This window comes from Streptomyces sp. NPDC001443, assembly GCF_053597355.1.
On record NZ_JBSFIA010000001.1, the window covers coordinates 235,203 to 292,110 of the forward strand.

General features: G+C 72.7%; 52 protein-coding genes and 1 tRNA gene (2 of these 53 only partly in view). 25 read left to right on the plus strand and 28 right to left on the minus strand.

What is annotated here, in order from left to right:
• Both ACWC24_RS01040 and ACWC24_RS01045 read right to left on the minus strand, forming a co-directional pair.
• On the minus strand, positions 1–694 hold the start of the coding sequence (locus ACWC24_RS01040) for an exopolysaccharide biosynthesis polyprenyl glycosylphosphotransferase (protein WP_450660708.1). It extends 740 nt beyond the left edge of the window; only the first 694 of its 1,434 coding nucleotides appear in the window; it begins with the start codon at positions 692–694; the stop codon falls past the left edge of the window.
• Positions 691–1,878, minus strand: coding sequence for a glycosyltransferase (locus tag ACWC24_RS01045; protein WP_450660709.1), 1,188 nt, complete (start codon positions 1,876–1,878; stop codon positions 691–693). Before ACWC24_RS01045 ends, ACWC24_RS01040 begins: the two co-directional genes overlap by 4 nt.
• Before the next feature lie 570 nt (positions 1,879–2,448).
• Here ACWC24_RS01045 and ACWC24_RS01050 point away from each other — a divergent pair.
• The 6 genes from ACWC24_RS01050 (at position 2,449) to ACWC24_RS01075 (ending at position 6,360) form a co-directional block, all read left to right on the plus strand.
• Positions 2,449–2,688, plus strand: coding sequence for a chaplin (locus tag ACWC24_RS01050; protein WP_450660710.1), 240 nt, complete (start codon positions 2,449–2,451; stop codon positions 2,686–2,688).
• A 460-nt stretch (positions 2,689–3,148) separates the two neighbouring features.
• Complete coding sequence (locus ACWC24_RS01055; RefSeq protein WP_450660711.1) at positions 3,149–3,439, plus strand: hypothetical protein; 291 nt, start codon at positions 3,149–3,151, stop codon at positions 3,437–3,439.
• A gap of 186 nt (positions 3,440–3,625) precedes the next feature.
• Positions 3,626–4,129: a DUF5949 family protein gene (locus tag ACWC24_RS01060; protein WP_450660712.1), complete on the plus strand. Its 504-nt coding sequence runs from the start codon at positions 3,626–3,628 to the stop codon at positions 4,127–4,129.
• Complete coding sequence (locus tag ACWC24_RS01065; protein ID WP_450660713.1) at positions 4,126–4,713, plus strand: vitamin K epoxide reductase family protein; 588 nt, start codon at positions 4,126–4,128, stop codon at positions 4,711–4,713. Before ACWC24_RS01060 ends, ACWC24_RS01065 begins: the two co-directional genes overlap by 4 nt.
• A 146-nt stretch (positions 4,714–4,859) precedes the next feature.
• Positions 4,860–5,510: a tyrosinase family oxidase copper chaperone gene (locus tag ACWC24_RS01070; RefSeq protein ID WP_450660714.1), complete on the plus strand. Its 651-nt coding sequence runs from the start codon at positions 4,860–4,862 to the stop codon at positions 5,508–5,510.
• On the plus strand, positions 5,494–6,360 hold the full coding sequence (locus tag ACWC24_RS01075) for a tyrosinase family protein (protein ID WP_450660715.1): 867 nt from the start codon (positions 5,494–5,496) through the stop codon (positions 6,358–6,360). Before ACWC24_RS01070 ends, ACWC24_RS01075 begins: the two co-directional genes overlap by 17 nt.
• 81 nt (positions 6,361–6,441) lie before the next feature.
• Here the strand turns inward: ACWC24_RS01075 and ACWC24_RS01080 are convergent, their stop codons facing one another.
• From ACWC24_RS01080 to ACWC24_RS01090, 3 genes are all read right to left on the minus strand, one after another.
• On the minus strand, positions 6,442–6,777 hold the full coding sequence (locus ACWC24_RS01080) for a chaplin (protein WP_450660716.1): 336 nt from the start codon (positions 6,775–6,777) through the stop codon (positions 6,442–6,444).
• A gap of 321 nt (positions 6,778–7,098) precedes the next feature.
• Positions 7,099–7,506 carry an NUDIX hydrolase gene (locus ACWC24_RS01085; protein ID WP_450660717.1) on the minus strand — a complete coding sequence of 136 codons (408 nt, stop codon included), beginning with the start codon at positions 7,504–7,506 and terminating at the stop codon, positions 7,099–7,101.
• A 161-nt stretch (positions 7,507–7,667) separates the two neighbouring features.
• Positions 7,668–7,743, minus strand: a tRNA-Arg gene (locus tag ACWC24_RS01090).
• A 321-nt stretch (positions 7,744–8,064) separates the two neighbouring features.
• Here ACWC24_RS01090 and ACWC24_RS01095 point away from each other — a divergent pair.
• From ACWC24_RS01095 to ACWC24_RS01115, 5 genes are all read left to right on the plus strand, one after another.
• The gene (locus tag ACWC24_RS01095; RefSeq protein WP_450660718.1) at positions 8,065–9,672 is read left to right on the plus strand and encodes a dynamin family protein; all 1,608 of its coding nucleotides are present in this window, start codon (positions 8,065–8,067) and stop codon (positions 9,670–9,672) included.
• A gap of 237 nt (positions 9,673–9,909) precedes the next feature.
• Positions 9,910–11,853, plus strand: a complete 1,944-nt coding sequence (locus tag ACWC24_RS01100) for a GTPase (RefSeq protein ID WP_450660719.1) — start codon at positions 9,910–9,912, stop codon at positions 11,851–11,853.
• 261 nt (positions 11,854–12,114) lie between these two features.
• Positions 12,115–12,588: a single-stranded DNA-binding protein gene (locus tag ACWC24_RS01105; RefSeq protein ID WP_450660720.1), complete on the plus strand. Its 474-nt coding sequence runs from the start codon at positions 12,115–12,117 to the stop codon at positions 12,586–12,588.
• A 273-nt stretch (positions 12,589–12,861) separates the two neighbouring features.
• Positions 12,862–14,274, plus strand: a complete 1,413-nt coding sequence (locus ACWC24_RS01110; protein ID WP_450660721.1) for a Cys-Gln thioester bond-forming surface protein — start codon at positions 12,862–12,864, stop codon at positions 14,272–14,274.
• A gap of 293 nt (positions 14,275–14,567) precedes the next feature.
• A complete protein-coding gene (locus tag ACWC24_RS01115) occupies positions 14,568–14,987 on the plus strand; it encodes a hypothetical protein (protein ID WP_450660722.1) in 420 nt (139 codons plus the stop codon).
• 723 nt (positions 14,988–15,710) lie between these two features.
• On the opposite strand, the gene ACWC24_RS01120 is transcribed toward ACWC24_RS01115, so the two are convergent.
• Positions 15,711–15,956, minus strand: a complete 246-nt coding sequence (locus tag ACWC24_RS01120) for a hypothetical protein (protein WP_450660723.1) — start codon at positions 15,954–15,956, stop codon at positions 15,711–15,713.
• A gap of 389 nt (positions 15,957–16,345) precedes the next feature.
• Between ACWC24_RS01120 and ettA the strand changes: the two genes are divergently transcribed.
• Genes ettA through ACWC24_RS01135 form a run of 3 tightly spaced genes read left to right on the plus strand, consistent with a single transcriptional unit; the run spans position 16,346 to position 19,122 of the window.
• A complete protein-coding gene (gene ettA / locus ACWC24_RS01125; RefSeq protein WP_450660724.1) occupies positions 16,346–18,010 on the plus strand; it encodes an energy-dependent translational throttle protein EttA in 1,665 nt (554 codons plus the stop codon).
• Between the two features lie 6 nt (positions 18,011–18,016).
• A complete protein-coding gene (locus ACWC24_RS01130) occupies positions 18,017–18,442 on the plus strand; it encodes an acyl-CoA thioesterase (protein WP_450660725.1) in 426 nt (141 codons plus the stop codon).
• Complete coding sequence (locus tag ACWC24_RS01135) at positions 18,439–19,122, plus strand: hypothetical protein (RefSeq protein ID WP_450660726.1); 684 nt, start codon at positions 18,439–18,441, stop codon at positions 19,120–19,122. Before ACWC24_RS01130 ends, ACWC24_RS01135 begins: the two co-directional genes overlap by 4 nt.
• Positions 19,123–19,228: 106 nt before the next feature.
• Here the strand turns inward: ACWC24_RS01135 and ACWC24_RS01140 are convergent, their stop codons facing one another.
• Positions 19,229–19,633 carry a globin gene (locus ACWC24_RS01140; RefSeq protein WP_450660727.1) on the minus strand — a complete coding sequence of 135 codons (405 nt, stop codon included), beginning with the start codon at positions 19,631–19,633 and terminating at the stop codon, positions 19,229–19,231.
• 121 nt (positions 19,634–19,754) lie between these two features.
• Here ACWC24_RS01140 and ACWC24_RS01145 point away from each other — a divergent pair, with 121 nt between their 5' ends.
• On the plus strand, positions 19,755–20,741 hold the full coding sequence (locus tag ACWC24_RS01145; protein ID WP_450660728.1) for a methyltransferase domain-containing protein: 987 nt from the start codon (positions 19,755–19,757) through the stop codon (positions 20,739–20,741).
• Positions 20,742–20,781: 40 nt separating this feature from the next.
• Here ACWC24_RS01145 and ACWC24_RS01150 read toward each other — a convergent pair whose 3' ends face one another.
• From ACWC24_RS01150 to ACWC24_RS01210, 13 genes are all read right to left on the minus strand, one after another.
• A complete protein-coding gene (locus ACWC24_RS01150) occupies positions 20,782–22,146 on the minus strand; it encodes an FHA domain-containing protein (RefSeq protein ID WP_450660729.1) in 1,365 nt (454 codons plus the stop codon).
• A 95-nt stretch (positions 22,147–22,241) separates the two neighbouring features.
• Positions 22,242–23,591 (minus strand): vWA domain-containing protein, encoded by a 1,350-nt coding sequence (locus tag ACWC24_RS01155; RefSeq protein ID WP_450660730.1) that lies wholly within the window; start codon positions 23,589–23,591, stop codon positions 22,242–22,244.
• 113 nt (positions 23,592–23,704) lie between these two features.
• A complete protein-coding gene (locus ACWC24_RS01160; protein ID WP_450660731.1) occupies positions 23,705–25,018 on the minus strand; it encodes a PP2C family serine/threonine-protein phosphatase in 1,314 nt (437 codons plus the stop codon).
• Between the two features lie 3 nt (positions 25,019–25,021).
• Positions 25,022–27,598, minus strand: coding sequence for a tetratricopeptide repeat protein (locus tag ACWC24_RS01165; RefSeq protein ID WP_450660732.1), 2,577 nt, complete (start codon positions 27,596–27,598; stop codon positions 25,022–25,024).
• A 2-nt stretch (positions 27,599–27,600) separates the two neighbouring features.
• Positions 27,601–28,926 (minus strand): hypothetical protein, encoded by a 1,326-nt coding sequence (locus ACWC24_RS01170; RefSeq protein ID WP_450660733.1) that lies wholly within the window; start codon positions 28,924–28,926, stop codon positions 27,601–27,603.
• Between the two features lie 85 nt (positions 28,927–29,011).
• The gene (locus ACWC24_RS01175; protein WP_450661030.1) at positions 29,012–30,040 is read right to left on the minus strand and encodes a glutamate ABC transporter substrate-binding protein; all 1,029 of its coding nucleotides are present in this window, start codon (positions 30,038–30,040) and stop codon (positions 29,012–29,014) included.
• 14 nt (positions 30,041–30,054) lie between these two features.
• Complete coding sequence (locus ACWC24_RS01180) at positions 30,055–31,497, minus strand: hypothetical protein (RefSeq protein ID WP_450660734.1); 1,443 nt, start codon at positions 31,495–31,497, stop codon at positions 30,055–30,057.
• Between the two features lie 211 nt (positions 31,498–31,708).
• Positions 31,709–32,680, minus strand: a complete 972-nt coding sequence (locus ACWC24_RS01185) for an N-acetylglucosamine kinase (RefSeq protein ID WP_450660735.1) — start codon at positions 32,678–32,680, stop codon at positions 31,709–31,711.
• Complete coding sequence (locus tag ACWC24_RS01190; RefSeq protein ID WP_450660736.1) at positions 32,671–33,936, minus strand: 6-phospho-beta-glucosidase; 1,266 nt, start codon at positions 33,934–33,936, stop codon at positions 32,671–32,673. The genes ACWC24_RS01185 and ACWC24_RS01190 overlap by 10 nt, the downstream gene beginning before the upstream one ends.
• A 7-nt stretch (positions 33,937–33,943) precedes the next feature.
• On the minus strand, positions 33,944–34,837 hold the full coding sequence (locus tag ACWC24_RS01195) for a carbohydrate ABC transporter permease (protein WP_450660737.1): 894 nt from the start codon (positions 34,835–34,837) through the stop codon (positions 33,944–33,946).
• 2 nt (positions 34,838–34,839) lie between these two features.
• Positions 34,840–35,781 carry a carbohydrate ABC transporter permease gene (locus ACWC24_RS01200; protein WP_450660738.1) on the minus strand — a complete coding sequence of 314 codons (942 nt, stop codon included), beginning with the start codon at positions 35,779–35,781 and terminating at the stop codon, positions 34,840–34,842.
• Between the two features lie 7 nt (positions 35,782–35,788).
• Positions 35,789–37,120 carry an ABC transporter substrate-binding protein gene (locus ACWC24_RS01205; protein WP_450661031.1) on the minus strand — a complete coding sequence of 444 codons (1,332 nt, stop codon included), beginning with the start codon at positions 37,118–37,120 and terminating at the stop codon, positions 35,789–35,791.
• 125 nt (positions 37,121–37,245) lie between these two features.
• Positions 37,246–38,454: an ROK family transcriptional regulator gene (locus tag ACWC24_RS01210; protein ID WP_450660739.1), complete on the minus strand. Its 1,209-nt coding sequence runs from the start codon at positions 38,452–38,454 to the stop codon at positions 37,246–37,248.
• Positions 38,455–38,750: 296 nt separating this feature from the next.
• Between ACWC24_RS01210 and ACWC24_RS01215 the strand changes: the two genes are divergently transcribed.
• Both ACWC24_RS01215 and ACWC24_RS01220 read left to right on the plus strand, forming a co-directional pair.
• On the plus strand, positions 38,751–39,314 hold the full coding sequence (locus ACWC24_RS01215) for a hypothetical protein (protein ID WP_450660740.1): 564 nt from the start codon (positions 38,751–38,753) through the stop codon (positions 39,312–39,314).
• A gap of 74 nt (positions 39,315–39,388) precedes the next feature.
• A complete protein-coding gene (locus ACWC24_RS01220) occupies positions 39,389–40,042 on the plus strand; it encodes a hypothetical protein (RefSeq protein WP_450660741.1) in 654 nt (217 codons plus the stop codon).
• Here the strand turns inward: ACWC24_RS01220 and ACWC24_RS01225 are convergent.
• Both ACWC24_RS01225 and ACWC24_RS01230 read right to left on the minus strand, forming a co-directional pair.
• Positions 40,032–40,652, minus strand: coding sequence for a Uma2 family endonuclease (locus ACWC24_RS01225; protein WP_450660742.1), 621 nt, complete (start codon positions 40,650–40,652; stop codon positions 40,032–40,034). The two genes, ACWC24_RS01220 and ACWC24_RS01225, sit on opposite strands and share 11 nt — an antisense overlap.
• Before the next feature lie 202 nt (positions 40,653–40,854).
• On the minus strand, positions 40,855–41,955 hold the full coding sequence (locus tag ACWC24_RS01230) for a mechanosensitive ion channel family protein (protein WP_450660743.1): 1,101 nt from the start codon (positions 41,953–41,955) through the stop codon (positions 40,855–40,857).
• A 323-nt stretch (positions 41,956–42,278) separates the two neighbouring features.
• Between ACWC24_RS01230 and ACWC24_RS01235 the strand changes: the two genes are divergently transcribed.
• A complete protein-coding gene (locus tag ACWC24_RS01235; RefSeq protein ID WP_162470012.1) occupies positions 42,279–42,815 on the plus strand; it encodes an HNH endonuclease in 537 nt (178 codons plus the stop codon).
• Positions 42,816–43,132: 317 nt separating this feature from the next.
• On the opposite strand, the gene ACWC24_RS01240 is transcribed toward ACWC24_RS01235, so the two are convergent.
• The 3 genes from ACWC24_RS01240 to ACWC24_RS01250 are packed head-to-tail and all read right to left on the minus strand — an operon-like array spanning position 43,133 to position 45,725.
• The gene (locus ACWC24_RS01240) at positions 43,133–44,500 is read right to left on the minus strand and encodes an FtsX-like permease family protein (protein WP_450660744.1); all 1,368 of its coding nucleotides are present in this window, start codon (positions 44,498–44,500) and stop codon (positions 43,133–43,135) included.
• Positions 44,497–45,195, minus strand: coding sequence for an ABC transporter ATP-binding protein (locus ACWC24_RS01245; protein WP_450660745.1), 699 nt, complete (start codon positions 45,193–45,195; stop codon positions 44,497–44,499). Before ACWC24_RS01245 ends, ACWC24_RS01240 begins: the two co-directional genes overlap by 4 nt.
• Positions 45,192–45,725, minus strand: a complete 534-nt coding sequence (locus ACWC24_RS01250) for a PadR family transcriptional regulator (protein WP_450660746.1) — start codon at positions 45,723–45,725, stop codon at positions 45,192–45,194. The genes ACWC24_RS01245 and ACWC24_RS01250 overlap by 4 nt, the downstream gene beginning before the upstream one ends.
• 224 nt (positions 45,726–45,949) lie before the next feature.
• On the opposite strand from ACWC24_RS01250, the gene ACWC24_RS01255 reads away from it, so the two are divergent.
• The 4 genes from ACWC24_RS01255 to ACWC24_RS01270 all read left to right on the plus strand — a co-directional run bounded on the left by ACWC24_RS01255 (position 45,950) and on the right by ACWC24_RS01270 (position 50,371).
• Positions 45,950–46,138 (plus strand): hypothetical protein, encoded by a 189-nt coding sequence (locus ACWC24_RS01255; RefSeq protein ID WP_450660747.1) that lies wholly within the window; start codon positions 45,950–45,952, stop codon positions 46,136–46,138.
• A complete protein-coding gene (malQ, locus tag ACWC24_RS01260) occupies positions 46,139–48,298 on the plus strand; it encodes a 4-alpha-glucanotransferase (protein ID WP_450660748.1) in 2,160 nt (719 codons plus the stop codon).
• A 78-nt stretch (positions 48,299–48,376) separates the two neighbouring features.
• Complete coding sequence (locus tag ACWC24_RS01265; RefSeq protein WP_450660749.1) at positions 48,377–48,655, plus strand: hypothetical protein; 279 nt, start codon at positions 48,377–48,379, stop codon at positions 48,653–48,655.
• A 222-nt stretch (positions 48,656–48,877) separates the two neighbouring features.
• The gene (locus ACWC24_RS01270) at positions 48,878–50,371 is read left to right on the plus strand and encodes an FAD-dependent monooxygenase (protein WP_450660750.1); all 1,494 of its coding nucleotides are present in this window, start codon (positions 48,878–48,880) and stop codon (positions 50,369–50,371) included.
• Positions 50,372–50,549: 178 nt separating this feature from the next.
• Here the strand turns inward: ACWC24_RS01270 and pepN are convergent, their stop codons facing one another.
• Positions 50,550–53,123, minus strand: a complete 2,574-nt coding sequence (gene pepN, locus ACWC24_RS01275; protein ID WP_450660751.1) for an aminopeptidase N — start codon at positions 53,121–53,123, stop codon at positions 50,550–50,552.
• A gap of 112 nt (positions 53,124–53,235) precedes the next feature.
• Between pepN and ACWC24_RS01280 the strand changes: the two genes are divergently transcribed.
• Positions 53,236–53,793: a DUF1203 domain-containing protein gene (locus ACWC24_RS01280; protein WP_450660752.1), complete on the plus strand. Its 558-nt coding sequence runs from the start codon at positions 53,236–53,238 to the stop codon at positions 53,791–53,793.
• A 12-nt stretch (positions 53,794–53,805) separates the two neighbouring features.
• Here the strand turns inward: ACWC24_RS01280 and ACWC24_RS01285 are convergent, their stop codons facing one another.
• On the minus strand, positions 53,806–54,843 hold the full coding sequence (locus ACWC24_RS01285; RefSeq protein ID WP_450660753.1) for an aspartate-semialdehyde dehydrogenase: 1,038 nt from the start codon (positions 54,841–54,843) through the stop codon (positions 53,806–53,808).
• 341 nt (positions 54,844–55,184) lie between these two features.
• Between ACWC24_RS01285 and ACWC24_RS01290 the strand changes: the two genes are divergently transcribed.
• On the plus strand, positions 55,185–55,721 hold the full coding sequence (locus ACWC24_RS01290) for an RNA polymerase sigma factor (protein WP_450660754.1): 537 nt from the start codon (positions 55,185–55,187) through the stop codon (positions 55,719–55,721).
• A 1-nt stretch (position 55,722) separates the two neighbouring features.
• Positions 55,723–56,505 carry a hypothetical protein gene (locus ACWC24_RS01295; protein WP_450660755.1) on the plus strand — a complete coding sequence of 261 codons (783 nt, stop codon included), beginning with the start codon at positions 55,723–55,725 and terminating at the stop codon, positions 56,503–56,505.
• 64 nt (positions 56,506–56,569) lie between these two features.
• Here the strand turns inward: ACWC24_RS01295 and ACWC24_RS01300 are convergent, their stop codons facing one another.
• A protein-coding gene (locus ACWC24_RS01300; protein WP_450660756.1) for a S8 family serine peptidase crosses the window boundary here: on the minus strand, positions 56,570–56,908 show its 3' end. The gene runs 2,970 nt beyond the window's last position; the window shows 339 of its 3,309 coding nt (coding positions 2,971–3,309); its start codon lies beyond the right edge, outside the window; it ends in the stop codon at positions 56,570–56,572.

The following is a 56,908-nucleotide window of genomic DNA, read 5'->3' on the forward strand; positions in this document are numbered from 1 at the left end:
CGAGCACCTCGCGCACCCCGTTCTGGATCAGCGCCCGCTGCACCTCCTGACCCGTCGTCAGCACCGGCAACCCCTGGTGTCCCTGGGGTCTCCCGGTCCGCTCGGCGACGATCCCCACCGGCCGCACCCCGCACCGCGGATGGCGCAGCACGGCCGCGGCCACCCGCTGCGCGGTCGCCGCGGGCCCGATGACCAGAGCGGCGCGCGGGCGCCGCAGCAGCGCGGCGCGCCGCCGCCCGTGCGCGATCCCGCGCCCCAGACAGGCCGCCGCCGACTGGACCAGGACGCCGAGGACGAGCGTGCGCGCGGACAGCACGTGCTCCGGCGTGTACGCCGCCACGAGCGCCGCCAGCGCCAGCCAGCCCACCGTGATCCGCCCGCAGACCGCGGGCAGTTCGTCCAGCACGCCCCGCACGGGGCCGGTGCGTCCGGCGCGCAGCAGTATCGTGGCGCCCACCAGCAGGGCCACCACCAGCGGTGTGCGCTGTGCCTCGCCGAGCACAGAGGCGCCGACGAAGGCCGCGGCGAGGTCCGCGAGCCGCAGCGGGAGCGAGGAGGCGGGCCGTGCCGGGGGCCGGCGGGCGGGGAACCGGAAGCCGGTGCCGCGCTCGCGCGGGGGCATGACCGAGACGGGCGAGGGTCCGTGGTCCCGTGGCTGCGCGCCGGGGGAGGGGACGGTACTTTCCGCAGTCACGAGTGGATGGACTCCCTGCACTCGGAGGGCACCACGCGCCCTGTTGCCTGGTTCCGACCGGCACCGAGCAGGTCGTCGTAGACGGCCGCGACGGCCTCGGCCGTGTGCCGTACGTCGTGCGCGGACAGGACGTGCCGACGTCCCTGCCGGCCGAGCGACGCGCGCAGCGGCGGGTCGAGGAGCAGCCCGGCCACGGCGGCGGCCAGCGCCTCCGGGTCCCCGGGCGGGACGAGACAGCGCCCGGTCAGGGCGGGCGGCAGGCTCTCGCGGGCGCCGTCCACGTCCGTCACCACCACCGGCCGGCCGCAGCCCATCGCCTCCAGCGGGGCCAGCGCCATCCCCTCCCAGCGCGAGGGCAGCACCACCAGGTCGGCGGCCCGGTACCAGGGCACGGAGTCGGCGACGGCCCCCGCGAACAGCACGGACCGCGGTGCGCGGGCGCGCAGCCGGTCCCCGTCCGGGCCGTCGCCGACCAGCGCCAGCCGGGCGTCCGGCACCCGCCGCAGGACGGCGTCCCAGGCGTCCAGCAGGATGTCCTGGCCCTTCTGCCGGCACAGCCGCCCCACACAGACGACCAGCGGAGACTCCGGACCGACGTCGGCCGCTTCCGGAACGGCTCGCTCGTGGTCCTTCGCGGCCGGGCTGAAGCGCTCCGGGTCGATCCCGTTGGGGATCACCGACCACCGCCCGGCGATACCGGCGCGCACGCCGGTGACGCGTTCCGCCTCGCTCACGCACACCACCCGGGAGGCCCAACGGGCGCCCCACCGCTCCCACTTCAGCGCGAGCGCCGCCGCGGTACCGCCGACCGCCTCGAACGACCAGGCGTGCGGCTGGAACACGGTCGGGATCCGTCCCCGTACGGCGATCCGCCCGGCGAGCCCGGCCTTCGCGCTGTGCGCGTGCACCAGGTCGGGCCGGACCTCGTCGAGCAGCCGGGCGAGCTGCCGCACCTCGCGCACGAGGGCCGGACCGGGCGACCTGGTCGCCCGCCAGTGCCGTACATCGGCGCCCGACGCGCGCAGCGCGCCCGTCAGTTCGCCGTCCGGGCAGGCGACGGTGAGGTGCAGACCGGCCGTGAGCTGGGCCCGTACGAGGTCGGACACCACTCGGGCGACCCCGCCGTCCACGGGTTGGGTGAGGTGGAGGACCCGTGGTCGAGGGTCCCTTGCTGGCAGGTGCATTGCGCGGTTTTCCTCGCTCACGATGGCGCTCGGTTCGTGTGGGAACGCGCCGTCTCACCGCTGTGCGTCGACGGCGACCGGGAGTGCGCCGGTCCACGCCGCGTCCCGCTGGGGAACGAGCCGGGCAGTCAGCTGGTCACCACGCCGCAGCACGGCCTGGACCGGATCGAACATGCCGCAGTCGTGACCGAGAGTGTTCGCGCACCCGGGCGCGCGCCGGGTGCTCGGATCGCGGTGGGGTGCGCGGTGCGGAGCGGGACGCGCACCGTCGCGCGGCGCGGCGGCGGACCCAGGGAATGGCACATGACCGGCGTTGCCCTTTCGAGGAGGTTCGTCGACCGGAGGGTCAGCGGAATCCGACGCCTGCCGTAAAAGTGCGGAGAGGTCCGCAACTCTAGCTGCTATACGTGCTAATCCGCGTAAAGCGGACAACTGTGTCGAAGTCGTGAAACCGCTCCCCTGGGGATCACCCCAATGGCGGCACAACTCGCGTGCGCCCGGCGCGTTGACACAGCGCCGGGCACCCCCGTCCGGCCGCTTGTGTCAACCCCCTCCAAGGAGCACCTCTCCATGTCGCGTATCGCGAAGGGCCTGGCCCTGACCACCGTTGCCGTCGCGGCCATCGCCGGGACCGCCGGCATCGCCGCCGCCGACAGCGACGCGCACGGCGCCGCCGCCAACTCCCCGGGTGTGCTGTCGGGCAACGTCCTCGAGGTTCCGGTCCACGTCCCGGTCAACCTCTGCGGCGACACCGTCGACGTCGTCGGCCTGCTGAACCCGGCCTTCGGCGGCCTCTGCTTCAGCGACTGACGTCGGGCGCATCCACCGCGACCGGCCGCCCTCCGGGACGGAGGGCGGCCGGTTCCGCGTTTACTGGACACGGAGCGTGACCGTTCTGTGGTGCGGGAGGGCCGCCCCCGCCGGGCGCCCCCGGTGGTGTTACTCCGAACGGGGGACCGGGTTCGAAACGGCGGCCCGCCGCACGACGCGGGCTTCGCGCCGGGCGACCGCGCCACGCGGGCTTCGCGCCGGGCGACCGCGCCACGCGGGCTTCGCGCCGGGCGACCGCGCCACGCGGGCTCCGCGCCGCGACCGCGCCACGCAGGCTCCGCGCCGCGACCGCGCCACGCGGGCTTCGCGCCGGGCGCGAGGAGTCTTCGCGCGGGGCGCAGAAAGTCTGCGTGCGCGGGGTTTCCGCCCCGGTCAGGAGTCGTTAGGCACGACGTCAGACATCAACGAGGCGACGTGAGTTGCCGAAGAGAGGAACACGATGAAGTCGCTGAAGGCCGCCGCTGTCGTCGCCGGGTCCCTTGTCATGGCCGGTGCCGCCGCGCCCGCGTTCGCCCAGAGTTCCGCCGACCTCACGCCCTCCAGCCTCAACGGTGCCGTCGACACGCTCGCCAGGCATCCCCTGGAGCTGCACGACGTGATGCCGCTCCAGCACCAGTCGGACGCGCTCAGCACCGAGAACAAGGACTCCGTACTGCACACGGTGAAGGGCGCGGCCACCGCGCTCAACACCCACAACCCGCTCCTCGGCGGCCTCCCGCTCCAGAGCTGACGCGCCGCGTCCGTGGCCGGCGAAGGGGGCACCGGCGGTGCCGCGCCGAACGGATCCGGACGTCCGGTGCTGTTCGAGACGCGTCGCCGCACGGCGTCCCTCGTTCGTGTGGAGCGCCTCCGGAGCGTCGCCCGGTCGGGTGAGAACGGCCCCGGCGGCCTTCCGGAGCGTCGGTAAGGTCGCGCGGTGACCTCAACCTCAAGCGAAACCAGCCCCCTTCGCGTCGCCGACCTCGGCACGCTCGTCGTGCTCCCCTGGAGCGGCGAGACCTCCGACGGTGGCGACATGCCCTACCTCCTCGCCTACTCGCTCGGGGACGCGCCGGCCGGCCCCGAGGCCTCGGCGGCCGCCGTCGCACAACTGCTGAACGGCAACCGCCTGCCCGTCGGCGGGGAACTGGTCGACGGCAACGCCAGGCCGAGCCTCCCGGTCAGCCTGCTCGTCGAGGCCGGTCAGGCCGTCGTCTCCATGCCGCCGCACCTCAACGCCCAGTGCACCCCGCCGCCGGAGTGGCTGGAGGCGGTCGCCGCCCGCGGGTACGCCTACTTCGTGTTCACCACCCGCCCCTGGCCGCAGGCCGCGCCAGGCCTGCCCGTCACCCCGGAGGCGCTGGCGGCGTTCGCCGGCGCGGACGAGACCCTCGCCGCGGCGGCGCACATCGTCCTTCCGGCCCGCAGTCTGCGCGCTTGACCACCAGGACGGCGGGCGCCGGCCGCGGGTTCGCCCTGCTGCTGGTCCTCACCGGAGCGGCCGGACTGCTGGCCGCCTGGGTCATCACCCTCGACAAGTTCAAGCTGCTGGAGGACCCGCACTTCGTCCCGGGCTGCAGCCTGAACCCGGTCGTCTCCTGCGGCAGCGTCATGAAGAGCGCCCAGGCCTCGGTGTTCGGGTTCCCCAACCCGATGCTGGGACTGGTGGCCTACGGCATCGTCGTCTGCGTCGGCGTGAGCCTGCTGGCCGATGCCGTGTTCCCGGGCTGGTACTGGCTGACCTTCGACGCCGGGTGCCTGTTCGGCGTCGGGTTCGTGTCCTGGCTCCAGTTCCAGTCGCTGTACCGGATCAACGCGCTGTGCCTGTGGTGCTGCCTGGCCTGGGTCGCCACGATCATCATGTTCTGGTACGTGACGTCGTACGTCGTACGGAAGAGGTTCCTTCCCGCACCGGAGTCGGTGCGGAGGTTCCTCGAGGAGTTCACCTGGGTGCTGCCACTGCTGCACATCGGCGTCGTCGGCATGCTGATCCTCACCCGGTGGTGGGAGTTCTGGACCGGGTGAGCGCCGGAGCGGGAACGGGACCGGGGACTGGGCCGCGAGGGCGCGCGGTACGGCCATGTGGAGCCCGGTTCGGCCGCCGCGGGTGACCAGGCGGCCCGCCGGACGGTTACCTCTGGGGACAACCGAACCGGACCGAGGAGCACGACATGGTCGTCAGCGTGGGCGGCGCAACGGTGGTGAGCGCCGGGTGCGGACCGGCGAACCCGGGGAGACCCGGACAGGAAGCACGACAGGAAGCACGACAGGAAGCACGACAGGAAGCACGACAGGAAGCACGACAGGAAGGACAGGAAGGACAGGGGCGACGGAGACAGGCGGGAACACGACGGGACCTGCTGCGCGGGTTGCCGGCCCTCGCGGCCGCCCTCGTGCTCGCTCCCCTCGTCGCGGCCTCCCGGCCCCCGCAGGCGGCCGGCGGCCCCGGCGGCGCCGCCTTCGACGAGACCTACCGGGGCCGCCGAATCCAAGGCGTCCCGCTCTCGGCCGGGCGTCGCACGGCCATGCCCGGCACGGCCATGCCCGGCGCGGTCACGTCCGGCGCGGTCACCTGGCAGGTCACCGTGGACGGTCGGCCCCTGCACCTGATGCGCCGGGCCGACGGCACCTGGCTGAGCATGGTCGACCACTACCGCTCGTACGCCACCCCGCTGGAAGCGGCGCGCGCGGCGGTCGACGAGCTGGGGCCGGGCGAGCGGCTGCGCGCGGAAGCCGCCCCGGCCCACGGACCGGGGCAGGGCGCGGAACAGGGGCAGGGCCACAGCGGACACACGGGGGGACGGCATGGTCTACACACGTAAGGACGCCGCCACGCTGACGGCCGCCGAGAAGCGGCGGTTCGTGAACGCCATGCTGGAGGTCAAACGGCGCGGCGAGTACGACGAGTTCGTACAGACGCACATCGACCACTACGTCGCCGACGGCGAGACCGGCCTGCGCACGGCCCACATGGCACCGTCCTTCCTGCCCTGGCACCGCCGGTTCCTGCTGGAGCTGGAGCAGGCGCTGCGCCGGGTGGACTCCTCCGTGACGGTGCCGTACTGGGACTGGACCCGCGACCGGGGGACGACGTCGACGCCGTGGACCGGGGACCTCCTCGGCGGCAACGGGCGGCGCTCCGACCACCAGGTGACCACGGGCCCCTTCGCGTACGCGGCGGGCAACTGGACGATCCGGGTGGGGGTGACCGACGGGGAGTACCTCGCCCGGGACCTCGGACGCGCCCGGGCCCCGATCTCCCTGCCCACGAGGAACGACGTGGAGTGGGCGATGTCCGACCCGGTCTACGACGTCTCGCCCTGGGACTCGACCACCACGAAGGGCTTCCGCAACAGGCTGGAGGGGTGGGGGCGCGGGAGCGGCAGCGCCTCCTGGCGCAACCACAACCGGGTGCACCGCTGGGTCGGCGGGGCCATGCTCGGCGGGGCGTCCGTCAACGACCCCGTCTTCTGGCTCCACCACGCCTTCGTCGACCTGCTGTGGTCCCAATGGCAGGACCGGCACCGCGAGCACCGCTACCTGCCCGCCAGGCCCCCGGGCCCGGGCACCCCGCAGCACGGCCGGGTCGTCGCCCGGAACGAGATGCTGCCGCCGTGGGACGTGACACCGGACAGCCTGGAGGACCACCGAGGGGTGTACCGGTACGCGTGAGCGGCCACGGAAAGAGCCCCGGCGCTCGAGGTGCCGGGGCTCTTTCCGAGTACGACCGTGTCAGCGGCGAGTACGTCCGTGTCAGCGGCCGTAGCCGTAACCCGACTGGTGGCTGCTGTGGTGGCTGCTGTGGTGGCTGCTGTGGTGCCCGGTCTGCTGGGGGACCCCACGGAGGTGGCCGGTGTCGGCGCAGGTGGTGCCGAAGGCCGGGTTCAGCAGCCCGACCACGTCGATGGTGTTCCCGCACACGTTGACCGGCACGTTGACCGGGACCTGGACGACGTTGCCGGACAGCACGCCGGGCGAACCGACGGCCGCGCCCTGGGCACCCGCGTCAGCCATGGCCAGACCGGCTCCGCCGAGCGCCACGGCACCCGTGCCGAGAGCGACCACAGCCGCCTTCGCGATGCGAGACATGCGTTCTCCTTCTTTTGCTTGGGCGAGTGCGGCGGCAGGACTCGCGCCGCACTTCCCGTTCAACGCGGCGATACGAGCGGGGACACGGCGTACGGCGCACATCATTTTTTATTTCGACGAGGCACGACAGGCACGACAGGCACGACAGGCACGACAGGCACAGTCGGCACGGACCACCCGCGGCAACGGACGCGGCCGGCCGGCACGAGGCTTACGACAAGCTCGAGGGAGGGCGAGGGGTGGCGCCCCCGCAGGATTCGACCCGGCTCGGACTACTCGTACGTGGCCGCCGCTTGCAGAGCTCTTACAACGCTCACGGGATCAGGAAAGCCACCCAGCCTCGTGAAGCGCGTCGAAAGCCAGCTCGTCGACGGCCGAGACTCGGTCCCGATCGGCATGGCGGAACCAGGCCTTCTCGGCGATCTCCCCCGACGGGGTCAGCTCACCGCGGTGATCGGCGGTGTAACAGATCATCCGGAAAGGGTCGTGATCAGGATGGCCCTCACCGATCTCGAAAGTGCCGAAGTGCACCATTGAGCGGGGGTCGATCGACGCCTTCAGCTCCTCGTCGATCTCCCGCACCAGGGTCTCGTCGTCGGACTCGCCCGGCTCACGATGGCCGCCCGGCAAGTAGAAGCGGTCTTTGCCGTGACTGCGCGCCACCAACACCCGGTCGTCCCGAACCAGGATCCACGCCACCTTCTCCGGCACACTGCCGCCATTCGCCATGGCCCGGGACCGTATCGGAGGGCATCGTCCGCGTCAGCGCCATTCGGCCTCGGCCGCGCTCCGGACGACGTCGTGGGACACCCCCGTGCCCGGGGCTTCGTCGTGTCGAGCGGCACCCGCTCCGACCAGCAAAAAGCCCTCCCGAAAGGGAGGGCGAGGGGTGGCGCCCCCGGCAGGACTCGAACCTGCGGCCAAGCGCTTAGAAGGCGCCTGCTCTATCCACTGAGCTACGGGGGCCTGGTGTGGTGGCCTCGTGCGTGGTGCCCGGGTGCGGGCTGATCCGCGACGATGCCGGGGACAAGGATAGGGCTCCCGGATCCTTCTCCCTGTTGCTTCGCCTCCGTGGCTCGATGTGGAGGTTCGGTGAAGCGGTCCTGATAATCGCAGGCAGGTACGAATCGTGCATCGCTTTTGGGGTCTCGCGCTACGGGTGTTGTGCACTCGTTATGCCTGGGCTGTGTCCTTGTCCCAGTCGTACCTTCCGTCCCTTGTGTTCGGTCGGCGCGCAGGCATGCCTATATGCTTCAGAAATCCCCCGAAATTGGGCATTCTTCGCATGTGGTGACCTTGGACGTACGGCCTCAGCTGCTCGACGCACTCTCCGCCCTGCGCGACCGTGTCGCCGCCGCACGCTTTCCGCTGCCCCTGGCGGGGGCTCCGCGCGCGCGTGCCAACCGCGACGAACTGCTCGCCCAGCTCGACGACTACTTGGTGCCCCGGTTGAGAGAGCCCCATGCACCCGTGCTGGCCGTGATCGGGGGTTCCACCGGCGCCGGGAAGTCGACGCTCGTCAACTCGCTCGTGGGGCGCCGGGTCAGCGAGGCGGGGGTGCTGCGGCCGACGACACGGACTCCCGTGCTGGTGTGCCATCCGGAGGACCACCACTGGTTCAGCGGCATGCGCGTCCTGCCCGGCCTCACGCGCGTGTGGGTGCCCCACCAGGACTCCGGTGAGGAACTGCTCACGTCCGGGGAGGACGGCAAGCGCATCCTGCGCATCGAGACCGCCGAGACCCTGCCGCGCGGCCTCGCGCTCCTCGACGCACCCGACATCGACTCCCTGGTGGCGGAGAACCGGGTCCTCGCCGCCGAGCTCATCTGCGCGGCCGACATCTGGGTCATGGTCACGACGGCCGCCCGCTACGCCGACGCCGTGCCGTGGCATCTGCTGCGTACCGCCAAGGAGTACCGCGTCACCCTGGTGACCGTGCTCGACCGAGTGCCGCACCAGGTGGTGTCGGAGGTGTCGCGGCAGTACGGTGCTCTGCTCACCAAGGCCGGGTTGGGCCATGTGCCGCGCTTCACCGTGCCCGAGCTGCCCGAGTCGGCCTGGGGCGGGGGCCTGCTCCCGGGCACCGCGGTGGCTTCCCTGCGGACCTGGCTGGTCCAGTGCGCCCAGGATCCCGTCGCCCGGCAGGACGTCGTGGCCCGTACGGCGCACGGCGTCCTGGACTCCCTCAAGTCGCGGATGCCCGAGCTCGCCGGCGCCGCCGCGGCCCAGCACGCGGCGGCGCTGCGGCTCACCGCCGCCGTCGACGGGGCCTACGACAGCGAGTACACCCGCGTACGGGGACGGCTCCAGGGCGGCGCCGTACTGGCCGGCGGCGCCCTGAAGCGGTGGCGGGCCTTCCCGCTCGACTGCACGGCGGGTGAACTCTTCGACGCCCTCGTCGAGAGCCTCGGCTCACTCCTGCTGTGCGCCGTCACCGCCGCCGACGAACGTATCGACGAGGCCTGGCGGCGCGAGCCCGCGGCGGGCGCCCCCGGGTTGGCGGAACGCGACCCGGCGCCGGAGCGCGCCGAGCACCGGATCGGGGTGGCCGTACGGCGCTGGCGGCGGGAGCTCGAGGAGTGCGCCGAGGACGAACTGCGCGATCTCGACCGTGGTGCCGCCGTCGATCCGGAGGCGGTCTCCGTGCTGGTCGCCACCGTCCTGCTGGGCGGCCGCAGGGCGCGCACCGCGGGCGAGCGGCTCGCGGAGCGGATCGGCGCGCACGGCGCCCTGCGGCTGCGCGACCGGGGCGGGCGGCTGCTCACCGGGTACGTGGACCGGGTCCTCCAGACCGAACGCGAGCGCCGCCTCGCGCCCCTCGACGGGCTCGACATCCACGTGGAGCCCCAGGCCGAACTCATCGCCGCGCTGTCCGTACTGCAGAAGGAGAGGTGACCGGTGACCGCCGTCGCCGACCAGGACCACACGGAACATGCCGATCACGGCGGGGGGCAGGGCCCCGGGCAGCCGTCCGGGCCGCCCGCGCGGGAGGGGGCCGACAGACGCACGGGCGAGGCGGATCGTGTGGATCACGCGGGTCGCACCGATCACACCGATCACACCGATCAGACCGATCACACGGATCGCGCAGGTCGTGCAGGTCGTGCAGGTCGTGCGGACCCCTTCAACCGCATGGATCACCTGATCGACATGGTTCACGTGGACCATGTCGATCCCGTGGTGCGTGCCGGTCAGGGGGGCGGTGCGGACCGCGATGACCGTCACGGCCCCGACGGCCCCGAAGGCCCTGAGGAGCGCCGGGACCGTACGGGCCATGGAGGTCCTGCGGGCCGGAGCGACCGGGCGGACGACGAGGAGCGCGCCGATCGGGCCGAGCGCGCGGACCGGGGGGATTCCTCCGGTGCCTGGGACGACGGGCTGATCGCGCGCCGGGTGACCGAGGAGACCGCCGCCGAGGCCGCCACGGCCGCCGTCGGCGCCGTCGAGAAGCGGCCGCAGTCGGCGCGGATCCCCGCTCCGCTCGCCTACGACGGCCCGCTGCGCTCGCGGCTGGACGCGCTGCGGGAGCTCGTGGGGCTCTCCCGTGCCCGGCTCGACAACAGGACGCTCGCCGAGGCGGGCCGGGTGCTGGACGAGTCGGCGGCACGGCGCAGGCTCTCCGGGCAGCACACGGTCGTCGCCATCGCGGGCGCCACCGGCAGCGGGAAGTCGCAGCTGTTCAACGTGCTCGCAGGGGCGACGATCTCGGAGACGGGCGTACGACGGCCGACCACCGCCGCCCCCATCGCGTGCAGTTGGAGCGACGGCGCGTCGGGTCTGATCGACCGGCTCGGCATCCCGGGACGGCTGCGGCGGCGCCCGGTGCAGAGCGCGGAGGCCGAGGCGCAGCTCCACGGGCTGATCCTGATCGACCTGCCCGACCACGACTCGGCGGCCGTGCAGCACCGTGAGCAGGTGGACCGGGTGCTGGCGCTCGTCGACGCGGTCATCTGGGTCGCCGATCCCGAGAAGTACGCCGACGCCGTCCTGCACGAGCGCTATCTGCGGCCCATGGCGGGGCACGCGGAGGTCATGTTCGTCGTCCTCAACCAGATCGACCGGCTGCCCGAGGAGGCGGCCGACCTGGTCCTCGACGATCTGCGGCGGCTGCTCGACGAGGACGGGATCGCTCTCGGCGAGTACGACGAACCGGGCGCGACCGTGCTCGCCCTCTCCGCGCTGACCGGCGACGGGGTCGGTGAACTGCGGGAGGCGCTGGGCCAGTTCGTGGCGGAGCGGAGCGCGGCGGCCCGCCGGATCTCGGCCGACGTCGACGCGGCCGCGGTCCGGCTGCGACCGGTGTACGCGACGGGACGGCGCAGCGGGCTCAGCGAGGAGGCGCGGGAGGAGTTCACCGCCCGGCTGGCGGACGCCGTGGGGGCCGCGGCGGCGGGAGAGGCGGCCGAACGGGCCTGGCTGCGCAACGCCAACCGCGCGTGCGGGACGCCCTGGCTGCGGCTGTGGCGCTGGTTCCAGGGCCGGGGGGAGCAGGTCCCCACGGGGCGCCTCGGGCAGCGGACCCAGGCCGACGAGGAGGCCACGGCCAGGCAGCGGGTGGAACAGGCGGTGCGCAGGGTGTCCGAGCGGGCGTCGGACGGGCTGCCCGCACCGTGGGCGCAGGCGGTGCGCGAGGCCGCCGTGCGGGGGTCCCAGGGGCTGCCCGAGGCGCTGGACGAGCTGGCGGCGCGGGCCGGGCTGCCTCCCGGGCGGCCGCCGCGGCCGGGCTGGTGGCCGCTGGCCGTGCTGACCCAGGCGGCCATGACACTGCTTCAGATCGTGGGCGGGGCGTGGCTGGTGGGGCAGATCGCCGGGGTCATGGCGCCGAATCTGGGGGTGCCCGTGTTGCTGATGCTGGCCGGCATCGTCGGCGGCCCGCTGATCGAGTGGAGCTGCCGGCTGGCGGCGCGCGGACCGGCGAAACGGTACGGACTGGAGGCCGAGCGGCGGTTGAGAGAGGCTGCGGCGGGCTGCGGGCGGGCCCGGGTCCTGGATCCGGTGGCCGCGGAACTGCTGCGCTACCGGGAGGTCCGGGAGCAGTACGGCCGGGTCGTGGGCGCGGGCGCCGGGACGCGGTGAGGCCGGCGCCGGGCGTCGGGGTACGGATCGGATCACCCGTCCGGGTGAGGGGGTTCTCCACAGGCGGGCGGTGATCCACAGGGCTCGGCGGGCTCGTCCCGGCGGAGGCAGTCTGGTGCCACGGCGATCGCGACGGACGCGGTCGCCGTGGCGGTGGCGGTACGCGAGAGAGCGTGGCCGACGCGCCGGACGCAGCCGTACGGGACGGGCCCGTACGTGTGCCGGACCGGGCCGGGCGCCCGGGTGAGGGAGGGGTTCGTGATGAACGAGACGATCGTGTGCACGGTGGGAAACGTGGCCACGCAGCCGGTGTACCGGGAGCTGGCCTCGGGGCCGTCCGCGCGGTTCCGGCTGGCGGTGACCTCGCGTTACTGGGACCGCGAGAAGAGCGCCTGGGCCGACGGGCACACCAACTTCTTCACGGTGTGGGCCAATCGCCAACTCGCCACGAACGCGGCGGCGTCCCTGTCGGTGGGCGAACCCGTGATCGTGCAGGGCAGGCTGAAGGTGCGTACCGAGGTGCGCGACGGGCAGAGCCGGACGTCGGCGGACATCGACGCGGTGGCCATCGGCCACGATCTGGCCCGGGGCACCTGCGCGTTCCGGCGTACGGGCCGGCCGGAGGCGGGCACGGCCGGCCCGCCGGACCGGCCGGAGCCCGCTTGGGAGACCCCGGCCGAGGGCGGCGGCCCGGAAGCGGCGCACCGGCCTGCGGAACCGGTCGCGGTGATGTGATGTCAGTCGATGCCCCGACTTGGTCGAGCTGTCGCTTATCGGGGAATTCATCCAGGGCCCGCCCTGAACTGCACGGTTGATTTGTCGATAAGTCCGGCTCTGGGGTGATCTCGGCGATAACGATTGCGAGTCGGATCAGCTGTCTGACGATATGACGAGAGAAAGGCGGAGTGGCTCTTCCTTAAAATGCCGGGCAGAGCTGTCAAGGCTGCTGATTCTGCTGGTGGGACCGGTACCCCCCACGTCAACGGGTCCTGCTCGAAGGGGAATTCTGTGTTTTCTTCGCTCTCCGCGTCGTCTCTGCGTCGGCGGCGAGGGGTGGTCCGGTCTGCCGCCGCGGTGCTCGTGTCCGGTCTCGTCGCCGCGGGTGCGGTGACCGTCGCCGGTCCGGCCGTCGCGGCCGAGGCGGCGCAGAGCCAGGGCGGAGCGATCGCCACCATGGGCGGTCTGAAGACGTACGGCGGCGCGGTGGTCCACGGCGACAACGGGGACCAGCAGGTGTCGGCAGGGCTGTTCGAGATGTCCGTCGAGGGCGGCGGCACCCTCCAGACGTACTGCGTCGACCTCCACAACCCCACCCAGCGGGACGCCAGCTACCACGAGACGCCCTGGAGCGGCACGTCGCTGGGCGCCAACAAGAACGCCGGCCGGATCAGTTGGATCCTCCGGAACTCCTACCCGCAGGTCAACGACCTGGCCGCGCTCGCCGAGGCGGCAGGCATCGGCTCCGGCCTCACCGAGCAGGACGCGGCGGCCGGCACCCAGGTGGCCATCTGGCGCTACTCGGACGCCGCCGACGTGGACGCCGTCGACCCGCAGGCCGAGAAGCTCGCCGACTACCTCCAGAAGGCCGCCCGCACCGTCGCCGAGCCCGCGGCGTCACTGACCCTCGACCCGCCCGCGGTCTCCGGTCACCCCGGGAGCCTGCTCGGCCCGGTGACGGTGCACACCGACGCGGACAGCGTGACGGTGACCCCGTCCTCGGACCCGGCCGTGAGCGGGGTGCGGATCGTCGGCAAGGACGGCAAGGCCGTCACGTCCGCGCGGGACGGCAGCCAGCTCTTCTTCGACGTGCCGGAGGGAACCGCGGACGGGTCGGCCGACCTGACCGTGCAGGCCTCGACCACCGTCCCGGTCGGCCGGGCCTTCGCCTCCGAGTCCAGGAGCCAGACGCAGATCCTGGCCGGCTCCAGCGAGTCGACGGTCTCGGCGACGGCGAGCGCGGCCTGGGCGGCGCTGGGCCCGATACCCGCCCTGTCGGCGGTGAAGAACTGCGCCAAGGGCGGTGTGGACGTCACCGTGGCCAACGAGGGCGACGAGGTGTTCACCTTCGAGCTGCTGGGTGCCGAGTACAGCATTGCCGCGGGGGTCTCGCGGACCGTGACGATCCCCCTCCAGGAGGACCAGGCCTACGGCTTCACGATCGACGGCCAGGCCGGCTTCCAGAAGCGGTTCACCGGCGTCCTCGACTGCAAGACCCAGGGCGCCGTCGGCGGGAACGACGTACACACCCTCAGCGAGCCCAGCCCGGCCACGGTCGGCGGCACCTCCACCGGCCCGAACCTCGCCGAGACCGGCGGCTCCGGCGCGACCCCGCTGATCGTCGGTGTGGCCATCGGCCTGGTCGTCATCGGTGGCGCGGCACTGATCCTCGTCGGCAGGAAGCAGGACCCGACCCGGGGCTGACCGGGGCGGACCGGCCGAGGCATCGTGGCACCCCGAGAAACGCCAGGTCATGAGACGGAGTCGGCGTCCGCAGGCCGTCGCGAGCGGCTTGGCTGCGGAACAGAAGGCTTCCGACGTCCACGGCTGACGACGAGTGGCGAGACGCCCCTTTCGCCGGATGGCCAAGGGCCGTCCGCTCGATCAAGCAAGATTTCTTTGTCGTGTACATACCCGGATGAGTCGCGTGGGCAGATTGATGACCATGGCGCTGCGGGTGAGGGTGTGACACGATCCCGCGGATGAGGCGCCTTTCCGTGATCAGTGCCCTGGCCTGCGTGTTAGTCCTTGCGGGATGCAGCAGCAACAGCCCGACCACTTCGGTGGTGGCACCGCCGTCGGCGTCGGTGCCTTCGGCAGCCATGCGTGCCTGGTATGCGAAGAGCGGCAATACGGACGTCAACGTGCTCACCATGGACATCACGGCTCTCACGTCTGCCGGTAGCGGCGGGGGCGACGTACTGAACGACTGTCTCGGAACCGGCGAGGACGTGAAGGCTGTTCAGTCCCATGCGCCGATCCCGGACGCCGACTGGGAGGCCGCATGGGAGAGCGCGCTCACGGCCATGCACAACGGCTCCCAGGACTGCGCCGAGGGCTTCGGCGGCAAGGGCAAGGCGGAGATCGGGTCCGCAGCGGCGACCCTGACGGCAGTGACCAAGGAGTTCGGACTCTGACTGCCCCCTCCCCAAAGGGAGAAGGCTTCCGACCCGGGCCGCGCAACGCGTTTCGAGCAGTTCCCACCGGACCCCGGCTGTACGGCAGTGAAGTACAACCTGCGGCCTGTACGACCTCCAATGACCGATCTCTGCAGAACCACGGATCAGAAAAACGTACCCCGCCAAGCGGCGAGGTCGTCCGCCCAGTGAAGGCCGCGACCCGGCGTGCGACAAGGGTCGGCCGCCTCATCACTCGGATCCGTGCCGGATCCGTGCCAGGTGGAGCGGGGAGCCACGAGGAATGGCGGGTACCGGACCGTTGACGTTGAAGCAGTGCGGAACAGTCAGCCGCAGGTCAGGCGCCTGACAGGTCCTGGAGCACATCAGCTTCCCGAGCTGAGAGCTCGGTCGGCACCGCAGGCCGGTCACGCTGGGCAGGGTTTGCCGGGTGCGCTACCTGATAGCCGACGCGGACGCGGAGGAGTTCGGCCGACTCGTTGCCACGGCTGAGGACCCGTCCACCGCGCTGATTGCTGCCAAGGAGGCCACGGGGGCAGTGCCGGGGAGGTGGGTCAACGCGAGCATGGTCCAGGATGAGTACTCCGACTTCGTTCGAGCGGGCCGGCCTGCGGACCAGTCTCCCGACGGACTCCCCTGGCCAAGTCGCGCAGCCCGCGGCTGACTTTGCAGCACCGAGTGTCTAACTGCGTGACAACGCGGACGAACAGCGGCGGTCGGCCGCTACGTCCGCGGCCCCTCGGCATCCGTGCGGCTGGACACGACGTGCCGCGCGATCGTGGACAAGGCCAGCTCACGATCCTCGTCGACCACGAGCCAACCCTTGCCCAGGAGCGATTGCAGCACTGGGCGAACCTCGTCACCCAGCTCCTCCGCCAAGTCGTCATCCGTGGGGGAGAGACCGTCCTGGACGAGGCTCGCCACGTGGAACACGACGGCTTCCTCCCCCGCGGTGATGTTGAAGTCCATGACGTGAAGGTATGCGAGCCCCTTGGCCGCAACACGCCGAGGGCCCTGTCGTCACGGACCGGCCGTCACGGCTTGCTCTGGTCGACGGCATCGACGGCATCGACGGCATCGACGGCATCGACGGCATCGACGGCATCGACGACGGGGTGTGCCGAAGGTGCCGCTGTCGGTCGAGTGCGCCGGGGCCGGGCCGCCCCTGGGCCGTCCGAGGGGCGCCGAGGACGACCGATGGCGACCGACAGTGACAGGTGGGCTACAGAGATCGGCGACGGAACCCCAGGTCGGAGGCTCCCGGCCGAACGCGTTTCCCCCAAGGGGTAGCCGTCAGGCAAGATGGGGTGTATCTGCCCTCTGCCCATTGCCAGATTTCAAGCGCCGGACGGTTTCTCTTGGCTGAGTACATCTACACCATGCGCAAGACGCGCAAGGCTCACGGCGACAAGGTCATCCTTGACGACGTGACGCTGAGCTTCCTGCCCGGCGCGAAGATCGGCGTGGTCGGCCCGAACGGCGCCGGTAAGTCGACCGTCCTGAAGATCATGGCGGGCCTCGAGCACCCGTCGAACGGTGACGCGTTCCTCTCGCCCGGTTACAGCGTCGGCATCCTGATGCAGGAGCCCAAGCTGAACGAGGAGAAGACGGTCCTGGCGAACGTCCAGGAGGGCGTCGCCGAGGTCAAGGGCAAGCTCGACCGGTTCAACGAGATCGCCGAGCAGATGGCGACCGACTACTCGGACGCGCTGCTGGAGGAGATGGGCAAGCTCCAGGAGGACCTGGACCACGCCAACGCCTGGGACCTCGACGCCCAGCTCGAGCAGGCCATGGACGCCCTGGGCTGCCCGCCCGGCGACTGGCCGGTCAACAACCTCTCCGGTGGTGAGAAGCGCCGCGTCGCGCTGTGCAAGCTGCTGCTCGAGGCGCCCGACCTGCTGCTCCTCGACGAGCCCACCAACCACCTGGACGCCGAGTCCGTGAACTGGCTGGAGCAGCACCTCGCCAAGTACGCGGGCACCGTCGTGGCCATCACCCACGACCGGTACTTCCTGGACAACGTCGCCGAGTGGATCCTCGAGCTCGACCGCGGTCGCGCCTTCCCGTACGAGGGCAACTACTCCACGTACCTGGAGACCAAGGCGACCCGTCTCAAGGTCGAGGGGGCGAAGGACGCCAAGCGGCAGAAGCGCCTCAAGGAAGAGCTCGAGTGGGTGCGTTCCAACGCCAAGGGGCGCCAGGCCAAGTCCAAGGCCCGTCTCGCCCGTTACGAGGAGATGGCCGCCGAGGCCGACAAGATGCGGAAGCTGGACTTCGAGGAGATCCAGATCCCGCCGGGCCCGCGTCTGGGCAGCGTGGTCGTCGAGGTCAACAACCTCAACAAGGCCTTCGGCGAGAAGGTCCTCATCGAGGACCTGAGCTTCACCCTCCCGCGCAACGGCATCGTCGGTGTCATCGGCCCGAACGGCGCCGGCAAGACCACGCTCTTCAAGATGATCCAGGGCCTGGAGGAGCCGGACTCCGGCTCGATCAAGGTCGGCGAGACCGTCAAGATCTCCTACGTCGACCAGAGCCGCGAGAACATCGACCCCAAGAAGACCCTGTGGGCCGTGGTCTCGGACGAGCTCGACTACATCAACGTCGGCCAGGTCGAGATGCCCTCGCGGGCGTACGTCTCCGCCTTCGGCTTCAAGGGCCCGGACCAGCAGAAGCCGGCCGGCGTCCTGTCCGGCGGTGAGCGCAACCGCCTCAACCTCGCGCTCACCCTCAAGCAGGGCGGCAACCTGCTGCTCCTCGACGAGCCGACCAACGACCTCGACGTCGAGACCCTCTCCAGCCTGGAGAACGCGCTGCTGGAGTTCCCCGGCTGCGCCGTCGTGGTCTCCCACGACCGTTGGTTCCTGGACCGGGTCGCCACCCACATCCTCGCCTACGAGGGCGAGTCCAAGTGGTTCTGGTTCGAGGGCAACTTCGAGTCGTACGAGAAGAACAAGGTCGAGCGCCTCGGTGCGGACGCCGCCCGTCCGCACCGTGCCACCTACAAGAAGCTGACCCGGGGCTGATCGATCTTGCGGCACATCTACCGCTGCCCGCTGCGCTGGGCGGACATGGACGCGTACGGGCACATCAACAACGTGGTGTTCCTGCGGTACCTGGAGGAAGCCCGTATCGACTTCCTCTTCCGTCCGGACAAGGACTTCCAGCAGGGGTCGGTGGTGGCGCGCCACGAGATCGACTACAAGCGCCAGCTCGTCCACCGGCACACGCCGGTGGACATCGAGCTGTGGGTCACCCAGGTCAGGGCGGCGTCCTTCACGATCACCTACGAGGTCAAGGACCCGGACCAGGTCTACGTCCGGGCCTCGACGGTGATAGTGCCGTTCGACTTCGCCCAGCAGCGGCCCCGGCGGATCACCGCGGAGGAGCGCGAGTTCCTCCAGGAGTACATGGACGACCACGAGAACGCCGACGAGGGCGAGGCCGTCGCCGCATGACGGTGCTCCACCTCGCCGACGAGGGGGAGGCCGCGGACCTCGCGGCCTTCCTCTCCCGACTGCTCCACTACGACCGTGGAGCGGCGGTGCGTCTCCAGGCGGCCGGCACGGCACTCGCCGTGTTCGGCCGGCCGCCGTCCTTCGAGGTACTGGCCATCCGCGCGGTGCGGCTGGCCAAGCCGTACGAGAACGGGCTCGACGTCACGCTCGACGTGACCGTGTCCGCCGGTGAGCTGCTGGAGTCGGTGGACGAGAAGGCGGTCACGGCCGCCGTCCCGGCCGCCGTGACCGGGCCGCCGTGGGCCGGGGTGCTGCCGCCGCGGGGCGGCTGGCGGGCCGAGCCGGGGCTGCCGGCGCCGGACGGCCTGTGCACGCTGGTCGCCGCGGCCGTCACCGAGTTCCGTTCCCGTACGGACGAGCTGCCGGACGTCCGGCGTACCCGCACCGAGCTCGACCGGATCGGGCGGGAGATCTGGTCCCGGACGGTGGGCGAGACCCGGCTGCCGGTGCGGGTCGTGCACGCGGCCCAGTCACTGGGCTTCCTGCGGGCGGTGAGGACGTCCGCCGAGCCGGAGCTGGGGATGTTCTCGTCGGGCGCGTGGCTGAGGCTGCGCACGCCGTACGGGTCGATCGCCGTACGGACGGCGGGACTCGGGACGCTGGGCGTCAGCGTCCGCTGACCCGGGCGCGGGAGCACGGGCACCGGCCGGCCCCCGGCAGGGCCCGCCCGTCACCCGGGCCCCGTCACCCGGCCCCTGTCACCCCTGACCCGTCATCTCGCGGGTCTCACTCCGGCGTGTTCACCATCGAGGCCGCCGCGTACGTCAGGTAGTTCCACAGCGTCGTCTCGTGCTCCTCGGACAGGCCGAGGTGGTCGACGGCGTCCCGCATGTGCCTGAGCCAGGCGTCGTGCGCGGCCCGGTCGACGGTGAACGGGGCGTGCCGCATGCGCAGCCGGGGGTGACCGCGGTTCTCGCTGTAGGTCGTGGGACCGCCCCAGTACTGCATGAGGAACAGCACGAGCCGCTCCTCGGCCGGGCCCAGGTCCTCCTCCGGATACATGGGCCGCAGCAGCGGGTCCTCGGCCACTCCCTCGTAGAAACGGTGGACGAGCCGACGGAAGGTCTCCTCCCCGCCGACCTGCTCGTAGAAGGTCTGCTCCTGAAGCGTGCCGCGCCGAATCTCTTTCACGACCCCATCGTCTCAGACGGGGTGGCGGAGGACTCAAGGCTTAGGACCCGGCCTCCGGTGACCCGGCCAGGTCCTCGGGAGCCGGTTCGCCTCGGGCGCCGTCGCGCAGGACAGTGGAGCTATGAGCACGCGAGCGCTCGACCGGGACCTGGACGACCTCGCCGCCTCGGCGAGGGCCGCGTTGGTGCGCGAGATCGAGGCCAGCGGCGCCTTCGACACGGATCCGGCCTGGCGGGAGGCGTTCGCGGCGGTCCCGCGGCATCTCTTCGTGCCGTACTACTACATCGGCGCCCTGGGCGGTTACGAACGCTGCTGGGGCGAGAGCCCCGACCCGCGCGCCCGGGAGCGCTGGGTGCGCGGCGCGTACGACGACGCCCCGCTCGCCACCCGGCTGCGCGACGGCGAGCTGGTCTCCTCCAGCAGCCAGCCGTCCCTCATGGCGCTGATGCTGGCCGAGCTGCGGGTGGCGGACGACAGCCGGGTCCTGGAGATCGGCGCGGGCACCGGATACAACGCGGCGCTGCTGTCGTACCGCCTCGGCGAGGACCGGGTCACCACCGTCGACCTGTATCCGGAGATCACCGAGTCGGCCCGGCAGCATCTCGCGACCGCCGGGTACCACCCCGCCGTCGTCACCGGCGACGGCGCGCGCGGGGTGCCCGAGCGTGCCCCGTTCGACCGGATCATCGCCACCTGCACGCTGACCTCGATCCCGCCCGCCTGGCTCGCCCAGTGCGATCCGGGTGCCCGGATCCTGGCGCCGCTGGCCACCGGCCTGATCGCCCTGACCGTACGGGACCCCGAGCGCGCCGAGGGACACTTCCTGCACACGCCCGCCTACTTCGTGCCGCTGCGTGGCGAGGGCCGTCCCCGGCCGGATCCGGCGGGCCCGCCGAGCGGGCTGCCGCGCGCGGCCCGGGACCACGAACTGCTGCGGTTCCTGCTCACGCTCACCCGCGGCAGCCTCGATCCGCAGGAGGCGTACGCGCTGTGGGACCGCGAGCACGCCCCGCGGCGCGAGCGCTACGGCGTCACGGTCGGCGACGGCTCGGCGTGGGCATGGCTGGACGACCCGGAGGGGCCGTACGTATGGCCCCTGCCGGGCTGATGCGCGGACCGGAGGCCGGTCCGCGCACCGGCGGGCTCGTTCAGCCCCGCCGGATCGTGATCGTCGTCCAGGCGCCCACGTGCACCTGGTCGCCGTCCTGGAGCGGTACCGGCACGAAGGGCTGAATCGGTTCCTCGGAGTTGTTGACCGTCGTGCCGTTCGTCGAGTTCTGGTCGACGACCGCCCAGCTGCCGTCGGGCTGCTGCACCAGCACGGCGTGCTGGTGCGAGACGCCCGGGTCCTCCGGCGGCACCGAGAGGTCCACGTCGGGGGTCTCGCCGGTGGAGTGGCGGCGGCGGCCGATGGTGAGCTGGTTGCCGGTGAGCGTGCGCTGCTGCTCGGGCGAGTACGCGGGCAGGTTCAGGCCCGCGGCCTCGGGTCCGGAGCGCTGCATCATCGCCATGAAGTACGTGCGGTCCGGACCGATGGTCGCCGTCCAGGTCGTCGGCTGCTGCGGGAAGCCGGAGCCGGGCGGCGGGCCCTGCGTCGCACCGGGCTGCGGGTAGCCGTAACCACCGCCGCCGGGCGCACCGGGACCGCCCGGAGCACCGGGGGCGCCGGGGGCGTTGCCCGAGGGCGGGGAGATCACCCAGTCGTCGTCGGCGAAGGACGGCCCGCCCTGCTGGGGACCGCCCTGCGGCGGACGGCCCGTCTCCTGCGGGAACATCGGCGGGGCCTGCGGGCTGGACTGCTGGTACATCTGCGGGGCGCCGTTCGGCGCACCGGGACCGGGCCCACCAGGACCCCCGGGGCCGAAGCCGCCGGGACCGCCGGAGGTGGGCGGCGGACCGGGCCGCGAGGGGTCCGGTCCGAACCCGGGGAACCCGGGCGGGCCCTGCTGGCCGGGGCCCTGCTGACCGGGCTGGCCGGGCGGCGGTCCGGGCCGCCGCGACGGGTCCGCGCCGAACGGCGGAGCCGACGGCTCGCCGCCGAACGGCGGGATCGGCTCGGCCGGCCGGTTCACCTGCGAGGGCCGGGAGCTCTGGTAGTCGAAGGAGTCACCGCCGCCGTAGGAGGGACCCGGGCCGCCGGGACCCCCCGGGCCGCCGGGCGGCTGCTGGAAGCGGACGGCCGGCCCGGGCGCGGGCGGGCGCGGGGCGGCGGGAGTGTAGGAGGTCGCCGTGTTGGTGAGGAAGTTCCACCGGCACTCCTCGCAGAACGGCGCACCGTTCTCGCGGGGCGTACGGCACTGCGGGCAGAGCTCCGGCTCGGCGTTCGGCACCGAGGACAGGTGCCGGCCGCCGTGGCCCTGCTGGCCGCCGGGACCGGGGGGCGGCGGGAAGCCGTAGTCGCCCGGCGGGGGCGGCGGCGGAGGGGGCGGAGGCACGGCACCGGCCATGCGGTGACCACAGACCTCGCACCAGTCGTCGGAACCCGACTGATGTCCGTTCGGGCAGGTCGGCATGTCGGCGCTTCCCCCTCTCCTTTTCCGGCCGCTCTGACCGGATTTACTCCGACCCCGAGAGGGGCCAGGCTCGCTGCTTGCGGTGTCCCGCTAGGTCACTTCTTTACACGAACAGTCTTTGTGGACCGAGTTTCGAGAGTCATCTCGTCGGCCTCCGCGACCTTTGCCTTCAATCGCACAGTACCTGTCGTCGCGTCGACCACGTCCACCACCTTCGCAAGCAGTTTCGCAGTATCGGCGTTCCCGGAGGCGCTGGCGAGCTGAACGGCACGGCCCAGTTTGGCCGTTGCGCCGTCGAAATCGCCCACTTTGCGAAGGTCGAGGCCCTGCTGGATCGCACGGGCCAGTTCCGCCTGACCCGTGTAGTGCGCCACCTGCGGATTGATCGAGGTCGACGCCGTCATGTCGTCGGTCCACACGGCCCGCACGAGGCCCTGGGCGCCCGGGTTCGGAGCGGTTCCCCCCTCGGGCTGCGGGACGACCAGGGAGACCCGGGCGGCCAGCATCTCCTGGCCGATGCCCGCCGACGGGACCTCCACGCACACGTGGTAATCGCGGGACTCGTCGCCCCAGGAGCCGGTGGGATAGTCCCCGGCGCGCGGTCCGGCCTCGACTCTGCGGTCGGTCAGCTCCTCGACCGTGGGCGCGACTTGCTTGACGTACTTGATGGACGTGCCGACCGGGGTCCACAGCCGCAGCGCGACGTCGGCGACCTCCTTGCCCATGGCCGTCTCCATCATCCGCGTGAAGTCGGCGGCGAGGGCGGCCGGGTCGGCGACGATGTCGGCGGTGCCGAGCAGCGCGGAGGCGATCCCTGTGACTTCTTTCACTTCCCAGTCGGTGCCGACACCGCGGGCGTCACAGGTGAAACGGCCCGCGCAGTGGTCCAGGGACGCCTTGAGGTCCGACGCCGACTCGTGCTCGTTGCGGCCGTCGGTGAGCAGGATGCCGTGGCGTATGGCGACATCGGCCGAGGACAGCAGACGCTCGGCGAGACGCAGCCAGGTGCCGATGGCCGTGCCGCCGCCGGCGCTCAGCTTGCGCAGCGCCTGCCTGGCCTGGTCGCGGGTGGCGGTGGAGGCCACCGCGAGGCGGCCGCCGCCCGGATAGACCTCCTTGGCCACATGGGTGCCGCCGATCACCGCGAAGTGCACGCCGTCGCGCAGGGTGTCGATCGCGGCGGCCGTGGCGTCGCGGGCGTTGCGCATCTTCGCGGCCGGGTAGTCCATCGAGCCCGAACAGTCGACCATGATCGCCACGCCCGCGGACGGGCCCTGCCCCGGCGCGTACAGCTGTGGGGCGGAGACGGCGCTGCCGACCGTGCCGCCGCCCGTCGCGGTGACCGTGACGATCGCGTTGACCTCGCGACCGCCCTCCGGGAGGTACTCGTTCTGGTAGACGTCCACCGAGAACTGCGGCACGTTCGACTTCGAGAAGTTGGCCATACCTGCTCAGATCCCCCTATGAGCCCCCACGTCCGCAGGGGTGATGTCTCGGTACGGACCGGTCCCCTCCGGTCCGTCGGCGCACACGGGTCTTCGTCCCGGTTCGCGGCCCCTCAGGCCGATCCTGCCCCGGACGACGGGGCGGGGAACGGCAGAACGGCCACTGTTACGTTGTCGTGGCCCCCGCCGTCCAGCGCGTGGCCGACCAGGACCCGGGCGCCGTGCAGCGGCCGTGCGGCGGCGTCGAGGGGGAGCACCTCGGCCATCTCCTCGGCCGCTTCGGCGTAGTTCCACAGGCCGTCCGTGCACACCACCAGCACACCCGGCCGGTCCGGCTTGAAGGCGGCGGTGTGCGGCTCCAGTTCGTAGGCGTCGGCGCCGAGCCAGCCGGTGATGGCGTGGGCGCGCTCGTCGGCGTAGGCCTCCGCCTCGTTCATCAGACCCGCGGCGACCATCTGCGCGGCCCACGAGTCGTCCTCGGTCAGCCGGGCGGGCGGTGAGCTGCGGTCGGCCGGGACCCAGTAGACGCGGCTGTCGCCGACCCAGCCGACGACCAGCAGTCCGGTGGTGACCACGGCGCCGACCAGGGTGCAGGCGGGCGCGTTCTGGTGCGAGGCGTGCTCGCGGGCCGTCTCCGGTTCCCCGGCCAGCGCGTCGACCGCGTGCGACGCGGCGACGATCGCGTCGTGCATCGCCTGCTGCGGGTGCGTGCCGCGCGGCAGGGCGGCCGCCAGGGACTCGCCCGCCGCGCGGGAGGCGGCGAGCGAGGCGTCGTCGGGACGGGTCGCGGAGGAGACGCCGTCGCAGACGATCGCGACCAGCGCGGGGGAGCCGTCGGGCAGCGCGCTCGCGCGGACGGCGAACGCGTCCTCGTTGCGGTGGTGGCGCAGGCCCCGGTCGCTGACGGCGGCGATCGGACCCGACTCCTGCTCCATGTGGTCGCGTTCGCGCGGCTGGGCGTGCCCGCAGACCTCGCAGTAGCCGTCGTCGTCGACCCGGCCGGTCCGGCAGGCGACGCACACCTTGGCCTCCTCGGCCGGCGCCGTGAGCTCGGCGGCCACGCGTGGGTCGGGCGCCTGGAGGGCGTACTCCTCGGGCTCCGGCGACCGGTCGAAGCGCACCCCGGTGGCGGGGACGGCAGGACGGGCCGAGGGCACCGGGGCGACCGCGGGAGCCGGCGGGACCGCGGGGGCCGGCGGAGCCGCGGGGGCCGAAGGGGCCCGAGCGGCCTCGGGGGCCGGCTGCGTCGGCGCGGCGGCCGGGTGCGCCGCCGGGCTGTTCATGGTGAGCGTCGGATGGTCGTCCGGCTGCGGCGGCACGGCGGACAGGTCGTATCCGCACGCGCCGCAGAAACGGTCGCCCGGTTCGAGCGGCTCCTCGCAGCCCGGGCACCGCGCCAGGGCGGCCTGCTGGGACATCTGGGACATCACCTACACCCACGTCCGGGGGCGGTAACGATTGGCACGTTCCACCAGGTAGATCCTCTCCTCGCCGCCGGTCGCCAGCCGGGCCAGCGTGCGGTACGAGCGCTCCAGGCCGAACCTGAGGCCCCGTTCGTCCAGGCCGCTGCCGAGCAGCGCCCGCTCCCCGGAGGCGGCGGGGGCGGAAGCCCGCCCTCCGGAGAGTATCCAGTCCAGCGCGCAGCCGAGCACTTCCGTGGACAACTGCTCCCGCCGCGTCGGGTCCAGACCGTACGCGTCCAATGCCTCGACCTGGGCCGCGGCGGCGCCGAGATCCTCCGGGAACGACACGTCAGCGGAGGTCGCCGTCCGCTGCCGCAGCCGTGCGCGCACCGCCGCCACCCGGCCGGCCGTGTAGTGGATGGACGACTCCGGCACCGACTCCAGCGTCCGTACGGCCGCACGGCGGTCCCCGGTCGCGAGCTGGACGCGGGCCAGGCCGAACGCGGCGCTCACATAGCTCGGGTCGGTCGACCACACCAGGCGGTAGTACTCGGCCGCGTTGTCCAACTGCCCCAGCACCTCGGCGCACAGGCCGAGCGCCAGCTTGGGCGCGCTCTCGCCCGGGAAGGCGTCGTAGACCGCGTCGAAGGAGAGCGCGGCGCCCTCGTGGTCGCCGGTCACCAGCGCGGCCACGCCCCGGTACCAGACCACCCGCCAGTCGTCCGGGCGCTCCTCCTCCAGCGCGCCCAGCGAACTCAGCGCGGCCCCCGGGTCACCGTGCTCCAGCCGGGCCCGGATCTGTCGCAGCCGGGTCTCGACGGACGGGGCGGGCACGGCCGACAGCGCGCTGATCAGCTCGGCCGGGGCCGAGGCCGTCAGGCCCGCCAGGAAACCGGCGTTGGGGTCGGTCGGGTCGACGTGCGGGACCGGCAGGGCGAGCGCGGCGAGCGGGGTGGCGACCGGCTTGACGAGTCCGGCCACGGGAACCGGACCGGCGCCGGGCCCGGTGACGGGGGCGGACGCGGTGACGGCGGCGGATCCGGGGGCGGATCCGACAACGGAGGCGGCCCCGGGGCCGGTTCCGGGCGGCCCGGCGGGGGCGGAGCGCCGCACCGGCGCCGGCCGTGCCCCCAGCCGTGACACATCCCCGTCCAGTCGCGGGAACAACTCCGTGTCCGTCACCCTCAGTTCGGGCCCGAACAGGGTCGACAGGGCAGGTCTGGCCTGTCCCGTCTGGAGGGAGACGACCTCCCGCAGGACACCGGTGAGCTGCTCCGCCATCTCCTGCGCGGACGCGAACCGGCGCGCCGGGTCGGGGTCGGTGGCGCGCACCAGCAGCCGGTAGAACGACTCGTACCGGCGGAAGACCTCGATGTTGTCGGGGTCGGGCAGGGAGTCCACGAACACGCTCGTGTAGCCCTGGAAGTCGAAGGTGAGGACGGCGAGCGTGCGGCCCACCGTGTAGAGGTCGCTGGCCACCGACGGACCCACGTCCGCCACCTCCGGCGCCTGGTAGCCCACCGTGCCGTAGATGGCCGACTCCTCGTCGTCCACCCGGCGCACCGCGCCCATGTCGATCAGCTTGAGCTGGTCCTCGGTCTGGATCGCGTTGTCGACCTTGAAGTCGCAGTACAGCAGGTTGCGGCTGTGCAGATGGCCGAGGGCCTCCAGCGCCTCGATGCCGTACGCGCACGCCTGCTCCACCGGCAGCGGGTCGCGCTTGCCGTCGGCGGTGCGCCGGTCGTTGGCGATCTCCTTCAGCGACTTGCCGCCGACGTACTCCATGACGATGTACCCGTCCAGCGATCCCGTCCGCTGGTCGAGGTGCTCGACGAAGTTGTAGATCCGCACGATGTTGGAGTGCTCGATCTCGGCGAGGAAGCGCCGCTCGGCCACCGCCGCGGCCAGCGCGTCCTCGTCGCCGGTGTCCAGCAGGCCCTTCAGCACCACCCAGCGGTCCGACACCGCGCGGTCCACGGCCAGATAGACCCAGCCGAGACCGCCGTGCGCCAGACAGCCCATGACCTCGTACTGGCCGTGCACGATGTCACCGGTGTGCAGCTTCGGGACGAACGAATAGGGGTGCCCGCACTTCGTGCAGAAGCCCTCCGTGCGCCCCGCCCGGTCGCCGCGCGAACGCCCCACCGGCGCCCCGCAGTCGGAGCGCGAGCAGAACCGCTTGCGCTCGGGCACCTCCGGGTTCTCCAGGACCATCGCCCGCGGGTCGGGCCGTGGCACCTGCGGGACCGAGACCAGCCCGGCGCCGAGCCTGCTGCGCGCCGAACTCCCGGTGCCCGTACCGGAACTGCGCACCGACACCGAGCGGCCCGTGCTCCGGCCCGACACCGAGCGCGAGAGCCGCCCGGAGACCGAGCGACGCGACTTCGACGACTGCGACGACGTCCGCGTACTGCGGCCGACGCGCGCGCTGGAGCCCGAACCGCCGCTGCCCGCCGAGCCCTTGCCGCCGACCGCGCCGGAGGCCGCTGCCGCCGGGACGACCGGGGCGAGACCGCAGGTGCCGCAGTACAGCTCGCCGCCGCCCATGTCCTCGTACGACCCGTCGCAGCCCGGCCGCTGACACGCCTGACCTGCCTGACTCATGGCTACTGCTCCCCCCTGTGGTCCTGCGGTCCACGCTGCTGCGCCGCGCCCGGGACGCCGAGCAGCTCGACGGCCGCGTGCTGGTAGCGCAGGACGGCCTGCTCGGCGACGCGCAGGTCGCAGGGCGCGCTCCACAGCATGCGGCGGGCCGCGTCGTACCGCTCGATCAGGAACGGGTCCTCCGCGAGGCCGTGCCGCGTGACCTTCGCCCGGTAGGCGTCGAGGCGGCCGCGCAGCTCCGCGCGGACCGCCAGGGGCGCGGTGACCGCCGTCAGCGACTCACGGGCGCGCAGCAGCTCGTCCTCCGCCCGCTGCTCCAGGGACTCCAGCAGCGGCGACAGCCGGTTCCACTGGCCGCGCCTGCGGTACTCGGCGGCCGTCGCGAGCTGTTCCTGGAGCGCGGTCGGCGGTCCGCTGACCACCGGCACCTCGGTGGCGGCGATCTTCGCGAGGACCTCGCCGCGCGCGGTGCGCGCCTCGGCCAGGGTACGGTCCGCGCGGGAGAGCACGTCGCGCAGTCCGATCAGCCGCTGCTCGGCGTCCTGGCGGACGGTCAGCACGGCGTCGATCTCCCGGCGCACGTCCTCCAGCGCGCGCGCCTCCCGGTCGTACACGGTCGTGTCGGGCCTGCCGCCGCCCGGGGCCGAACTGCCCCGCGTCGGCTGCCAGTAGGCGAGCGGGTCGGACACCACCTGCTCGCGCAGGGCGGTCAGGGTGTGGGTGATCCGCTCCAGGTCGTCGCCCGCCGGGTGCTCGCCGGGGCGCACGCCCACGGAGTGCGCGAGCTTGCGGGTGCGCTGGAGTTCCGCGGCCAGTAAATCGATCCGGGCGGGCAGCGCCGACCAGACCGCGTCGGCGGCGACGACCATGTCCAGCGAGGACGCGTACAGGTCGTTCATCCGCTCCACGAGGGTGACGAGCGAGAAGCTCTCGCTGAGCCGGCCCGGACCGGACAGCGTGGGCGCGTTCGCCGTGGCCGTCGAGCTGCCGGCGATCGTGACGGATTCGCCGCGCAGCAGTTCGGTCAGCTCCACCAGGTCCTCGCGGCTGGACCAGCGGCGGCGGGAGCGGATCTCCCGGGCCGAGCGCAGCGCGTCGGTGTAGGCGTCGAAGTACGCCCACAGCAGCGTGATCGACGCCTCCGCGGACGTCCAGCGCTCCCGGGTGGTCCCGGTGAGCGCGGCGCCTTCGAGGAGCCTGCGGCCCGCGTGGTCCTGGAGGGCGAGCAGCGAGGTCTCGATCGCCTCGTGCTCGGCGCCGAGCCGCGCCAGCGCACGGTCCACCTCGTCCCGGTCCATCACCGGCCCGGCGGGGTCCGTGACGCCCATCGATCACCTCTCGCTGCTGAATAGGGTTTCGGGTCTGCTGCCTTCGTGTGCCTTCGTGGTCCTCGTGGTGTCCGTCGGCGTGCGGTCAGCTCGTGCGCAGGTACTGCGGTGCGGGCGGCCTCGACGCCGTCGCGTCCTTGCCCAGTGTCGCCGACAGCCAGGTGTCGTACGAGGCCTGCCAGCCGTTGCCGCTGTAGCCGACCAGGATCTGGTTGACCCGGCGCACCAGGTCGTCGGCGTCCTGCCGCATCGCCACGCCGTAGTACTCGGTGGTGAAGGGGGCGCCCTTCAGCTCGACCGTGGGGTCCTGGGCGGCCTGGCTCGCGGCGAGCGCGCCGTCGGTGACCACCGCGTCGACCTCGCCGAGCTGGAGCCGGACCAGACAGTCGAGCTGATTGGGGACGGTGGTGGAGATGTCGACGGAGGCGGCGAGCCGGCCCGCCTTCTTGTCCCCGTCGAGCTTGGTGTACGCGGTGGAGGACGCCGCCGTGCAGATCCTCTTCCCCGCCAGCGTGCCGTTGTAGCCCGTGATCGTCGACGACTTGGGTGCCAGGACCTGCTGGCCGGTCTTGAAGTAGGGCGCGGAGAACGCCACGTCCTTCAGCCGGTCGCAGTTGATGGTCATCGTACGCACGATCATGTCGACCCGGCCGTCTTTTATGGCCGATATGCGCTCGTTGGTGGGGATGGCCTTGAACTGGACCGCGTCCGGGTCGCCGAGGATGTCCTGGGCGATCCGGTGCACCAGGTCGATGTCGAAGCCCTCCAGCGCGGAGCCCTGGTTGTTCGGGTCCCGGTAGCCCCAGCGGTAGCTGTTCTGGTCGACGCCGACGACCAGCTTGCGCTTCTCGCCGGTGCGGTTCTTGATGGCCTCGATGGTGGCGCCGTCCGCACCCGACGGCGGCAGCGTCTGCTTCTCCGGGGCCGTGCAGTTCTCGGCCCGCATCTGGTCGCCGGTGGCGAGGCCGGGCCCGCCCAGGCCCGCGCCGTCGTCGTGGTGCGACCGGACCAGCGGCAGCAGCAGGACGAAGGCCAGGGCCAGGGCGCAGACGATCGCCATCGCGCCCACTCCGCCCCAGCCCCTCAGGCCGGCCCGCACCCGTCGCACATGCATCGTCACGCCCCCTCTCACCGGTACTCCGAAAGCCTGCGTCCGATGCCGAGCACCGCGCCCGCCGCGCCCAGCACGGCCAGTACGGCGGCGCCCAGCGGCAGTCCGGTCATCGCGCCCAGGCCGTCGCCCGCCGCCTGCCGGAACTGGCTCTGCTCGTGGTCGAGGGCGAGGGCGAGGTTGGCGTCGACGCTGTCGAAGCACTCGCCGGTCGCGTCCTTGCCGCCGATCACCCGGTCCAGCGCCTGCTGGTAGTTGCCGTTCTCGTCCTGCTCGCGGGCGGCGGCGTGGCGTTTCTTCCACTCCGTCATGTTGGCGACGGCCGCGGTGACCGGCTCGGCGCCCTGGTGGTCGTCGGCGAGCGTCCGGGCCAGCGCCAGCCCCTTGCCGAGGGCGGTCATGTCCTCGCCGAAGTCGTGGTCGTAGAGGTCGTACGTGGTGTCGCCCACCTTGATCGTCTCGGCGCCGCGGGCCACCAGGGTCAGGTTCTCGTTGCCCCGGGCCTTGAGGGAGGCGATCCGGGCGTCGTGCAGCACGTTCAGCGAGCGGACGCCGTGGTCGTAGGACTCGTTCAACTGCGCGCGGGCCACGCTGTGACCGACGACGAGCCAGAGCAGCACGATCGCCCCGAAGGCCGTGGCCGCCACCAGACCGTGGTTCAGCACCCGGTTGGTACGGCGGTAGTTGCGGTGTTGGACCCAGCCGAGCGCGGCCAGCGCGAGGACGCCGAGGGCGATCGCCGCCCAGGGGTAGGGCGTGGCACGCGCGTAGTCGTCGCCGAGGCGGCGGTTCTCCTTGGTGTAGAGGTCCTGCGCCGCCGGGAGCATCTCGCCCTGCATCTTCTCGTTCGCGTACCGCAGATAGGCGCCGCCGACCGGGAAGCCCTGCCGGTTGTACGTACGGGCGCGCTCGACCAGGCCCTTGTACTCCGGCAGCAGGGTGTTCAGCTTGGTGATGGTCGCCGCGGCGGGGGAGCCCGGGTCGGAGCTCCCGGCCGCCTTGACCAGCCCCGCGGCGGCGGTGTCGATGTCCTGCTCGTACTGCTTGCGGGAGGCGGCCGTCTCCTGGCCGCCGGCCAGGAAGCCGCTGGAGGCCGCGGTGTTGGCGTCGGCGAGCGAACGGTAGATGTCGGCGGCGGCGGAGGTGAGCGGCTGGCTCTTGTGCAGCACGTCGTCGGCCGCGGCCGAGCGGTCGGTCATCTGCCAGGCGGTGACGGCGCCGAACGCGACGACGAGGACGGCGAGGAGGGCACCGATGATGCGCAGCCGGCCCGGTTCGGTGGTCGCGGCGGCGCGCAGCCGGTCGACGCCCTCCACGAACGCGGTGGCGCGCGGCGGCGGCGCGGCGGCCGCGGGCCGGTCGGCGGCCCCGGGGCGGGCTCCGGCCTGCGACGGGACCACCGGGCTCGTGGGCACGCCCGAACTCGGCGGTGCCGCGCTGCTCTTCGGTGTCTGAGTCACTGCTGACCTCCCCCGTGGTCATCCGTCGACGCCAGTATCACTGCCGGGACCGACATCCGCACCGGGCTTCGCTGGATCTTGATCGGATCGCAGCGCAAGGCCGGGGTCGCGCGTCGCGGCCCGTCCGAACCCTCTGCACCCTCTGCCCATGAATACGCCGCGGGAATCTGTTCGGTTCCCGGCCCGCGGACCGGCGCGGGCACCGCCCGTCTCACGGCACGTAGTGGGCCCGCAGCCGCTCCCGCGCCCCGGTCGGCGCGCCCACCCGGTCCAGCCCCAGCAGCGCCGCCCCCAGCACCGGCGGCGCCGTCACCACCCGCGCCACCGCCTTCGGCGCCCGGACGGCGAGCAGATCCCGTACGGCGTCGTCGAGCAGGGCGTGGCCCGCCGCGAGGACCCCGCCGCCCAGCAGGACCGGAGTCTCCTCCTCCAGCAGGTCCAGCCGGGTCAGCGCGACGCCGGCCATGGACACGATCTCCTCGGCCAGCCGGTCCACGACCGAGCGGGCCACCGCATCGCCCCCGGCGGCCGTGGCGAACAGCACCGGGGTCAGCTCGTGGCGGCGGTGCTGGGGGACCCGTTCCAGGTGCAGCGCCTCGATCAGCGCGTACATGGAGTCGAGGCCGAAGTGCGCGGGCAGGGTCCGGGCCAGCGCGGTGGGCACGCCGCGCCCGTCCTCGGCGCGGGCCGCGTGCCACAGGGCCTCCTCGGCCAGGTGCCAGCCGCCGCCCCAGTCGCCGGAGATCCGGCCGAGCGCCGGGAAGCGGGCGGTGCGGCCGTCGGGGTGCATCCCCACGCAGTTGATGCCGGCGCCGCACACCACGGCGACGCCCCGCGGCTCGGCCACGCCCGCCCGCAGGATCGCGAAGGTGTCGTTGCGCACCTCCACGGACGTGCCCCACGCGCGCGCGTGCAGCGCGGCGGCCAACTGTTCCTCCTCCACCGGCAGATCGGCGTTGGCCAGGCAGGCCGACACCTGCCGCACCCCGTCGACGCCTGCTGCCGCGTACGCCCGGCCGACCGCCTCCGCCAGGACGTCCACCGCCGCCGTCACGCCCACGGCCGGCGGCCGGAACCCGCCGCCGCGGGCGGTGGCCAGGACGCTCCCGTCGGCCGCCACGACCGCCACGTCGGTCTTGCTGTTGCCCGCGTCGATGGCGAGGACGCTCGCGGTCAGGCCCACGCGAGGTGCTCCCGGTTGTGCGCGATCAGCCGGTCGGTGAGGGTCTCGGCGTACGCGTACTGGCCGACGAGGGGGTGGGCCAGCAGGGCCCGGAGGACCCGGTCCCGGCCGCCGTGCAGGGCGGCCGCCAGGGCCAGGTCCTCGTACGCCGTCACGTTCGCGATCAGCCCCGCGTACAGCGGGTCCACGGGCGCGACCGGCAGCGGGGCCGCGCCCTTCGGGCCGACCGCGGCCTGCACCTCGATCACCGCGTCCGCCGGGAGGAACGGCAGCGTGCCGTCGTTGCGGGTGTTGACCACCTGGTACGGGCTGCCCGCCCCGCCCAGCAGCGCCGCCGCGAGGTCCACGGCCGCCTCGGAGTAGTAGGCGCCGCCCCGTTTGGCGAGCAGCTCGGGCTTCTCGTCCAGGGCCGGGTCGGCGTACATCGCCAGCAGTTCCCGTTCCATCGCGGCCACTTCGGCCGCCCGCGACGGCTTCGTCCGCAGCTCCCGTACGACCTCGTCGTGCGCGTAGAAGTAGCGCAGGTAGTACGACGGGACGACGCCGAGCCGGTCGAGGAGCGGGCGGGGCAGCCGCAGGTCGGCGGCGATCGCCCCGCCGTGCGCGGCCAGCAGCGCGGGCAGCTCGTCCGTGCCGTCCGGGCCGCCGCGCCGCACGGCGGTCTCCCAGGTGAGGTGGTTGAGGCCGACGTGGTCGAGGTGGAGGTCGGCGGGGGCGACGCCGAGCAGCGCGGCGAACTTCCGCTGGAGGCCGATCGCCACGTTGCACAGACCGATCGCCTTGTGCCCGGCCTGGAGCAGGGCCCGGGTGACGATGCCGACCGGGTTGGTGAAGTCGATGATCCAGGCGCCGGGGTTGGTCCTGCGGACCCGTTCGGCGATGTCCAGGACCACCGGCACCGTGCGCAGCGCCTTGGCCAGGCCGCCCGCGCCCGTGGTCTCCTGGCCGACGCAGCCGCACTCCAGCGGCCAGGTCTCGTCCTGCTCGCGGGCCGCCTGTCCGCCGACGCGCAGTTGCAGCAGGACGGCGTCGGCGCCGTCGACGCCCGCGTCCAGGTCGGAGGTGGTGGTGATCCGGCCCGGGTGGCCCTGCTTGGCGAAGATGCGCCGGGCCAGGGCGCCGACCGGCTCCAGCCGGTCCGCCGCCGGGTCGACCAGCACCAGTTCCTCGACGGGCAGGGTGTCGCGCAGACGGGCGAAGCCGTCGACGAGTTCGGGGGTGTAGGTCGAGCCGCCGCCGACCACGGTGAGTTTCACGAGTAGTTCAGCCCTTCACTCCGGTGAGGGTGACGCCCTCGACGAACGCCTTCTGGGCGAAGAAGAACACAAGGATCACAGGGGCCATGACCAGCACGGTGGCGGCCATGGTGAGGTTCCAGTCGGTGTGGTGGGCTCCCTTGAAGGACTCCAGGCCGTAGGACAGGGTCCAGGCGCCGGGGTTCTCGGACGCGTAGATCTGCGGGCCGAAGTAGTCGTTCCAGGCGTAGAAGAACTGGAAGAGCGCCACGGCGGCGATCCCCGGCCTCGCCATCGGGACGACGACCCGCAGCAGGGTGCGCAGGTCGCCGCAGCCGTCCACCCTGGCCGCGTCCACGTACTCGTCGGGGATCGTGGTCAGGAACTGGCGCAGCAGGAAGATGGAGAACGCGTCGCCGAACGCCATCGGGACGATCAGCGGCCACAGCGTGCCCGAGAGCCCGAGCTGTTTCGCCCAGAAGAGGTACATCGGGATGACGACGACCTGCGGGGGCAGCATCATCATCGAGATCACCAGCATCAGCGCCAGACTACGGCCGCGGAAGCGGAACTTGGCGAGCGCGTACGCCACCGGGAGCGACGACACGACCGTCAGGACGGTGCCGGCGCCGGCGTAGAGCAGGGTGTTCTTCCACCAGGTCAGGAAGCCGGGAGTGTCGAAGACCTTCTGGTAGTTGGCCCATTCCCAGGTGTGCGGGACGAGGTCCCGGCTCAGCGCCTGGGTGTCGCTCATCAGCGAGGTCAGGAACACGAACACGAAGGGCAGGACGAAGAAGAGGGCCGCCGCGAGACCGAGGGAGTGCACGGCGATCCACTCCAGGACCGCCCGGCGCCGGGCGGCGCGCCCGGCCGGCGTGGCGGCGGCCGTCGGCCCGGCGGGCCGGTCGAGTACGTGGGTCAAGGTCAGTCACCTGCCTGGAGGAGACCGCCGCGGCGCCGCATCAGGAACGCGGTGAACACCGTCGACAGGGCGAACAGCACGAGCGCGACCACACAGGCGGAGCCGTAGTCGAAGCGCTGGAAGCCGAGGTTGTAGACGAGCTGGGGGAGGGTGAGGGTCGACTTGTCCGGGTAGCCGGGTTCGAACTGGGTGCCCGCGCCCTGGATGACGCCCGAGGCGACCTTCCCCGCGATCAGCGGCTGGGTGTAGTACTGCATGGTCTGGATGACCCCGGTGACCACGGCGAACATCACGATGGGGGAGATGTTCGGGAGCGTGACGTAGCGGAACCGCTGCCACGCCGAGGCGCCGTCCAGCTCGGCCGCCTCGTACTGCTCCTTCGGCACGTCCAGCAGCGCCGCCATGAAGATGACCATCAGGTCGCCGATGCCCCACAGGGCGAGCAGGGTCAGGGCCGGTTTGGACCACGCGGGGTCGTTGAACCAGCCGGGCGCGGGGACACCGATCTTCTCCAGGAGCGAGTTGACCGGCCCCGTACCGGGGTTGAGCAGGAACGCGAAGGACATGGTGGCCGCGACCGGCGGGGCCAGATAGGGCAGGTAGAAGAGGGTCCGGAAGACCCCCGTACCGGTCTTGATCTTAGTGATGAGCAGGCCGACGCCCAGTCCGAAGACCACGCGCAGGCTCACCATCACCAGGACCAGCCAGAGGGTGTTGCGCAGTGCGGGCCAGAACAGGGGGTAGTGCTCGAAGACGTACGTCCAGTTCTTCGTCCCGCTCCAGGTCGGCGGCCGGAAGCCGTCGTAGTGCATGAACGAGAAGTAGACCGTCGAGACCAGCGGGTACGCGAAGAAGACCGCGAAGCCGATCAGCCAGGGCGAGAGGAAGGCGAGGTTGCGAAGCGCCGCGCGGCGGCGCTTCGACGTCAGGGTGAGGGTGCTCATCGCCTGCCTACTTCGCCTGCGCGATGTCCGTGTCGATCTGCGCGGCCGTCGCGGCCAGGCCGGACGCCAGGTCCTTCACCTTGCCGCTCTCGTAGTCGTAGCCGAACTGCTGGATCGTCACGAGGTACACCCCGCCGTTGATCGAGGCGGGTGTCGTGGTCGAGGCCGGGTTCGCGGCGATGTCGAGGAACGTCTTGAAGCGCGGGTCGTACTTCAGCTTCGGCGACTTCAGGGCGGCCAGCGTGGAGGGCACGTTGTGGATGGCGTTGGAGAAGTCCACGACGGCTTCCGTGTCGGTGGTCATGTACTTCACCAGCTCCCAGGCCGCGTTCTGCTTACGGCTGTTGGCGGCTATGCCCGCGATCGTGCCGGTGATGTAGCCCTTGCCGTACTGGGCCGCCTGATCGTCGGGCACGGGCAGCGGGGCGACGCCGATCTCGAAGTCCGGCTTGGTCTCCATGGCCATGCCCAGGCGCCACTCGCCGTCCAGCTGCATGGCGACCTGGCCGGTCTGGAAGGGGTGCTTGGGGCCCCATTCGTCGCCGAGTGTGGAGCGGAACTTCTCCAGCCGCCGGAATCCGCCGAGTTCGTCGACGAGCCGCTTCTGGAGCGTGAAACCGGCTTCGAACGCGGGGTCCTTGGCGAGGTCGGACTTCCCGCTGCTGTCGAAGTACGTCGGGGAGAACTGCCCGAAGTAGTGCTCGGTCGTGGACTCCCAGCCGTGGTAGTTCGGCATGAACCCGAGCTGCGTGTACGAGTCGCCCTTGGCGATCGTCAGCTTCTTGGCGTCGGCCTCGAACTCGGACCAGGTGCGCGGCGGGTTCTTGATGCCGACCTTCGCGAACGCCGTCTTGTTGTAGTAGAGGCCGTAGGCGTCGCCCAGCAGCGGTGCCGCGCAGCGGTCGCCGTCGAACTGGGTGTACTCGTTCATCGCCTTCGGGAACGTCGTCTCCGGGTCGATGCCGGACTTCTTGAAGAACGGGTTCAGATCGGTCAGGGCGCCCGAGGAGCAGAACTTGCCGACGTTGTTCGTGGTGAAGGACGAGATGACGTCGGGCGCCTTGTCGCCGCCCGCCCGCAGCGCCTGGTTGATCTTGTCGTCGGTCACGTTGCCGACGACGTCGACGTGGATGTTCGGGTGCTTCTTCTCGAAGCCGTCGACCAGCGCCTGCACGGCCTTGACCTCGGAGGGCGCGCTCCAGGCGTGCCAGAAGTCGATGGTCGTCTCCTTCGACGCGTCGTCGCTCGCGCCGGAGTCGCTCTGGCCGGTGCAGGCGGTGGTGAGGAGGATCGCCGACGCGGTCAGGACGAGCGCTGCCTTGCGTACCGCTGTGGGCATGACTTCGGGCATGACGGAATCTCCCTGGGACGGGCGGGGTGAGAGGAAGGGGAGGCGGTGGAGGTGTGAAGCGGGAGGAGGCGGAGGTGGTGCGGGAGGAGGTGGTGCCTGCCGGGATCAGCGCATCAGCGCGAGGTGTCGAAGACCTCGTCGCGGGTGGCCGCCAGCGCGCTCTCCAACGCGCCGCGCAGCACGGGGTGTTCGGTGACGCCGCCGACCAGCAGCCGGGGCCGGGTGGCGGCCAGCTCGGCCAGTTCGGCCTGGACCAGCGCGCGCAGCGGCTCGCCGCCGGAGGTGAGCGAGGCGCCGCTGAGGACGACGAGTTCGGGGTCGAGGACGGAGACGAGCGAGGCCAGACCGGTGGCGAGCCGGGTCGCGTACGTCTGGAGCAGTTGCCGCTCCGGGCCGTCGTCGGCCGTGGCCGCGCGGGCCACGAGGGCGGCGGCGACCTCGGTGTACGGGCCGGACGGGATCCCGGTCACGCCCAGTTCCCGGGCCAGCCGGGGCAGCGCCTGCGAACCGGCCAGCTCCTGGTAGCCGCCGCTGCCGGTCCTGGTCACCTGGCGGACCAGGGGCGCGCCGGGCACCGGCAGGAAGCCGACCTCACCGGCACCGCCGGTCCAGCCGCGGTGCAGACGGCCGCCGAGCACGAGCGCGGCGCCGAGGCCGCCCTCGTTCCACAGCAGGACGAAGTCCGCGTGGCCGCGGGCCGCGCCCAGCCGCTGCTCGGCCACGGCGACGAGGTTGACGTCGTTCTCGTACTCGACCGGCATCGGCAGGGCGGCGGCGAGTTCGTCGAGGAGGGCCGGGGTGTGCCAGCCGGGCAGATGGGAGGCGTAGCGCAGCCGGCCGGTGTTGGGGTCGAAGGCGCCGGGGGTGCCGATGACGACGCGGTGGACGTCGGCGCGGGCGAGCCCGGCCGCCTTCACCGCGCCGTCGAGCGCGTCGGTGACCTGCTGGACGACCGACGCCGACTTCCTGCCGGGGGTGGGCAGTTCGTACGCGCCGACCGTACGGCCGGTGATGTCGGCGACGGCGGCGTGGATGCGTTCGGGGGTGACGTCGAGTCCGGCCGCGTACGCGGCGGTCGGGTCGACCTCGTACAGCTGCGCGCTGGGGCCGGGGCGGCCCTCGCTGATGCCGGTGGCCAGGACGAGCCCCGCCGCCTCCAGCCGGGCCAGCAGCTGGGAGGCGGTGGGCTTGGACAGGCCGGTGAGCTTGCCGATGCGGGTGCGGGACAGCGGCCCGTGCTCCAGCAGGAGGTCGAGCGCGGCACGGTCGTTCATGGCGCGCAGGACGCGCGGGGTGCCCGGCGTACCGGTGGTTCCTGCCATGGGGTCGACACCTGCCTCTCGGCCGTCCAGCCTCTCAGCGACCGGGTGGGGAAGTCCATCCGGTGATCACTGTTAGGAAGGTTTCCTATTCGGTGGCAGGAACCTAAGCCCGGGAGAAGCGGGCGTCAAGAGAGACCGCCCGGCCCCGGGTGATCCCCGGACGCCCGCCCCGACGCGTCACGACTGCGTCACGCCCCTGTTCTGCCTGGCCGGAGGGGCTTACAGTCTCAACTCCCTCGGCGCTCCACCTGTTCGGACGGCCGGGTCCGATCCGAGTGGGCGTGAAAGGGCGGAAGATGGTCCACGGAGGGCTCCGGACGAGGATCTGGGCGACCACGTTCGTGCGCGTGCTGCCCCTGATGGCGGTGGACGTCGTGATCGGCCTCGTCGCCGAAGGGGTCTCCTGGAGGACGCCCGCCGACGTGTTCCTGTTCCTGCTCGTGGACGCGCTGTTCTCCCTCGTCCGGGCCGTCCACCGGGCCCGTTCCCTGGCGCGGTGGACCCGCGGCCTGGGCCTCCCGGTCACCGAGGACCTCCTGCGGGACGACCGGGCGCACACCCTGACCGGCACTCCGTTCGACCGCATCCGCGCAGAACTGCGCGCGTCCGACCGGGTGTTCGCCCTCGCGGGAGCGGACGGCGGCAATCCGGTCCGCTTCCGCCGGCGCCTGCGGGGTGTCCGGAGGTCCGCGCAGGCCTCGGTGACCTTCGACGAGGCTCTCGGCGCCGCCCGGGTGGAGGTCCGGGTGGGCGAGGGCCTGGCCGACCTCGCGCTGTTCCAGGGCGTCGCGCTCGTCGCGCTGTGCCAGATAGTGCGGACCCTCGAACCCGCCGACGCCTCGGGCGGCACGGCGCGGTGAAGAGGCCCTCGGACACGACGTACACGGAGCGCTTCTTCGCCACGGGCGTGGGGCACAGGGACAGGGGGCGGGGAATGGTACGGCGTCAGGTGTGGGCGACGGTGGCGCTGCTGTGCGCGGTCGTCCCGTCGGCGGCGGGCTGTGCGGCGGTCGCCGGGAAGCCGGCGCGGGACGCGGCCGCGGGCGCGGTGCGGGCCGACGCACCGGCCGCCTCGCCCGCACCGTCCTGCGCGGGCGGGACCTTCCGGTGGTCCTCGGTGCGTCGCGGGTACCGGCTCACCGAGATCTCGCCGGTCGTGACCGACGACAGGAAGGGCGGATGGATCACGTTCCGCCTCGGGCTGGTGCGCAACATCGTGCCCCGGGTCGACACGAGCGACGGCGGCGTGTCGGCGCACCGTGTCCTCGCCGCCCTCGCCGAGCACCTCTCCGAAGGGCTGGACGCCGAGCAACTCGCCGCCCCGGGGGAGGAGTCCGCCGACCGGCACCACACCCCCTCCAGGGTCGGCGCCGTCGGGAACGGGCAGCGTCTGGTCGAGGCCGAGGGCGTCCTGGTCGTCGAGGCGAGCTTCACCGTGACCTGCCCCGGCCGTGACGTCCACGGCAGTGTGACCACCTGGTTCGGGAACGCCGACGGCTCCCTCGCCTGTGGAGTGGATCCCGGCGAGGAGGCCATGTCCGAGGAGGCCTACGAACTGGCCTGCGGTCCGCTCCCGCTCAGGCGGTGAGGAAGGGGGCCGTGTCCAGGGTGGGGTAGGGGGCCGGGAGGGGCAGGGGGTCGCCGAGGTCGACCTTGGTGTCGGTGCCGTAGTAGGCCTCGGTGGGGTCGTCGCCGGGCAGGTGAGGGTCCGAGTAGCAGTGGGCCGTCCCGGTGTGGCGGTCGATCAGGACGTGGACGGGGATGCCGGCGGCGGCGTAGGTGCGGAACTTGGGGCCGGTGTCGGTCTCGTGGTTGGTGGAGGTGACTTCGCCCACGAGGGCGATCAGGCCGCTGGGGTACCAGCCCTTGTGTGCCCTGCGGTAGGACTCGTCAAGTTCGGTCGGCTCGCGGCACAGGACGTAGAAGTCAGGGATGACGAGAGCCATGGTATTGCCGTCTTTGTGGGCGAATCGAAAGCCGTTTCCCACACCTGCCAGGTCCAACCCCACAGTGAAGAACTGGACGGCGAGCTTGAACGCGCCCTGGTTGTGTCTGTGGTTCGGCTGCGGCGGCACGATGGCGGTCCCCTCGACGTACTCGGGCCGAATCGGCGCCACGGACGCCTCTTCGATCGCGATCAACAGATCGATGGGGTCCTGTTGCGTCATGACCGGCTCCATGATCGGTTCGGCGCTCATCGCGGTTCTCCTCATCACGCTGGTGCCAGGCTAAGCCCGCGCCGGGTGCCCCGGCAGAACGATGGGGCGCCCAGCACCCAGTGGTGCCGGATACCTCGACCGTTCACTCGAACGAGTGTGCTGAATCGTTCCGGCCCTGCGTGGACATGCGAGGAGGGCGGCGCCCCGGGGATTCCGGGGCGCCGCCCTCCTGCCGTACCGCCTACTTCGTCGGAGCCGACGAGCGGGGCTGGGTGATCGGGGTCGTCGCCATCGACTGCGGGGAGTCCGCGTTGGCGAAGGCCGACGGGGCCGCGACCGACGCGGCCGGGTCGACCGGCTCCGCCTCCACGGGGGCCGTCGCGCCGCCCACGATGCGGATGTCCGCCTCGTCGAAGGCGCGCTTGACCCGCCAGCGCAGTTCGCGCTCCACGGTGTGGGCCTTGCCCGGCATCGTCTTCGCGGAGATCCGGACCACCATCGAGTCCAGCAGCACGCTGTCCAGGCCGAGGACCTCGATCGGGCTCCACAGGAGCTCGTTCCAGGGCTCCTCCTTGCTCATCTTCTCGGCGACCGCGTCGAGGGTGGTCTTCACCCGGTCGAGGTCCTCCGAGGCGCGCACGGTCACGTCGACGCCGGCCGTCGCCCAGCCCTGGGAGAGGTTGCCGATGCGCTTGACCTCGCCGTTGCGGACGTACCAGATCTCGCCGTTGGCGCCGCGCAGCTTGGTCACCCGCAGGCCGACCTCGATGACCTCGCCGGTGGCCACGCCCGCGTCGATCTGGTCCCCGACGCCGTACTGGTCCTCCAGGATCATGAACACGCCGGACAGGAAGTCCGTGACCAGGTTGCGGGCGCCGAAACCGATCGCCACGCCCGCGACACCGGCGGAGGCCAGCAGCGGGGCGAGGTTGATCTCGAAGGCGGACAGCACCATCAGGGCGGCCGTGCCGAGGATGAGGAAGCTCGCCACCGAGCGCAGCACCGAGCCGATCGCCTGCGAGCGCTGACGGCGCCGCTCGGTGTTGACCAGCAGCCCGCCCAGCGCCGTGCCGTCGACCGACGCGGCGGTCCGGGACATCCGGTCGATGAGCTTGGTGATCGCCCGCTGCACGGCCACTCTGAGCACCATCGCGATCACCAGGATCAGCAGGACCCTCAGACCGATCGCGAGCCACGTCGACCAGTTCTGCTCGACCCAGCTGGCCGCGTTCGTCGCGCTCTCCTGGGCGTCCTGGAGGGACGGCACCGTCACGGTCGGCGACTGCGTGGGAGTCGGCGACGGTGCGGAGCCGGCGGCCGGCAGGACGGCGGGCAAGGACACTGCAGGTACCTCCAGGTGCTGTGCTGCCGCGTCCGGTGCGGCGGTCGAGGTCGACACGCACATCGAGGTCACGGAAGGGTCACCGGACGGACAGAATCACCACACTAACGGGGCACGGCGGGTGCTTCGGCGCGATACGCGAAGGAGAGACCCCGCTCACCCGGGTGTGAGCAGGGCTTGTCCCGGGGGCGCGCGGGCGTGTGGTCGAAAACACTCCCAGCCCGTTACCGGGACATGGTGGCGCGTTCACCAGGCATGAGGGGAGACTGACTCCAGATCGTCCCGGCGCGAGCCACGCGCCGCCGACGCCCAAGGAGGCATCCGTGCCGCATGTCCTGGTCCTCAACGCGTCGTACGAACCACTCGGCGTCGTACCGCTCCACCGTGCGCTCATCCTCGTCCTCGAGAACAAGGCCGTCTGCCTAGAGGAATCCGGCGCCTTCATGCACAGCGCAACCGTCACGATCCCCGCACCCAGCGTGGTCCGGCTCAAGCGATTCGTCCGAGTTCCCTATCGAGGGCCCGTTCCGCTCACCCGTCGTGCGCTCTTCGCCCGCGACGGCGGCCGGTGCATGTACTGCGGTGGCGTCGCAACCAGCGTCGACCACGTCATCCCGCGCAGCCGCGGGGGCAAACACGTCTGGGACAACGTGGTGGCGTCCTGTCGCCGCTGCAACCACGTGAAGGCCGACCGTCACCTCGTCGAGATCGGCTGGCGGCTGCGCCACAAACCCGCTCCGCCCACCGGTCTGGCCTGGCGCATCATCGGCACCGGGCATAGGGACCCGCGCTGGCTGCCCTACTTGCAGCCGTTCGGCGCGGACGACGCCATGGCCCGGATCGACGGCATCTCCGCCTGATGATCCGGGCCTTCGCGTTCGCCCTGCCCCCTTGATCCGGCCCTGGGAGCCCCGTGTGCTCCCGGGGCAGGACGTCCCGCGCGCGCCCGCTCGCGGGCCCCGTTCGCGTGCCGCCGTTCACCCACCCGGCTGTCGAGGCGTGCGACCGGCTGCCGACGCGCCGGCGCGCCGCTCGCGCGCGCTCTCGCGCCGGTCGGGCGGGACGGTTCGCGCGGTGCTCGTACGTGGTTCACGCCGCTGTCCGGGCGTCGCCCGTACGTGGGATCATGCGACTGTTCGAACGTCGCCCGTACGTCGGTTCACGCGCCGGGGGCCGGTCATGTGTGGCGCAGCTCCGCCGGGCGCACCGAGCGGTGCAGCAGGGGCAGCGAGGTGGCCGCCGCCAGCAGACAGCAGGCGTACACCGCAGGCGGGACCGCCAGCGCCGCGTACGGCACCGTCGGTGTGCCGTGGCCCGAGACGGCGAAGGCGTACCCGACGCCGATCGCCAGGCCGCCCACGCCCGCCGACAGGACCGAGGGGGCGAGTGGCAGCGCGGTCTCCAGCAGCAGCGCCCGGGCGAGCACCCGCCGCGGCACCCCGGCCGCGGTCTGCGCGGCCAGGCCCCGTCGACGGGTGGCCAGGGCCTCCGCGGTGCCCATCGCCAGCCCGCACAGGACGATCGCGGCCGCGACCAGGATGCCGACGGCCACGAGGTCGAGTCCCGTCGTGTAGTAGGTCATGTCCGTACCGAGCTGGTGGAGGCGGCGCATCTCGTCGAGTCCGTCGAGCAGGCCCTGCCGCACCCCGACGAAGGCCGTCCCCACCACCGTCACCAGCAGTACGGCCGCATGGGTGCGGGCTGCGGCCCACGGGTCGTCGCGCAGTCGCTCCGCCGCGAGCAGCGCCGCCGCGGACCGGGCGCGGGGCGCCAGCAGCCGTCCGGTGAGCCCGGACACGGCCCCGGCCAGCCACACCGCGCCCGCCCCGACGGTGACGACCAGGCCGACCAGCGTCAGCGGCAGCCCTCCGGCCCCCACACCCGGCATGCCGGAGGAGGTGAGCGCCATCGCGACCGGGGCCGCCAGGAGCACGAGCAGCGACCCGCCCAGGAACAGCAGCCCCGGCCCCCGTCCGGAGACAGGGCGCACCCGGCGCACCAGGCCCAGCGGCGAGGCCACCACGCGGCGCAGGGCCAGCGCGCCCGCCGCCGCGCCCAGCACCGGCACGCCCGCGGCGACCAGTGCGAATCCGGCCCAGGCGAGAGCGGTCGGCGCGGACCACAGGTGCAGCAGCACCGGCACGGCCCCGGCGGTGGCGAGCACCGAGCCCAGCAGACAGGCCAGCCCCGTCTCCAGCGCCGCGATCCGGCGCACCTGCCCGGGCGCGGCCCCGGCCAGCCGCAGCGCGGCCAGCCTCCGGTCGCGGTGGACCGCGCCGATCCGGGCACACTGGCCGAGGAATCCGAGCACCGGGACCAGCAGGAGCAGCAGTCCGGCGATCACCCCGGAGCGGGTGCCGGGCTGGTCCAGCAGCCCGTGCCCGACGGTGAGGCCGTACCGGCCGCGCAGCGAGGCCAGGGACACGGCCGCGAGCGCGAAGCCGGTCGCCGGCGCCGCCCCGGCCGCCGTGAGAGCGACCCGCCACCACTCGCGCCGGTCGGATCCCCGGGTCAGTTCCCAGGCCAGACGGAGGTCGGTCCTCACGCGGTCACCTCCGCCGGGAGCACGGTCCCGTCGCTCATCCGGATCTCGCGGTCCGCGTACGCCGCCGTCCGGTCGTCGTGCGTGACCAGTACGACCGCCGTGCCGCACGCGCGGGCCGTGTGCACCAGCGCCGTCATGACCTGCTCGCCGGCCAGGGAGTCCAGCGCCCCCGTGGGCTCGTCCGCGAACACCGCCTTCGGCCCGGTGACCAGGGCGCGGGCCAGGGCGACCCGCTGCTCCTGGCCGCCGCTCAGCTCGCCCGGCCGCCGGTCCCGCTGCCCGCGCACCCCGAACCGCTCCAGCCACTCGCCGGCCCGCTCCCGGGCCGTGGCCCGCGCCGTCCCGGCCAGCAGCAGCGGCAGCGCCACGTTGTCGATCGCCGTCAGCTCAGGGATCAGCTGCCCGAACTGGAAGACCACCCCGAAGTCGGTGCGGCGCAGTTCGCTCAGCCGCTTCTCGGACAGCTGGTCGAGGCGTTCGCCGCCGTGGACGACCGAGCCCCGGTCCGGCCGTACGATCCCCGCCAGGCAGTGCAGCAGCGTGGACTTGCCACTGCCGCTCGGGCCGGTCACGGCGAGGATCTCGCCCGCGCCCAGGTCCACCGACGCGCCCCGCAGCGCTTCGTTCCCGCCGTACGTCTTGACCAGGTCACGGGCCTGAAGAAGGGGCACCGGGCCCTCCCCCTTGGTGTTCATGTCGCGTCGACCTCCGCGGTCAGAGTGGTCAGCCGGGCCGCCGTGGTGGTCATCCAACGGAGGTCGGCGTCGAGGTGGTTGAGGGCGTAGTCCGCCGAGAGCACGGTCGCCAGATCGGCACCCGGATCGGTCTTGAGGGCGGTCAGCCCGCGCATCCGCTCCAGATGGGCGGCGCGTTGCGCGCCGAGGTAGGCGGCGGGGTCGCCGCCGGCCAGGATCGAGACGACGACCTTGGCGAAGATCTCGTTCGTCACGAACGGCGCCGGCGGCGCGATCTCCGCGGCCCACCGGGCCAGTTCACCGGCGCCCTGCTCCGTCGAGCGGTACGTGGTCCGCTCCGGGCCGCCGTCCGAGCCGGTCCCCTCGACCTCGGCGAGTCCGTCGCGGACCAGGCGCTGCAAGGTCGTGTAGACCTGCCCGTAGGCCAGCGGACGGGCCTGCGGAAAGCGTTCGTCGTGGCGTCGCTTGAGGTCGTAGCCATGGCTCGGCCCTCCGGCGAGCAGCCCCAGCAGGATGTGACGGGTGCTCATGGAGAGCATTATGCACTCGCTATATGTACTGAGTGAATAGCGACCCGCGAGGCATCCGCGGGATGAGGGCCGAAGCGTGGAGTACGGGTGTGGAATGTGACGACATGTGCGTTCTACCCGCCTCGGACGTCTGCGACAGCCCTCGGTGGGTAGGGCTGCGGTATCCCGTCCGGATCCCCTCCGGACCCCGTCCGGCGTCACCCGTACCCGACAAGGAGGCCCCCGTGGCCGCACCCGCATCCACCCGCCCGCTGCTCCCCGCCCCCTCCAAACGCGAGGCCTGCCGGGCCTTCGGCGCGGAGCGGATCTGTGCCGAGCCCCCGCTGACCAGCGAACCTCCGCTGCCCGACGCGGAGCCCCTGACCAGCGAGCCCCCGCTCGCCGCCGCGGACATCGACGTCACGAGGCCGTAGATGACCGCACCCGGGACGGCCGCGCCCCTCCCCGAGGACCTGTCACGGCTCGCCGCGCTGCACGGCGTCGCCACCTCCTACAGTCCCTCCCCGGACCGCACCGTCGAGGCCTCGGCCGCCGCGGTCACCAGCGCCCTGGCCGCCCTCGGCGTGGACGCCGGCACCCCGCAGGCCGCCCGCGCCGCCCTCGCCGCCCGGGAACACGCCCTGCGCGAGCGGTTGCTGCCGCCCACCGTGGTCTGCTGGACCGGCACCGCCCCCCGCGCGCTCGACGCGCTGCCCGAGGGCACCCGACTGCGCGTCGACACCGAACAGGGCGGGACCCGGATCATCGGGCAGGGCGAGCTCCCTACCGCCGTCGGCGACCTTCCGCCCGGCGTCCACCGGCTGATTGCCACCACGCCCGACGGCCGCACGGCCCAGGCGCACCTCGTCGTCGCCCCGCCCCGCCTGCCCACCCCCGACGGACGCTCGTACGGACTGCTCGTCCAGCTCTACTCCCTCCTGTCGCGGCGCTCCTGGGGCATGGGCGACCTCGGCGACCTCGGCGAGCTCACCGCCTGGGCCGGACGCGTGCTCGGCGCCGGATTCGTCCAGGTCAATCCGCTGCACGCGGGCGTGCCCGGCCCGCCCGCCGACCCGTCCCCCTACCGGCCCTCCTCACGCCGTTTCCCCGACCCGGTCCACCTGCGGGTCGAGGACATCCCCGAGTTCGCCTGGGTCGAGGACCGCGAACGGGTGCGCTCGCTGCTGGACCGGGCCGCGCGACTGCGCGAGACGGTGCTGGAGAAGGGGGCGTGGATCGACCGGGACGCGGTGTGGGAACTCAAGCGGGAGGCGCTGGAACTGGTCCGGGAGGTACCGCTCGGACCCGGCCGGTACGCCGCCTACCGCGACTTCCTCGTCGACCAGGGCGAGGCGCTCCAGGACCACGCCACCTGGTACGCGCTCGCGGAGGTGCACGGCCCGGACTGGAGCCGCTGGCCCGGCGGGCTGCGCGACCCGCGCTCGGCGGACACCGCCCGCGCCCGGGTCGAACTGATGGACCGCGTCGACTTCCACAGCCGGCTCGCCTGGCTGACCGACGCCCAGCTCACCGACGCCCAGCGCACCGCGCGCGAGGCCGGCATGCCGGTCGGGCTGGTGCACGACCTCGCCGTCGGGGTGCACCCCGACGGCGCCGACGCCTGGGCGCAGCAGGAGTACTTCGCGGCGGGCATGTCGGTGGGCGCCCCGCCGGACGCCTTCAACGCCCGGGGCCAGGACTGGGGCCTGCCGCCCTGGCGCCCGGACCGGCTCGCCGAGTCCGGCTACGCCCCCTACCGCGACCTGCTGCGCGCCCTGTTCCGCTACGCGGGCGCCCTGCGCATCGACCACGTCATGGGCCTGTTCCGGCTCTGGTGGGTCCCGCAGGGCCTGCCGCCCACCGAGGGCACCTACGTCCGCTACGACGCCGAGGCCATGCTCGCCGTCCTGGTCCTGGAGGCCTCCCGGGCCCGGGCGGTGGTGATCGGCGAGGATCTCGGCACCGTGGAGCCCGGGGTCCGCGAGGCGCTGCGCGAACGCGGGGTGCTCGGCACGTCGGTGCTGTGGTTCGAACGGGACTGGGACGGCGACGGCCGTCCGCTGCCGCCCGAGCGCTGGCGCCCCGACTGTCTCGCCACCGTCACCACCCACGACCTGCCGCCCACCGCCTCCCGGCTCTCCGGCGACCACGTCGAACTCCGCGACCGCCTGGGCCTGTCGACCCGTCCCCTGGCGCAGGAGCGGGCCGAGGCGGCCGCCGACACGAGGGAGTGGCTGACCCTGCTCACCCGGCTCGGACTGCTGTCCGACACCGGCACCGGCACCAGCGCCGGCGTCGGCACCGGCACCGGCGCCGTCGGCGCGGAGGAGGCCGAGGTCCGGGCCGTCCATCGCTTCCTGCTGCGCACCCCCGCCCGGCTGATCGGGGTCTGGCTCCCCGACGGCGTCGGGGACCGGCGCCCGCAGAACCTCCCGGGCACCTGGGACCAGTACCCGAACTGGCGGCTGCCGATCGCCGACCCCGAGGGCCGCCCGGTGACGCTGGAGGAACTGGCCGCGTCGCCGCGGGTGCGCGCCCTGATGGACGCGGTCCGGGAGGGCCGGGACGAGGAGGCGGGCGGCGGACCGGGGTGAGGGGGTACGGAGGGGCCCTCGCGCCGTGTACGGCACCCCGGGCGCGCGGCCGTCCCGGGCGTTCGCTACTTTTGAACCGTGGACAAGAAGAACGCCCTGCGCGCCGGCGCCCTGGCTGCCGGTACGACGCTGATGATGCTGCTCATGTCGTCCCCCGCGCTCGCGCTCACCCGCGACGACGGCGACGACCCCGGTTCGGGCCTGAGCGTCATCGAGACGCTGGGCCTCTACGTCGTGCTCCCGCTGGTGCTGTTCGGGGGGATCACGGCCCTGGTGATGGTCCTGGACAAGTCGACGGACCGCCAGCCGAAGAGCCGTCGGCCCAAGGTCGGCGCCAAGGCGGGCGCGAAGGCCTGATCACGGTCACCGTCGCATCCTGACGCATTCCGAGGGCGCCGTCCTCACCCCTCGTACCGGCCGAAGCCGTACGGGAGGTGAAGTCGGCGCCCTCGGCGCATCCGCGGCAGGGTTCCACGGCCGCGGTGCGGGCAGATACCCCGGATGCCGTCGGCGGACGCCGGCCGACGGCCGTCGGCAGCCCAGCAGGCTCACGAGGCCCGGTAGGGCCGGGAGGTCCGGATGAGCGACACCACCGATACCACTGATACGACCGGCACCACGGACACCTCCGGCACCGTGATCGTCGTCGGCTCGGGCCCCACCGGCCTCCTGCTCGCCGGGGACCTCGCCACCGCCGGGGTGCGGGTCACGCTCCTGGAGAAGCGCCCGCACAGGATCAGCAACCTCTCCCGCGCCTTCGTGCTGCACGCCCGCACCCTGGAGCAGTTCGACGCCCGCGGCCTCGCCGACGACATCGAGGCGGTGGGGCGGCCCCTGGACCGGCTGCGCCTCTTCGGCGGCCTCACCATCACCCTCGACACCCTGCCCTCCCGCTACAACCACCTCCTCGTCATCCCGCAGTACGAGGTGGAGAAGGTCCTGGAGCGCCGCGCGGTCGCCGCCGGGGTGGATTTCCGGTACGAGACCGAGTGCACCGGTCTGGCCCAGGACGCGGACGGCGTGACGGTCCGGACGCGCGGAGCCGGTGGCGAGGCCGGGGAGCTGCGGGCGGCGTACGTGGTCGGCTGCGACGGGATGCGCAGTGCCGTACGGGACGCGATCGGACTGCCCTTCCCCGGCGAGTCGGTGATCCGTTCCGTCGTCCTGGCCGATGTGCGGCTGGCCGAGCAGCCCGAGAACCTGCTCACCGTGAACACCGCCGGTGACGCCTTCGCCTTCATCGCTCCCTTCGGCGACGGCTACCACCGGGTCATCGCCTGGAACCGGGCCCGCGACGTGCCCGACCACGAGCCCCTCGACCTGGACGAGGTCAGGGAGACCGTCCGGCTCGCCCTCGGCCGCGACTACGGCATGCGCGACGCCCGCTGGATGTCCCGCTTCCACAGCGACGAACGCCAGGCCCCCGCCTACCGGGTCGGCCGGGTCTTCCTCGCCGGCGACGCCGCCCATGTGCACACACCGGCCGGCGGACAGGGCATGAACACCGGCCTCCAGGACGCCGCCAACCTGAGCTGGAAGCTCGCCCAGGTGGTCCACGGCCACGCGGACCCCGCGCTCCTGGACACCTACGAGGGCGAACGGCACCCCGTCGGCAAGGCGGTCCTGCGCAGCAGCGGCGGCATCGTGCGCCTCGCGATGGCCAAGCGCCCCTGGACGCTGGCCCTGCGCGCCGGACTCGCCGCCTTCCTCGGGACCGTCGGTCCGGCCCGCCGGAAGGCGATCGGCCAGATCACCGGCATCGGCTACCGCTACCCGGCGCCCAGGGGTTCCCACCGCCTCACCGGAAGCCGCGCCCCCGACATCGCCCTCGCCGACGGCACCCGCCTCTACGAAACTCTGCGCGGCGGCCGGTTCGTGCTGGTCACCCCGGAGGCGTACGAGGAGCCGGGCGCCCGCAAGGACCGGCTGGCCGTGACCCGCTGGGCGAGCGGCCGCCGTACGGCGCTGCTGGTGCGGCCCGACGGATATGTCGCCTGGGCGGCCGACACCGCCGGCCCGGCCGCGATCGAGGCCGCGCTCACCGCGCATGTCGGCCCGGCGGAGACCCGCTAGTGCGGTGACCGGGGCGGAGACCGCCGCCACCCCCCCCGCCGACGGGTATGCCCGAAGGGCGGGTGACCGACCAGGTCACCCGCCCTGCGTTCCCGCCGACACCATCGGCCCGGACCGGCCCCGCCTGCCACGGACCGGCCGGTCCGGCACGCGGACCGGCCGGGGCCGTCGGGGCGGGCTAGGACGCCGCCGCGTCCGCCGCCTGTGCCTTCAGCGCGCGCTCGACGCCGGCGCGGGACTCGGACATCAGGCGGCGCAGGGCCGCGTTCGGCTGGGCGGTGGCGAGCCACGCGTCCGTCCGGTCCAGCGTCTCCTGGGAGACCAGCACGGCCGGGTAGAGGCCGACCGCGATCTGCTGGGCGATCTCGTGCGAGCGCGCGTCCCAGATGTCCTTCACGACCTCGAAGTACTTCTCCGCGTACGGCGTGAGCAGCTCGCGCTGGTCGGTCTGGACGAAGCCGCCGATGACCGCCTCCTGCACGGCGTTCGGGAGCTTGTCGGACTCGACGACCAACGCCCACGCCTCCGCCTTGGCCTCCTCGGTCGGCCGGGCGGCCCGGGCGGTCGCCGCGTGCCGCTCGCCCGCGGCCGTCCGGTCCCGCTCGTACTCGGCCGCGATCTCCGTCTCGTCGAAGCGTCCGACGGCCGCGAGCCGCTCCACGAACGCCCAGCGCAGCTCGGTGTCCACGGCCAGGCCCTCGACCGTCTGCGACCCGTCCAGCAGCGCCTCCAGCAGGTCCAGCTGCTCCGGCGTACGGGCCGTCGCCGCGAACGCCCGCGCCCAGGCCAGCTGGTGGTCGCCGCCCGGCGCGGCCGACTGCAGGTGCGCCAGCGTCGCCTCCGTCCAGCGGGTCAGCAGGGCCTCCCGGGCCGTCGGGTCGGCGTACAGGTCGATCGCCGACTTCACCTGACGCTGGAGCGACTGCACGACACCGATGTCGGACTCCTTGCCGATGCCGGACAGCACCAGGGACAGGTAGTCGCGGGTGGCGAGCTCGGCGTCGCGGGTCATGTCCCAGGCCGACGCCCAGCACAGGGCACGCGGCAGCGACGACTCGAAGTCGCCCAGGTGCTCCGTGACGAACGCCAGGGACGCCTCGTCCAGCCGGACCTTCGCGTACGACAGGTCGTCGTCGTTGAGCAGGACCACGTCCGGGCGGGCCCGTCCGGCCAGCTGCGGCACGGCCGTCAGCTCGCCGTCGACGTCCAGCTCCACCCGTTCGGCGCGCACCAGCCTGCCGCTGTCGCCGTCGAGGTCGTACAGGCCGATCGCGATGCGGTGCGGGCGCAGCGTCGGCTCGCCCTTGGCGCCGGCCGGGAGCGCCGGGGCCTCCTGGCGGACGGCGAAGGAGGTGATTACCCCGTCGGCGTCCGTCTCGATCTCGGGCCGCAGGATGTTGATGCCCGCCGTCTCCAGCCACTGCTTCGACCAGGTCTTCAGATCGCGCCCGGAGGTCTCCTCCAGCGCGCCGAGCAGGTCGGACAGGCGCGTGTTGCCGAACGCGTGCCGCTTGAAATAGGCCTGGACGCCCGCGAAGAACTCGTCCATGCCGACGTAGGCGACGAGCTGCTTCAGGACGCTCGCGCCCTTGGCGTACGTGATGCCGTCGAAGTTGACGAGCACGTCGTCGAGGTCGTTGATCTCGGCCATGATCGGGTGGGTGGACGGCAGCTGGTCCTGCCGGTACGCCCAGGTCTTCATGGAGTTGGCGAACGTGGTCCAGGAGTGCGGCCAGCGCGAGCCGGGCGCGTACGCCTGGCAGGCGATGGAGGTGTAGGTGGCGAACGACTCGTTCAGCCACAGGTCGTTCCACCACTCCATGGTGACCAGGTCGCCGAACCACATGTGGGCCAGCTCGTGCAGGATGGTCTCCGCCCGCAGCTCGTAGGCCGCGTCGGTCACCTTCGACCGGAAGACGTACTGGTCGCGGATGGTGACCGCGCCCGCGTTCTCCATCGCACCCGCGTTGAACTCCGGCACGAACAGCTGGTCGTACTTCTCGAAGGGGTACGCGTAGTCGAACTTCTCCTGGAACCAGTCGAAGCCCTGCCGGGTCACCTCGAAGACGGCGTCCGAGTCCAGGAACTCGGCGAGGGAGGGCCGGCAGTAGATGCCGAGCGGCACCGACTGCCCGTCCTTCTCGTACACGCTGTGCACCGAGTGGTACGGGCCGACGATCAGCGCGGTGATGTACGTCGAGATGCGCGGCGTCGGCGCGAACTCCCAGACGTCGTCCTTCGGTTCGGGCGTCGGCGAGTTGGAGACGACCGTCCAGCCGGCCGGCGCCTTCACGGTGAACTGGAACGTCGCCTTCAGGTCCGGCTGTTCGAACGAGGCGAAGACGCGACGGGCGTCCGGCACCTCGAACTGGGTGTACAGATAGGCCTGCTCGTCGACCGGGTCGACGAACCGGTGCAGGCCCTCACCGGTGTTGGTGTACGCGCAGTCCGCGACGACCCGCAGCACGTTGCGGCCCGCGAGCAGGCCCGGCAGTGCGATCCGGGAGTCGGCGAAGACCTCGGCCGGGTCGAGCGCGTCGCCGTTCAGGGTGACCTCGTGGACGGCCGGGGCCACCAGGTCGATGAAGGACTCCGTGTCCCCTTCGGCGACGTCGAAGCGCACCGTGGTCACGGACCGGTAGGTGCCGCCCTCCTGAGCGCCGGAGAGGTCGAGATCGATCTCGTACGAGTCAACGGTGAGCAGCGACGCCCGCTGCTGCGCCTCTTCGCGAGTCAGGTTTGTGCCAGGCACGCGTTCATCTCCTCGTTATGTGTCGGTTGCGCCATCCTTCCATGTGACCTGCACGGAACGCGATGTCCAAAACCCGCCGGTGGACGGCGCGCAGGAGCGCGAGCCTGAGGGCATGACGACACACCCGGCCACGCACCCCGGCCCGACCACCCGCCCGGCCGTACCTGCGGTGGGATCCGCGGCTTATGCGGTCCGGCCCATCGCCCCGTCGGACCTGGCGCGACTGCGCACCGCCGACGACGCCGGGCGGCCCTGCGCCCCGTTCACCGACGACGAGGGCGGCTCCCCGCTGCGCTGCTGTCTGCGCCGCAGCGCGCCCGGCGAGCGGATCGCCCTGGTCTCGTACGCGCCCCTGCGCCGCTGGGCGGCGCGCACGGGCGCGGACCTCGGGGCGTACGACGAACAGGGCCCCGTGTTCATCCACGCGCGGGAGTGCGCGGGACCCGGCAAGGACGGCGCCGGGGACGGCGTCCCGTTCGCCAACGCCCACCGGACCGTGCGCCGCTACTCGGCCGAGGGCCGCATCCTGGGCGGAGAGCTGGTGGGGACTCCCGGCGACGCGGCCTTCCGCGAGGCGTTCCACAACGCGTTCGACGACCCGTCCGTGGCGTTCGTCCACGTCCGGGCCGTCGAGTACGGCTGCTTCCTCTACGAGGTGGGCAGGCGTTAGAACCAGGAGCTGTCAGGCCTGGGCCGCCGCGGCCTTCTCCTTGAGCTCCGCCGCCACCAGCTCCGCGAGCTGCACCGCGTTCAGGGCCGCGCCCTTGCGCAGGTTGTCGTTGGAGACGAACAGGGCGAGACCGTGCTCGACGGTCTCGTCGGCGCGGATCCGGCCGACGTACGAGGCGTCCTGACCGGCCGCCTGGAGCGGGGTCGGGATCTCGGAGAGGACCACGCCCGGGGCACCGCCCAGCAGCTCCGTCGCGCGCGCCACGTCGATCGGGCGGGAGAAGCGGGCGTTGACCTGGAGCGAGTGGCCGGAGAAGACCGGGACGCGCACACAGGTGCCGGAGACCTTCAGCTCCGGGATCTCCAGGATCTTGCGGGACTCGTTGCGGAGCTTCTGCTCCTCGTCGGTCTCGTTGAGACCGTCGTCGACGATCGACCCGGCGAGCGGGAGCACGTTGAAGGCGATGGGGCGCTTGTAGACCTGCGGCTCGGGGAAGTCGACCGCCGCGCCGTCGTGGGCGAGCCGGTCGGCGTCGGCGACCACCTTCAGCGCCTGGCCGTGCAGCTCCGCGACGCCCGCGACGCCCGAGCCGGAGACGGCCTGGTAGGTGGCGACGACCAGGGCCTCCAGACCGGCCTCCTCGTGCAGCGGCTTCAGGACCGGCATCGCGGCCATCGTCGTGCAGTTCGGGTTGGCGATGATGCCCTTGGGGCGGTCCGCGATCGCGTGCGGGTTCACCTCGGAGACGACGAGGGGGACCTCGGGGTCCCGGCGCCAGGCGGAGGAGTTGTCGATCACGACGGCGCCCTGGGCGGCGACCTTCTCGGCCAGCGCCTTCGAGGTCGCACCGCCCGCGGAGAAGAGCACGATGTCCAGGCCGGAGTAGTCGGCGGTGGACGCGTCCTCCACCGTCACGCCGTCCAGGACCGTCCCCGCCGAGCGGGCCGAGGCGAACAGCCGCAGCTCGGTGACCGGGAAGTCGCGCTCCTCGAGGATCCTGCGCATGACCGTGCCGACCTGACCGGTGGCTCCGACGATTCCGACCCTCACGGCGACTCCCTCTGCGTGCGTTTGCTCGTGTGTGACTGACGGGGCTTTTCCATCATGCTGCCGCCCCTGGCCCATGTGTCCAATTCTTTGCCGGGTGTGCCCGAGGAATGGGACGCGATCCCGCGGACGCCAGGTGCGTTCCTGCCCACCGAACCCCCGCTGAGCTGGAGATATTCCCTCGGCGAGGGCTCCGCGCCGCAAGCTGTGCTGCTCCGGACCCTGCCCGCCGCCACCTCGCCCACACGATGATGTGACGTACGCCTCGGGGCGCCCGCGGACTCCCGGCCGAACGTTTCGGCCCCGGCCGGCGTCGTAGGGGAAACGTGCGGAGGGGGTGGCTTGTGCTGCGCAGAAAGGCCTGGCGCGGCCGGGGGGCCGACGCCACGACGGGCGACGACCCGCTGGACGTGGCCCAGGAACGCCGGGTGCGGGCGGTGCTCGCCCTGGGCGGGGTGCCGCAGGCGGACCTGCCGGACGGGGTGCAGCAGGTCCGTCTGCGGCTGCTGGAACGGGCCGCGAGCGGCCGCGAGGCGCCGCGTGACGTGTCGGCGTGGGCGGCGGTCGTCGCCTCCAACCTGGCCATGGACTGGCACCGGGCCCGGCGCCGGCAGGAGCGCGTCGGGGAGCGCCTGGCCTCCCTGCGCCAGCCCGCGCACGACTCCGGCGAGGACACCAGCCTGCTCTCCCTCGCCGTCGCCCGGGGCCTGGACGAGCTGCCGGACGCCCAGCGGCAGGTCCTCGTCCTGCGTTTCTACGCCGATCTGCCGGTCCGTTCGATCGCCGACGAGCTCGGCATCCCCGAGGGCACGGTCAAGAGCAGGCTGCACACGGCGGTACGGGCCCTGCGCGTCCGACTGCACGAGGACGAGGTGGTGTGACATGACCGCCGGACACGACGGCCGCGAGCCGGACGTCGCCGACGAGGCCCTGCTGGCGGCGATCACCGGTGAACCGCTGTCCGAGCGGGCCCGCACGGACCCCGAGTTCCTGGCGGCCCACCGCGCCGCGACGGCCGAGGTGGCCCTGCTGCGGCGGCACCTGGGCCTGGTCGCGGACGCCCTGACCACGCCCGCACCCGCCGCCGTACCCGCACCCGCCACCGGACCCGCCCCGGCCGCCGTACCCGCCGCCGAGCGGCCGCGCGCGCCCCGGCGCCGCCCGCTCGCCCTGGCGCTGCGCGCCGTGGCCGTCGCCGCGGCCGGTGCGCTGGTGGTCGGGGCGGGCTGGCTGGTGGTCCGGGCCGGAGACGCGGTGAGCGGGGCTTCCGCCGCCTCGGACAGCGCCGCGAAGGCCGACAACAAGGGAGCGGGGGCCGAGTCGGCCGCCGGAGCGGCCCTGGAGAACCCGCAGTACCTGGCGTGCGCCCGGCTCGTCGTCGAGGGCGACGTCACGGACGTGGCGCCGGTGGCGGGCACCGCGCGGAGCCGGGTCACGCTGCACGTGACCCGTTCCTACAAACCGGTGAAGGCCCCGGCCGAGGTCGGGTTCCTGCTGGAGCGGGAGACCGGGCCGGACGCCCGGGCCGGCGAGCACGTCCTCGTCGTCGTGGAGCAGCACTCCGCGCTCGCCGACGCCTGGATCACCGGAGCCGACGCCGTCGCCCGGGAACGGGCGGCCGTCGGCCGGGCCCTGCCCGAATCGCGCTCCCTCACCTGCGAGTGAGCACGGGGGCAACGAGAAGGGGCGGGCGCCCGTACGGACGCCCGCCCCGATGCCGTACCCGAAGTTACGGCGTGACCTTCTCGATCTTCACGCTCGCGACGCCCGCGACCGTGCCGCGCGCGTTCACCAGCTGGGCCTGGCCGAAGAACTCGCGTCCCTCGGGGGCCGGGGCCAGCGCGGTGACCGAACCGGAGACCGTCGCCGAGGCGCCGGTGCCGAGCTTGACCGGCGCGGTGGCGTCGACGGAGACGGAGCCCAGGGCGGCGGAGAAGAAGACGTCCTGGTAGTCGTAGTCGGTCGAGCCGGCCGGGACGGAGTAGCCCGCGACCGCGATGGTGTACGTACCGGCGGCCGGCGAGGCGATGGAGACCGACTCCTCCGAGTCGCCGTCCGCGGACTGGGC

Excerpts from the sequence above, each read along its gene's own strand:
- ACWC24_RS01045 (WP_450660709.1), bottom strand. The coding sequence starts at position 1,878 with ATGCACCTGCCAGCAAGGGACCCTCGACCACGGGTCCTCCACCTCACC.
- ACWC24_RS01050 (WP_450660710.1), top strand. The coding sequence starts at position 2,449 with ATGTCGCGTATCGCGAAGGGCCTGGCCCTGACCACCGTTGCCGTCGCG.
- ACWC24_RS01055 (WP_450660711.1), top strand. The coding sequence starts at position 3,149 with ATGAAGTCGCTGAAGGCCGCCGCTGTCGTCGCCGGGTCCCTTGTCATG.
- ACWC24_RS01070 (WP_450660714.1), top strand. The coding sequence starts at position 4,860 with ATGGTCGTCAGCGTGGGCGGCGCAACGGTGGTGAGCGCCGGGTGCGGA.
- ACWC24_RS01075 (WP_450660715.1), top strand. The coding sequence starts at position 5,494 with ATGGTCTACACACGTAAGGACGCCGCCACGCTGACGGCCGCCGAGAAG.
- ACWC24_RS01080 (WP_450660716.1), bottom strand. The coding sequence starts at position 6,777 with ATGTCTCGCATCGCGAAGGCGGCTGTGGTCGCTCTCGGCACGGGTGCC.
- ACWC24_RS01085 (WP_450660717.1), bottom strand. The coding sequence starts at position 7,506 with ATGGCGAATGGCGGCAGTGTGCCGGAGAAGGTGGCGTGGATCCTGGTT.
- ACWC24_RS01100 (WP_450660719.1), top strand. The coding sequence starts at position 9,910 with ATGGATCACCTGATCGACATGGTTCACGTGGACCATGTCGATCCCGTG.
- ACWC24_RS01105 (WP_450660720.1), top strand. The coding sequence starts at position 12,115 with ATGAACGAGACGATCGTGTGCACGGTGGGAAACGTGGCCACGCAGCCG.
- ACWC24_RS01120 (WP_450660723.1), bottom strand. The coding sequence starts at position 15,956 with ATGGACTTCAACATCACCGCGGGGGAGGAAGCCGTCGTGTTCCACGTG.
- ACWC24_RS01135 (WP_450660726.1), top strand. The coding sequence starts at position 18,439 with ATGACGGTGCTCCACCTCGCCGACGAGGGGGAGGCCGCGGACCTCGCG.
- ACWC24_RS01145 (WP_450660728.1), top strand. The coding sequence starts at position 19,755 with ATGAGCACGCGAGCGCTCGACCGGGACCTGGACGACCTCGCCGCCTCG.
- ACWC24_RS01150 (WP_450660729.1), bottom strand. The coding sequence starts at position 22,146 with ATGCCGACCTGCCCGAACGGACATCAGTCGGGTTCCGACGACTGGTGC.
- ACWC24_RS01155 (WP_450660730.1), bottom strand. The coding sequence starts at position 23,591 with ATGGCCAACTTCTCGAAGTCGAACGTGCCGCAGTTCTCGGTGGACGTC.
- ACWC24_RS01160 (WP_450660731.1), bottom strand. The coding sequence starts at position 25,018 with ATGTCCCAGATGTCCCAGCAGGCCGCCCTGGCGCGGTGCCCGGGCTGC.
- ACWC24_RS01165 (WP_450660732.1), bottom strand. The coding sequence starts at position 27,598 with ATGAGTCAGGCAGGTCAGGCGTGTCAGCGGCCGGGCTGCGACGGGTCG.
- ACWC24_RS01170 (WP_450660733.1), bottom strand. The coding sequence starts at position 28,926 with ATGGGCGTCACGGACCCCGCCGGGCCGGTGATGGACCGGGACGAGGTG.
- ACWC24_RS01175 (WP_450661030.1), bottom strand. The coding sequence starts at position 30,040 with ATGCATGTGCGACGGGTGCGGGCCGGCCTGAGGGGCTGGGGCGGAGTG.
- ACWC24_RS01200 (WP_450660738.1), bottom strand. The coding sequence starts at position 35,781 with ATGAGCACCCTCACCCTGACGTCGAAGCGCCGCCGCGCGGCGCTTCGC.
- ACWC24_RS01205 (WP_450661031.1), bottom strand. The coding sequence starts at position 37,120 with ATGCCCACAGCGGTACGCAAGGCAGCGCTCGTCCTGACCGCGTCGGCG.
- ACWC24_RS01210 (WP_450660739.1), bottom strand. The coding sequence starts at position 38,454 with ATGGCAGGAACCACCGGTACGCCGGGCACCCCGCGCGTCCTGCGCGCC.
- ACWC24_RS01215 (WP_450660740.1), top strand. The coding sequence starts at position 38,751 with ATGGTCCACGGAGGGCTCCGGACGAGGATCTGGGCGACCACGTTCGTG.
- ACWC24_RS01220 (WP_450660741.1), top strand. The coding sequence starts at position 39,389 with ATGGTACGGCGTCAGGTGTGGGCGACGGTGGCGCTGCTGTGCGCGGTC.
- ACWC24_RS01225 (WP_450660742.1), bottom strand. The coding sequence starts at position 40,652 with ATGAGCGCCGAACCGATCATGGAGCCGGTCATGACGCAACAGGACCCC.
- ACWC24_RS01245 (WP_450660745.1), bottom strand. The coding sequence starts at position 45,195 with ATGAACACCAAGGGGGAGGGCCCGGTGCCCCTTCTTCAGGCCCGTGAC.
- ACWC24_RS01250 (WP_450660746.1), bottom strand. The coding sequence starts at position 45,725 with ATGAGCACCCGTCACATCCTGCTGGGGCTGCTCGCCGGAGGGCCGAGC.
- malQ (WP_450660748.1), top strand. The coding sequence starts at position 46,139 with ATGACCGCACCCGGGACGGCCGCGCCCCTCCCCGAGGACCTGTCACGG.
- ACWC24_RS01270 (WP_450660750.1), top strand. The coding sequence starts at position 48,878 with ATGAGCGACACCACCGATACCACTGATACGACCGGCACCACGGACACC.
- ACWC24_RS01280 (WP_450660752.1), top strand. The coding sequence starts at position 53,236 with ATGACGACACACCCGGCCACGCACCCCGGCCCGACCACCCGCCCGGCC.
- ACWC24_RS01295 (WP_450660755.1), top strand. The coding sequence starts at position 55,723 with ATGACCGCCGGACACGACGGCCGCGAGCCGGACGTCGCCGACGAGGCC.